Raw genomic sequence first — 54950 nt, forward strand, 5'->3', positions numbered from 1 at the left:
CATGGTGAGCCGTCGTACGGCTACGGCAGCGGGGTGATCGTGCAGAACCCGTACGAGAGCACCACGGCACGGACGATGGAGCGCATGGCCAACCTGGCCATGGAGCGCAACATGGCGCGTCCGCCGACGGTGACGATCAACCAGGGCACGATGCTCAACGTCTATGTCGCGCGCGACGTGGACTTCTCCGCGGTGGTCCGCTGAGGCGCATGACGATGGACGGCGGCGTCGCGATCCCGGCCAAGGTCTCCAGCGAGTTCCTGGACTACCAGTACCAGGTGCTGGGCATCCACGAGCACATGCAGTCGGCCCATGTGACCGAAATCTGCATCAACCGGCCCGGTGAGCTCTATCTGGAGACGCGCGACGGCTGGGAGCGGCGCGAGGTGCCTTCGCTGACCTTCGAGCGCGCCCGCCAGTTCTGCACGTCGGTGGTCAACGAGAGCAACACCGGCCAGCGCGTGACCGACGCCGATCCGATGGTGTCGCTGACCTTTCCGACCGGGCAGCGTGCCCAGTTCGTGATCCCGCCAGCCTGCGATGCCGGCAAGGTGTCGATCACCATCCGCCTGCCGGCCAGGTTCAGCAAGAGCCTGGAGCAGTACGAGCAGGACGGCTTCTTCGACCAGATCCTGGAGCAGGGCCAGACCGTTCCCGAGCACGACCAGGAGCTGCTCGAGCTGCGTCGCAGCCGCCAGTACGGCGAGTTCTTCAGGAAGGCGGTGCATTACCACAAGAACATCGTCGTCGCAGGCGCCACCGGCAGCGGCAAGACCACCTTCATGAAGTCGCTGGTCAACCACATTTCCGACCAGGAACGGCTGATCACCATCGAGGATGCGCGCGAACTCTTCCTCAGCCAGCCCAACGTGGTCCATCTGCTGTACTCGAAGGGCGGGCAGAGCGCCAGCAACATCACCGCCAAGAGCTGCATGGAGGCCTGCCTGCGCATGAAGCCGGACCGGATCATCCTGGCCGAGCTGCGCGGCGACGAATCGTTCTACTTCATCCGCAACTGCGCCTCCGGTCACCCGGGATCGATCACCAGCTGCCACGCCGGCAGCACCGCGCAGGCCTGGGACCAGCTGGCGCTGATGGTCAAGGCCTCGGCGGAGGGCTCGGGCCTGGAGTTCGCGGTGATCAAGCGGCTGCTGATGCTGACCATCGACATCGTCGTGCACATCAAGGCGCATGCCGGGCGTCGCTACATCACCGGCATCGACTTCGATCCAGCCCGCGCGCTGGCGGCCTGAGGAGCGGATGCGCATGCGGACCCGACATACACGCACCATGACGCGCCCGGTGGCGTTCCACAGGAAAGGAGGCTGACGATGCTGCCTGGCATGGAGCTGATGGGATGCACCGACCTGGCGGTTCCCGCCGAGGTCATGCAGCACGTCGTGCGCGTCGAGTCCTCTTTCAATCCCTATGCGATCGGCGTCGTCGGCGGCCGCCTCGCGCGTCAGCCGCAGAACCTGCCCGAGGCGGTGTCCACCGCACGCATGCTCGAGCAGAACGGCTACAACTTCTCGCTGGGCCTGGCCCAGGTCAATCGCCACAACCTGGCGCGCCACGGCCTGGCCGAGTTCGAGAAGGCCTTCGAAGTCTGCCCGAACCTGAAGGCGGGTTCGCGCATCCTCGCCGAGTGCTACCAGCGCGCCGGCAACGACTGGGGCAAGGCGCTGAGCTGCTACTACTCGGGCAACTTCGAGACCGGCTTCCGCCATGGTTACGTGCAGAAGGTGCAGGCCTCATGGCGCGGCGCGCAGCCGGCCGGCGCTCCGGTCGCACCGATCCAGGTGATCGACCGACAGCGTGGCGCCACCGGCGTGGCGACCACGCCGCGGGTGCCGGCGGCCGTGTCGCGGCGGGTGCTCGAAGCCAGCGGTCCCGCGCCCGCCAGCCGGCGCCAGCCCGTCGCCGCGGCCGCCAGCATCGCCCCGCCAGCTCCCGCGCAGATGCAGGCCGCGTCCCCTGTCGTGGTCGCCGCGTTGCCGGCAGCACCGGGCGCCGCAGTACCGGCGCAGCTGGCGTCGGCCTCGGATGCGCCAGTCACCGTGCAGTTGATGGGCGCGCGGCCGGCGTCCGCCGCACCGGCGGCACCCACGTCCCCTGCAGGTGCGAGGACCGCACCTGCCCAACCGGAACGCGACGCCGCATTCGTGTTCTAGCGTTGTTCCAGCGACACCGGCCACGGACGGCCGCCGGCACCACCGCATCCACTCCATAGACGAGGCTTCAGATGGACAACACCCACGCTTCCCCCAAGCAGGTCATCAACGCCGCCGCGCTGGCGGCCGTGTGCGTCGCGCTGGTCGCGATGCCGGAACTGGCATTCGCCCAGGACGTCAGCGGCGCCAGCACCCGCGTCAACTCGTTCTTCACCAATCTCAACGGCCTGCTCGATGTGGCATCGGTGGCCATCGTCACCATCGCGGTGATCTTCTCGGGCTACCAGATCGCCTTCAACCACAAGCGCATCGGCGACGTGGCGCCGGTCCTGATCGGCGGCTTCCTGATCGGTGCGGCCGCGCAGATCACCAAGATGCTTCTGCCCGAGAGCGTGACGTCCACCAGCATGCTGCTGGAGCAGGTCATGACCCAGATGCCCTATGCATAAGAACGCGCTGTTCCGGGGATGCACGCGGCCGCCCATGTTCATGGGCGTGCCGTACGTGCCCTTCACGTTCGCGGCAGGCGGATGCCTGCTGCTGACGTTCTACGCCAACATGTTCTTCCTGCTGCTGCTGCCCGTCGTGATCTTCGTGATGCGGCAGATGGCCAGGCGCGACGAGATGATCTTCCGCCTGATCGGGCTGCGCCTGATGTTCAGGCTGCGGGTCAGGAACGTTCAGCGTCACGGTGGTATGTGGGTGCTGACACCCAACGACTACCGCAGGCAGTTCCACGACACCACACCGGACCGATAGCCGCATGCTGGCGCCAGACACCTCCATCGCCGAGTTCATTCCCTTCTCGTCGCACGTGTCCCCGCACGTGGTCAAGACGACCGGCGGCGACTTCCTGCTGACCTGGCGTCTGGACGGCCTGCCGTTCGTGGGCAGGGAGGAATGGGAGCTCGAGCACCGGCACAACACGTTCAACCGGATGCTGCAGACGCTGCGCGCGCCGGATTTCGTGAACGTCGCCTTCTGGGTCCACGACATCCGACGCCGCGGCAGCATCCGCGCCAGCGGGCAGTTCAGGCAGGCGTTCAACCAGGACCTGTCCGACGCGTACTTCGAGGCGCTGTCCTCGCAGAAGATCATGCAGAACGAGCTGTATCTGACCATGCTGTACCGCCCGATCGTACTGGGCAAGAAGCTGGTCGAGCGTTCGGCCGACATCGCACGGCTGCAGGTCGAGCAGGACCAGGCGGTGGCCAAGCTGATGGAGCTGGCGGGCAACGTCGAAGCGGTGCTGAAGGACTACGCTCCGGTGCGGCTGGGGATGTACGAAACCGGAAACGGCGTGGTGTTCTCCGAGACGCTGGAGTTCTTCGCCTACGTCGTCAACCGCATCAGCGAGCCGGTGCCGGTGCTGCGCGCGCCGGTCTGCGACTATCTCGCGGTCAGCCGGCACATGTTCTCGACCAAGACCGGCGACTACGTGGTCACCGCGCCGGGCGGCGGCAACCACTTCGGCGCGATCCTCAACATCAAGGAATACACCGACGGCACGTGGCCGGGCATCCTCAACGGGCTGAAGTACCTGGACTTCGAGTACGTCATCACCCATTCCTTCAGTCCGATGGGGCGCCAGGACGCGCTGAAGATCCTGGAGCGCACCAAGGGCATGATGATCTCCTCCGGCGACAAGGCGGTCAGCCAGGTGGTCGAGCTGGACCACGCGATGGACCAGGTGGCGTCCGGCAACTTCGTGATGGGGGAGTACCACTTCATCATGGCGCTGTACGCCGATGACCAGCAGCGCCTGTCGCAGAACATCGCCAGCGCGCGCGCCGAACTTTCCAATGCCGGCTTCGTTTCCGCGAAGGAAGACCTGGCCGTGAGCTCGTCGTTCTACTCGCAGCTGCCGGGGAACTGGAAGTACCGCACGCGCCTGGCGAACGTCAGTTCGCTGAACTTCCTGGGCCTGTCCCCGCTGCACAACTTCGCCACCGGCAAGCGCCACAACAATCCCTGGGGCGAGGCGGTGACCGTGCTGCAGACCACCAACGGGCAGCCTTACTACTTCAACTTCCACGCCACGCATCCGGCCGAGGACTCGCTGGGCGAGAAGGCGATCGCCAACACGATGGTGATCGGCAAGTCCGGCACCGGCAAGACCGCCCTGATCAACTTCCTGCTGAGCCAGGTGCAGAAGTTCGATCCGGTGCCGACCATCTTCTTCTTCGACAAGGACCGTGGCGCCGAGATCTTCGTGCGCGCCTGCGGCGGCAATTACCTGGCGCTGGAGAACGGACAGCCGACCGGATTCAATCCGTTCCAGTGCGAGCGCAGCGATGCGAACGTGCAGTTCCTGGCCGGCCTGATCAAGGTGCTGGCCGGCAAGACGCATTACACCGCGCGCGAGGACGAGGACATCTTCCGCACGGTGGAGAACATGCTCGACATGCCGCCGCACCTGCGTTCGATGACCAATTTCCAGAAGAGCCTGCCCAACATGGGCGACGACGGCCTGTACGCGCGTCTGCGCAAATGGACAGCGGGCAACGCGCTGGGCTGGGTCTTCGACAATCCGGTCGACATCATCGACCTGGAGCGGGCCAGCATCATCGGCTTCGACTACACCGAGGTGATCGACAATGCCGAGGTCCGGGTGCCGGTCATCAACTATCTGCTGCATCGTCTCGAGGAGCTGATCGACGGCAGGCGGCTGATCTACGTGATGGACGAGTTCTGGAAGATCCTCGACGGTGGCGGCGCGCTCAAGGAATTCGCCAAGAACAAGCAGAAGACCATCCGGAAGCAGAACGGCCTGGGCATCTTCGCCACCCAGAGTCCGGAGGATGCGCTGGCGAGCGACATCTCGGCGGCGCTGATCGAACAGACCGCGACCCTGATCCTGCTGCCGAATCCGAACGCCGCGCGCGAGGACTACATCGACGGCCTGAAGCTGACCGATGCCGAGTTCGAGGTGATCCGCAGCCTGGACGAGCGCTCCCGCTGCTTCCTGGTCAAGCAGGGTCACGCCTCGACGGTGTGCCAGCTCAACCTGCGCGGCATGGACGACGCGCTGGCGGTCATCTCGGCCAGCACCGACAACATCGAGATCATGCACCGTATCGTCGAGGAGGAGGCGTCGGCGAGCGGCATCGACAGGGGCGACCTGTCCCCCGAACAGTGGCTGCCGCGGTTCCAGCAGGAACGCAAGGGCTCGCACAGCAGGCGGGAGTCACCGAAGTCGGAGCGCCAGGACCGGGAACGCCCCGGTCGCGGCGTCAGCAACGTGTCGAACTGAGCGTAACGAGGAGGAGCAGATGAACAGCCGAAACTTGCGGAAACATCGCCTGGCAGTCGTGTCGTGCGCGGCAGTGGCGCTCGTCACCGCGCTTCCCGTGCAGGCCGAATGGTATGTGCAGGATCGTGAGGCCAGACGTACCCTGAAATCGATCGAAGGCAGGATCGGCGAAGGTGACGTCAACCGCCGCCTGCGTGAGATCTACGACCAGCAGCGGATCAACCAGTTCAAGGCCGACAGCGAGGGGACCAAGGCCGCCGAGGATCCCAAGCTGACGCTGGACGACGAGAACGCCAGTGCCTCGGTGACGATGGACGAAGACACCCGCTGCCCGACGCCGGGATCGGCTCCCGTCGCCCAGCAGCAGTGGCAGCTGTGCAAGGAGATCCACCAGACCGAGATCGCCCAGTACCAGTACTCGGTGAAGATGTTCGAGCTGACCAGGAAGCGCCAGCAGTACCTGGACCAGCTCAAGCAGCAGCGTGCCGGCTTCGGCGCGCACGAGACCGGCAAACTGCACGACAACACCAACCGCGTGCTGCTGCTGATGTCGCAGATGGAGATCGATCGCCAGCAGCAGCGTACCTACATGGATGCGTACGCCGCGCGCCTCAACTATCTGAACCAGATGAGCAAGACCATGTCCCAGCACGCGCTCGAGGGCAACAAGGGCAGTGGTGGCGGGATCGGCAGCCTGATCACCGGTCTGGTCGGCGGCATCGCGCTGGACGCGGCCCTGGATGCGGCGCAGTCGCGCAGGCACTACAACTTCTGACGAACCGCGGATCCGGTGATCTCCATGCCCTACATGGTGGCTTTCGATGATGGTGCGCTGGAGATGCTGCGCGGCATCCATGCGTTGATCGGCGGTGCGGAACGCTGGGCGTTCTTCACCGCGGTGTTCGAGTGGGTCGGCGAGGAGATCAACATCTTCCGCGACAACCTGATGGGCCGCCTGGGGTCCTGGGTCGGCGGTGTGGCATTCACGCTGCTGACCCTGTGGATCCTGCTGCAGGGGTACCGCATCGTGACCGGCCAGTCGCGCCAGTACATGATGAATCTGGTCGTCGGCTCGCTGAAGTGGGTGCTGCTGATCACCGTGGCCACCACGTTCGCGCTGGGCAGCAGCAACATCCATCGCTTCCTGGCCGACGACCTGCCGCGTTCGGTCAACATCCTGGTCACCGGCAAGGACGAAGGTCCGGAGCGCGCCATCGACGACAGCCTGGTCCAGATGGAGGTCGCGATGACCGCCATCGATGCGCTGTACGTCAACTGGGACGAGACGCTGCAGGACGCGAAGACCCGCAACATGTGGTTCACCGGTGTCGGCGTGGCCGGGCCCTCGATGGTCGGCGGCGCACTGCTGCTCATGTACAAGATGGGCCTGGCGCTGTTCGTCGGTCTCGGACCCTTCTTCATCCTCTGTCTGGGATTCGAACAGACCAAGAACATGTTCCCGAAATGGGTCTGGTACGGGGTGGGAACGATGTTCTCGCTGGCCGTGCTCAGTTTCAGCGTGGCCATGATCACCAAACTGCTCACGGCCGTCGCGGCTTCGTTCGCCGCGCAGTATCTGGCGGCCATGGCGATCGGCGCCTCGCCCAATGGCGTCAACAGCATGGCGATGATGCAGGGCGGCCTCGGCCTGCTGATGACGATGTTCCTGATCACGGTGCCGACGATGGCGGCGTCGTTCTTCCAGGGCACGCTGGGCCACTTCATGCCGCACAGCGCCTTCGGCCGGCAGATGAAGCCGGCCGTGCCGGGGCAGCCCGGTTCCGGCGCGGTACCGGTGGCGCCGGCTCCGGCGACGGCCGGGCGGGAAAGAAGTCCGGCCGACACGAACGTAAGGAGTTTCGGGTGAGGGCTCTATCCAAAGCCGTCGCTTTCCTTTCGATTGCGCTTACGGCTGTAGCAGCTTCCGCGCAGACCGCCTGCCCTTATGGGGCCATACCCGGAAGCGCGCTCTGCTTGCCGGATGAAGAGGTCGAGGCGCCGCCCCAGCGAGCCGCGCGATGGAAAACCACATGGGGCGCATTGGCAGCGGACAAAGGTGGATCCGTTGTTGGAACTTCCACTGCACAGATGTCCAAGCGCTTGGCGGAACGCGCAGCGCTGAAGCGATGTCGCGAGATGGGTGGCAAGAATTGCGAGGTTTCGTTCTCTTACGAGAATCAATGTGTGGCGGTCGCTTTGCTTTCGGGCGAAATGGTATCCGACGCAGTGATGTCCTATGTGAGCGCGGCGACCGTTGATGAGGCAAAAGCCAAATCGCTTCGTAACTGCTCGGAGGGAAACGGTGGTGGGATTTGTGAGGTCGGATACTCGAACTGCACGGCACCCGTTCTCATAAGATGAAACTCAGGTCTCCGGGCGGCGCGTCTGGTCAATCAAGGCGACCCTTGGTCTGCTCGATGAAGTCGCTCATGCGTGGCATCGTGGCGACATGGTCTGAACAGAGGGACGGTTCGCTGCCACGCATGGAGGGCAGATGACGAAGGGCGTTCTTTTTGTATTGCTATGTGTTGCGGCCGGGGTCTCCCAGGCGCAGACGGCCTGTCCGTATGGCGCTGTTCCAGGGAGTGCCCTGTGTCTTCCGGATGAGATGGTTGACGAACAGCCAGTGCAGCAGAATCAGGTACGTTGGAGATCCAACTGGGGAGCGATCGCCTACGATCCCGATGAAGGCGTCGCCGGCACATCGCCAGGTCGGCCGACGAAGTCGGCCGCTAGAAGGGAGGCACTGGGCAAGTGCAGGCAGATGGGGGGGCGGAACTGCGCGATCACCATCATGTACGCCAATCAATGCGCAGTGATCGCCGAGCCGCCGCCGAGCGAGCAGGCGCGGTACACCTCGCATCGCTACGCCGCGACCGCGGACCAGGCTGCCAATCTCGCCTTGACGCAATGCGAGGAAGGAAATCCCGGCAAGCGGTGCAGCGTCATCTATTCGAACTGTGCGCTTTCCGTGCGGGTCAGATAGGAACAGGGACGATGGCACCGTTTTTCCAGCACAGAGTCAGTTTGGTGTGGAGGAGGCGTCGTGGTTCGCCGGTGTCTGCCAGGGCCCGACAGCGGAAGTGCGGAGGTGCGTGATGGGCAAGGTATGGGTGGCGCTCGTTGTTTCCGTGATCACCTGTTTCGCCGCGGAGGCGCCCGCGCAGACAGCGTGTCCGTACGGGGCGATTCCGGGAAGCGCGCTCTGCCTGCCGGATGAGGTCGAGGCCGCCCCGGAAGCCCAGCGCCAGCCACGCTGGAAGTTGACGTGGGGTGCGATGGCGGAGGATCCGGCCACCGGTTACGTCGGCACGACGACCGGCCAGCCTTCGAAACGGGCTGCTCGCCGCGCCGCACTCGCGAACTGCGCGAACATGGGCGGGCGCAACTGCAAATCCGTTCTGGAATACGAAAACCAGTGCGCCGTGGTGGCCGAGGCGATCGACACCTCCAACGGCTCGGGTGCGATCTACCAGGCCGGACCCACGGTCGAAGCAGCAACCGTTGCTGCGCTGCCACTGTGCAAGACGCACAACGCTGGCCGAGACTGCCAGGTCAACTATTCGAACTGCACGGCCCCGGTGCTTGTCAGATGAGCTTCGCATTTCGGGACGAGGTGGGTGCGCAGTCAGGAGGTGGGTGCGCATGCTTGTCCGCTGGGGTGGACTCGTTGACGCAATGCGAGGAAGGGAATCTCGGCAAGCGATGCAGCACCATCTACTTGAACCGTGCGTTTTCCGTTCCGGCCAGAGTAGGAACAGGGACGATGGCGCCGATCTTCCAGCATCGAATCGGACCAGTGTGGCGGATTGCCGCACTGTATGTCTTCATGCCTGACGGTGCGCCACCGCGGGGGAGAATGATGCGCACAAAAGTGTTCGCGGCGTTCGTTGTTTCTGCGATCGCCTGCTTCGCCGCGGGGGCGCCCGCGCAGACAGCGTGTCCGTACGGGGCGATTCCGGGAAGCGCGCTCTGCCTGCCGGATGAGGTCGACGCTGCGCCGGAAGCCCAGCGCCAGCCACGCTGGAAGTTGACGTGGGGTGCACTGGCAGAGGATCCGGCCACCGGTTACGTCGGCACGACGACAGGCCAGCCATCGAAACGGGCTGCGCGGCGTGCTGCGCTCGCGCAGTGCAAGGCAATGGGAGGGCAGCAATGCAGACCGGTTCTGGAGTACGAGCATCAATGCGCAGTGGCGGCTGAGCCGATCGACACGTCCAGCGGCTCGAGTGCGGTCTATCGGGCCGGAGCCACCATCGAGGCTGCGACCCTCGCGGCGTTGCCGCTTTGCAGCGAACACAATGGCGGGCGCGACTGTCAGATCAATTACTCGAACTGCACGGCCCCGGTGCTTGTCAGATGAGAGCAGTTCTTCAGAAAAATGCGGTTGCTTGCCCGGGATGCCGTAGCCCGGCAGGCCCGTGCGGGCGCATCGTCCATGGCAGAACCCCGCGGGCACCGCGGACCGACAGGACATTGCATCCTTGGATGCGAGCCGGGAAGAACGAGGCAGAAGCGCTCTCCTGTCAGGCCGGGCATGGAAGCCAGCCTTTCCCCGCACGGTCGGAACGTTGTCCGGGCACGGTTCTGTTTTCCCGGTGGACGGCCGACCAGCAGGCATGGAGGCAGCGATCAGTGGGCGGTGGCGCAGACCGGACACGCAGTTTCGACACACGGGGACCTGAAAATGCGCTTGCCGGTGGTATCGCCGGCATCTGGGGAAGCGCCCAACCGGAGAAGGAAGGATCATGAAGACCACCATCCGCATCGGTGTCGTCGCGCTCGGCCTGTTCGGGTTCGAACTGGCCGCGCAGAACCCCCGGCTCGATTACCGGCAGCAGGACCCGTTCCTGTTCTGCACCGAAGGGCAGGACGAGCGACTGGACCCTTTGCCGTGCTGGAAGCCGATCCCGCCGTTCACCGGGCAATACATCGAGATGCCGTACTGCCAGCCTTACAGCAAGTACGGCAAGCCGTGGACGTTCCACGACCGGCGTTCGCTGCAGCAGTATCGGCAGGTCTGCCCGCGCGGAATCCAGCCGGGTGCATGGGACGGTCCGGGGCGCCCGGACGTCACTCCCCGGGTGCATTGAGCCCAGGTGCCAGCGGATACGCGTGGACTGGCACGTCACGCGCCGGCCAGACCGGCTGCGACGTCGGCGTCGTTCCTGTTTCTCGTGGCGAATGATGGCTGCTGCCTGACGCCTTCGTCGAACGAGGCAGGCTCCTTAAGCGGATGCATGTCGTCCGGAGCCCGGCGCAGGGGGTGAAGTCACCGGGGATGCAGTCTCTTTCGCGGAGCGACCCGGATTTGTCCTGTCAGATTCCCACGGGTGGGCCCAGAGGCGCCGGGGCGCGTCGCGCGTGATCCTTGCCGGCAAAGCGACGCGGACACACTGCGGCGTATGGATGGGGGCAGGCCTGTCCCGCGCCGCGGTCCCTGAGTCGCCTGTCCTGATGGACAAGGCCCCGTTCCGGTTTGCGCGGTGGCCACCGCTGGTCGCGTCCATCGCCGCCATGCTCGCCGCCGCTAAAGTTTCCTGCCACGCTGGCCGTTGAATGCTGGGAAGCTGGAGGACGTGCGCGTGGCAGTTGGCCTGGCAACGGCGAAGACTTTGGGAGCTGGGCAGGACGCAGGCATGAGCGGCAGTGAGCACATCGCCGACCGGGCCGACGCGTGGATGACGGCGCAGGCGCTGGACGCCAGCGCGTCGCCGGCCTACATCACCGATGCGCGCTGGCGCATCGTCTACGTCAACGCCGGCTTCGTGCAGCTGTGCGGCTACGACCTCGACCAGGCGCGCGGCCGGACGCCGGCGGAACTGCTGGCGCCGGACCTCGATGCCGGGCAGCTGGTGCGGATGCTGGAAGGGTTCGGCCAGGGCAGGGCGTGTCGCCACGACCTGCTGCTGGCGTTGCCGGACCAGCGCATCTGGGTCCAGGCGACCGATACGCCGGTCCATGACGCAGCCGGTACGCTCACCGGCGTGATCGGCGTGCTGACCGACATCACCCGTTCGAAACTGCATGAATCGCTGCAGCGCCGCGTGCTGGAGGCACTGGTCCGGGACCAGCCACTGGAAGCGACGATGACCCTGCTGTGCCAGGAGGTCGAGCGGATGGCGCCCGGCGCGGTGGCGTCGATCCTGAGCGTCGACCGCGACGGCCGCCTGCATCCGCTGGCCGCACCGGCGCTCGATCCGGCCTACACGCGGGCATTGGAAGGCCTGGCCAGCGGCCCTGATGTCGGCGCGTGCGGTGCCGCCGCGGCGCGGGGCGAGCAGGTGCTGAGCATCGACATCGCCAATGATCCGGCCTGGGCGCCGTCCCGCCAGATGGTGCTGGCGCAGGGCCTGCACGCGTGCTGGTCGGCGCCGGTGCACGACAGCATCGGGCGGGTGATCGGCACCTTCGCGCTGTACTTCCGGCAGTCGCGCGGGCCGACCCCGATCGAGGAGTGCCTGGTCGAGGTCGGCACGCACCTGTGCGCGCTGGCGATGGACCGCGAAGAGTCGCGCCAGCACATCCGCCAGCTGGCCTTCTACGACAGCCTGACCGGCCTGCCCAACCGCTCGCTGCTGCTGGCCAAGGCCGACCGTGCGCTGTCCGAGGCCGCGCGCGACCAGCGCCAGGTGGCGGTGCTGTTCGTCGACCTGGACCGCTTCAAGCAGGTCAACGACGTGTTCGGTCACGCCCAGGGCGACGAACTGCTGCGCATCGTCGGCCGGCGCCTGTGCGAGCAGCGCCAGCCCGGGGACATCGTCGGCCGCCTGTCGGGCGACGAGTTCGTGCTGGTGCTGCCGGTCGACGAGCCGGGCCAGATCAGCGCCGCGCTCGACCATCTGCGCCTGCGCCTGGCCGAGTCCTGCCAGATCGGCGGGGTCGGCATGGCGCCCAGCGCCAGCATCGGCATCAGCCTGTTTCCCGGCGACGGCCACGACATCGAGAGCCTGCTGCAGCGTGCGGACATGGCCATGTACCAGGCCAAGAGCGCGCGCCGCGGCGGCGTGAGCTTCTACCGCGCGGACATGAACCGCTGGGTGCAGGAGCGCATGAGCATCGAATCGGCGCTGCGCGCGGCGCTGGCCGAGGGCGGTGCGGGGCTGTGGCTGGCCTACCAGCCGCAGGTGGACCTGGCCGACGCACGCCTGGTCGGCGTGGAGGCGCTGGCGCGCTGGCAGCACGAGGAATGGGGAGAGGTCTCGCCATCGCGCTTCATCGCCCTGGCCGAGGACACCGGCCTGATCCACGAACTCAGCGCCTGGGTGCTGCGCGGCGCCTGCCGCCAGCTGGCGCAATGGCGTCGGCAGGGGCTGCGGGTGCCGTCGGTGTCGGTGAACCTGTCGCCGATGGATTTCCACAATCCCGAGCTGCCCGTCCTGATCGGTGCGGAACTGGCCCGGCACGGGCTGGCGGCCCGGGATCTGGTGGTCGAGATGACCGAGGGCATCCTGCTCGACGGCGATCCGAACACCCAGGCCACGCTGCAGCGCGTGCATGCGCTTGGCATCCGCCTGGCGATGGACGACTTCGGCACCGGCTACTCCAGTCTGGCCTACCTGCGGCGCCTGCCGATCAGCGAGCTCAAGCTCGACAAGAGTTTCATCGACGACCTCGAGCGCGATGCGTCGAGCCGCGCGCTGAGCAAGGCGATCCTGACCATCTGCGAGAGCCTGGACCTGCGGGTGGTGGCCGAGGGCATCGAAGGCGAGCAGCAGTGCGAGATCCTGCGCCGCCAGGGCTATCACGCGGGACAGGGCTACCTGTTCTCGCGGCCGCTGACGCCCGATGCCTTCGCCGACTGGCTGCGTGCGCATGAGGTGGGGCAGGGCGGCGTCGCGCCGGCCTGCGCCGCCGGACCGGATCCGGAAGACGGCGGCTGAGCCGGCCGCTCAGGCCGGTTGCGGCGCCAGCGTCCTGCGCAGGAACCGCCGGGGCCGACCGGCGGGGAAATCCTCCAGCCGCCCGAACTCGACATACCCGTGCGCGCGGTAGAAGTCCGCTGCCTGCCAGGCGAAGGTGTCGAGAAACGCGCTGTGCGCCCCTGCCGCCAGCGCCCGCCGCTCCGCTTCCCGCAGCAACTGCGAGCCCAGGCCCTGGCCGCGGTGGTCGGCGGCGACCCACAGTGCGTCGATCGCCAGCCAGCCCAGATACACGGTGCCGGCCAGGCCGGCGATGCGGCGGCCCTGGGCGTCATGCAACTGCAGGGCGACCGGCTCCGTCGTGATGCCGCCCATCGCCTCGCGGTTGAACGCACGCAGGGCGGTGCAGATCGCGTCGATGTCCGCGTCGGTGGCGGCCGACAGGCGGACCCCGGGTGGAAGGGCGGGGGGCGGATTCATCGCAGCAGCCTGTGGATCGAGAGAAACGCGTCTTCGAGCCGCTGGACCTGGCCGCAGTAGCTCGGATCGTAGCCGGGCAGCAGGCCGAGCTCGCGGCGCAGCCCGTCGCTGGCCAGCAGTTCCAGCAGCGGGCGCAGGCGGCCGCTGTCGAGGGTGGCGCTGCTGCAGACGAAGAAGTAGTGCTCGGTGACCACCGGGATGAAGTCCAGCCCGTACCGGCGCGCCGGCGGCTCCAGCCCGAAGCCGGCATCGGCCAGCCCGCTGGCGACGTAGGCGGCGACCGCGGCGTGGGTCAGCTCCTCCACGTCGCAGCCGTGGATCCGCGACACCTGCAGCGCCTGCCGCGCCAGCATGCATTCCAGCAGCAGGCGTGTGCCGGAGCCGGGCTGGCGGTGGATGAAGCGCACGTCGTCGCGCAGCAGGTCGGCCAGGGTGTGCAGGCGCTTGGGGTTGCCAGGCGGCAGGATCAGGCCCTGGCGGCGCATGGCCAGGTGGACCACGCGGTCGCGCGACAGGTCCAGGCGGCCGAGGTAATGCCGCAGCAGGTCGGCCTCCAGCTCGCCGATCGGCAGGTGCAGCCCGGCGAGGTCGCAGGCATCGTTGCGCAGCGCGGTCAGGGCGTCGTCCGGACTGCGGTACTTCAGGTCCAGCGGCACGTCGGCGTCGGCCATGAAGCGGCGTACCGTTTCCACGCCGAACCCGTGCGAGGCATGCACGCGCAGCGGCGCCACCTCGCGTCGCAGGCTGCGCTGCAGCTCGGCCTCCAGCTCGGTGGCCAGGCTGTCCAGGGTGGGCGACAGGCGTGCGGCGATGCGCTTGTCGGCCCAGACCAGGCGCTCGCCGATCGGCGTGAGCTGGGCGCCGCGGCCGCGCGTGGCGCGCAGCAGCGGCTGGCCGAACTGCCTGCGCGCCTGCTGCAGCACGCCCCAAGCGTAGCGGTAGGAGAGGTCGATCTGGCGGCAGGCGGCGGCCAGCGATCCGGTCGCGTGGACCGCCAGCAGCAGCTCGATCAGCCGCGCCGGCAGGCGGGTGCCGCCCGGCGTCTGCAGTTCCCAGTGCGGGCGGATGTGAACCTTGTACATGGGCTTCCCCGGTCGCCCGATGCTGCATCGCGCGACATGGATGTGGCCGATTCAATCGGCTGTCGATGACAGATTATTAGACCATCGAGTTCTGCGCCATGGCGGGAAGCTGTACTAATCTCGCGCCCTTGCCGGCATGCTCAATATGTTCGTGAAGACATATTGGTGGTGCCGCCGCCGCAGCACGTCGAGGAGGGGGCATGAGCACCACCGGAAATGCAGTCAGTCCGGCCGCCGTGGAAGGCAGCCTGTTGTCCAAGGAGCGGATCGTCGCCAGGCCGGGCTTCAACCGCTGGCTGGTCCCGCCGGCGGCGCTGGCGATCCACCTGTGCATCGGCATGGCCTACGGCTTCAGCGTGTTCTGGCTGCCGCTGTCCAAGGCCGTCGGCATCGATGCGGCGGTCGCCTGCGGCGCCGAGATGTGGTTCTTCCAGCGCATCTTCTCTACCACCTGCGACTGGAACATCAGCGAACTGCAGTGGATGTACACGCTGTTCTTCGTGCTGCTGGGTTGTTCGGCCGCGATCTGGGGCGGCTGGCTGGAACGTGTCGGCCCGCGCAAGGCCGGTTTCGTGGCCGCGCTGTGCTGGTGCGGCGGCCTGCTGATCTCCGCGCTGGGCGTGCATCTGCACCAGATCTGGATGCTGTGGCTGGGCTCGGGCGTGATCGGCGGCATCGGTCTGGGCCTGGGCTACATCTCGCCGGTGTCGACCCTGATCAAGTGGTTTCCCGACCGCCGCGGCATGGCCACCGGCATGGCGATCATGGGCTTCGGCGGCGGTGCGCTGATCGGCAGCCCGCTGGCCGACCTGCTGATGCGCCACTTCGCCACCCCGACCTCGGTCGGCGTGTTCGAGACCTTCCTGGTCATGGCCGGCCTGTATTTCGTGTTCATGATGGCCGGCGCGTTCGGCTACCGGGTGCCGCCGACCGGCTGGAAGCCCAAGGGCTGGACCCCGCCGCCGGCCAGCAACAATGCGATGATCACCCGTGGCCATGTCCATGTGAGCAAGGTCTGGGGCATCCCGCAGTTCTGGCTGGTCTGGGGCGTGCTGTGCCTGAACGTGTCGGCGGGCATCGGTGTGCTGGGCCTGGCCTCGCCGATGCTGCAGGAAATGTTCGGCGGACGCCTGATCGGCGTCGACGTGGGGTTCCGCGACCTCAGCGGCGAGCAGCTGTCGGCCATCGCCGCGATCGCGGCCGGCTTCGTCGGCATGCTGAGCCTGGCCAACATCCTCGGCCGGTTCTTCTGGGCCTCGATGTCGGACAGGTTCGGCCGCAAGATGACCTATTCGATCTTCTTCGTGCTCGGCATCGCGCTGTACGCGATGGCGCCGACGCTGGGCAGCACCGGCTCGATCGCGCTGTTCGTGGCAGCGTTCTGCGTGATCCTGTCGATGTACGGCGGTGGTTTCGCCACCGTGCCGGCCTACCTGGCCGACCTGTTCGGCACCCAGCACGTCGGCGCCATCCACGGCCGCCTGCTGACCGCCTGGGCCACCGCGGGCATCCTCGGCCCGTTCGTGATCGGCTACATGCGCGAGTACCAGCTCGGCCTGGGCATGCCGCCGTCACAGGTCTACAACACCACCATGTACATCCTCGCCGGCATGCTGGTGCTTGGCCTGGTCTGCAACCTGCTGGTGCGTCCGGTCAACCCGAAGCACTTCATGAGCGACACCGAGCTGGCGCGCGAGAAGCAGCTGGCGCATGAGAAGGTCGATGCCAGCGGCGTGTCGCTGGTCTCGCAGGCGGACATGGATCGCATCGGCAACGGCGGCCATCCGCTGCTGGTCGTCCTGGCCTGGCTGGCGGTCGGCATCCCGCTGGCCTGGGGCATGTGGATCACCCTGCAGAAGGCCTTCGTGCTGTTCCACTGATGGTTGACGCGATGGGTACCCCGGCCAAGCCAGCACTGGCGTCCTCCTCCCCCGGCGCCGTCGCGCGCCAGGTCGAACGCAGCCGCGCGGGCATCCGCGTGACGGCAAGCGACCTGGTGGCGGCCGAGGTGCCCGTCGCGTTCGCCTTCAACGGCGAGCCCTTCGTGGTGATGATGGCCACGCCCGAGGACATCGCCGATTTCGCGCTGGGCTTCGCGCTCAGCGAGGGCATCGTCGCCACCGCGGACGAACTGCGCGTGGCCGGTGTGCAGACCCATCTGGAAGGCATCGCGGTGGCGCTGGAAATCCCGCCGGCGCGGGCCGAGGCGCTGCTGCTGCGTCGGCGCAACCTGCAGGGCCGCAGCGGCTGCGGCGTCTGCGGCAGCGAGTCGATCGAGGCGGTGCTGCGCACACCGCCCCCCCTGCCGGAAGGCGGCAGGGATTTCGCTGCCGAGGCCCTGGCCACCGCGATGCGCGCGCTGGCGCAGCGTCAGCCGCTGAACACGATGACCGGCGCGATCCACGCCGCCGGCTGGGCCGATGCCGATGGCCGGCTCCTGCTGGTCCGCGAGGATGTCGGCCGGCACAACGCGCTGGACAAGCTGATCGGCGCGATGCAGCACGCCGGCATCGATCCGGCCACCGGGTTCGCGGTGGTCACCAGCCGCGCCAGCTACGAAATGGCGATGAAGGCCGCGCAGGCGCGGATCGCGTTGCTGGCGGCGATCTCGGCGCCGACCGCGCTGGCGATCGCGCTGGCCGATTCGGCCGGCCTGACCGTGGCCGGCTTCGTCCGTGGCGACGACCACGTGATCTATACCCATCCCTGGCGGCTGCGACAGGCGCAGGTGACGCCGTCGCACGGCGATGCAGGCAGGAGCGATACACCATGAGCAGGCAGCCGATCCGCAGGTACGACGCACCGGCCGGTGGCTGGGGCGCGTTGAAGAGCGTGGCGAAACATCTGACCGAGCAGGGCGTGCCGGTCGCGGGCGCGAAGACGCTGCTGCACGCCAACCAGCCCGACGGCTTCGACTGCCCCGGCTGCGCCTGGCCCGACCGCGACCACACCTCGACCTTCGAATTCTGCGAGAACGGCGCCAAGGCCGTGGCCGCCGAAGCCACCAGGCATCGCGCCGGCCCCGAGCTGTTCGCCAGGTACAGCGTCGCCCAGCTGGCCGGCTACAGCGACTACTGGCTGGAGCAGCAGGGCCGGCTGACCACGCCGATGCGCTACGACGCGGCCACCGACCACTACGTACCGACCAGCTGGGACGAGGCGTTCGCGCTGATCGCCTCGCATCTGAATGCGCTGGCGTCGCCGGACGAGGCGATCTTCTACACCTCCGGCCGCACCTCGAACGAGGCCGCGTTCCTGTACCAGCTGTTCGTGCGCGAGTACGGCACCAACAACTTCCCCGACTGCTCGAACATGTGCCACGAGTCCTCCGGTACCGCGCTGAAGAAGCAGATCGGCGTGGGCAAGGGCACGGTATCGCTGCACGATTTCGAGCAGGCCGATGCGATCCTCATCTTCGGCCAGAACCCGGGCACCAATCACCCGCGCATGCTCGGCGAGCTGCGCGAGGCGGCCAGGCGGGGCTGCAGCATCGTCGCCTTCAATCCGCTGCGCGAGCGCGGGCTGGAGCGCTTCGCCGATCCGCAGGACAAGCTGGAAATGATGACCAACGGGTCGACGCGGATCGCATCCCACTACTTCCAGCTGAAGATCGGCGGCGACCTGGCCGCAGTGAAGGGGATGATCAAGCACGTGCTCGAGCGCGACGTGGAGGTCACCGGCAACGGCGGCGCCTCGCTGCTCGACCACGCCTTCATCGCCGAGCACACCGCGGGCTTCGATGCCTTCGTCGCCGACGTGCAGGCCGAGTCCTGGGACACGATCATCGCCGAGTCCGGGCTGGACGAGGCGCAGATCCGCCGCGCCGGCGAGATCTACCTGAAGGCCGAGCGCGTGATCGCCTGCTGGGGCATGGGCGTGACCCAGCACAAGCACTCGGTGGCCACGATCAACATGATCACCAACCTGCTGCTGCTGCGCGGCAATCTCGGCCGCGAGGGCGCGGGCGCCTGCCCGGTGCGTGGCCACAGCAACGTGCAGGGCGACCGCACGATGATGATCTACGAGAAGCCGCCGGCCGCGTTCCTGGACCGCGTGCAGCAGGTGTTCGGCTTCGACCCGCCACGGCACGAGGGGTACGACACCGTCGCTGCGATCGAGGCGATGATCGATGGCCGGGCGAAGGTGTTCTTCGGCATGGGCGGCAATTTCGCGATCGCCACGCCGGACAGCGAGGCCACCGCGCGCGGCCTGCGCCGCTGCGCGCTGACCGTCAACGTCACCACCAAGCTCAACCGCAGCCATCTGGTCCATGGCACCGATGCGCTGATCCTGCCGTGCCTGGGCCGTACCGAGATCGACGTGCAGGCCGCCGGCCCGCAGGGCGTGACGGTGGAGGACTCGATGAGCATGGTGCACCTGTCATCGGGCATCAATCCGCCGGCCTCGGACACGCTGCTGTCGGAGCCGGCGATCGTCGCCGGCCTGGCCCATGCCACGCTCGGCGCGCGCTCGCAGATCGCCTGGCTGGACGTGGTGCAGGACTACGACCGGATCCGCGACATGATCGCGGCCACCTTCGACGACTTCCACGACTTCAACACCCGCGTGCGCGTGCCCGGCGGCTTCCGCCTGTCCAACACGGCGCGCGACCGGCAGTGGGCCACCGCGTCGGGCAGGGCCAACTTCATCGCCGCCGCGGTGCCGACCGACAACCCGATCCACCTGGCGCGCCGGATGCGCGGCACCCAGCCGGTGTTCAATCTTGCCACCACGCGTTCGCACGACCAGTACAACACCACGGTCTACGGCCTGGACGACCGCTACCGCGGCGTGTTCGGCGAGCGCCGGGTGCTGTTCATCAGTGCGGCCGACATCGCTGCGCTGGGCCTGAAGGCCGGCGACTGGGTGGATCTGGAAAGCCTCAGCGACGATGGCGTACGCCGTCAGGCGCGCCGCTTTCTGCTGGTCGAGTACGACATCCCGGACGGCTGCCTAGCCGCGTACTACCCGGAGACCAATCCGCTGGTGCCGTTGTCCAGCTACGCCGACGAATCGCGCACGCCGACCTCGAAGTCGGTACCGGTGGTGGTGACCCCGCACGTGGCCGAGACCGGGCAGGGCAGCGGTGCGCCGCGCGACATCCGCCTGAACCTGGTCGACTGATGGCCGGCGGCACGATGGAGACGCAGGACGGCCCGCAGCAGCCGGAGCCCGGGCTCGACCCGCTGGAGCAGGCCGTGCTGGGCGAGCTGCTGAAGGAGGCCGACGGCATCTCGCTGCCGCGGCTGACCAAGCGCCTGGGCGTGCGCATGAGCGTGCTGTTGCGCACGCTGGCCTGGCTGGGGGAGGATAGCATCGGCGGCCAGCCCGGCCGCGGCTGGACGCGGGTGGAAGAGCGCGGCGACAGGACCTTCGCCGTGCTGACCGAGGCGGGCCGGCGGGCAGTGGACTAGGCACCAGGCCATCGCGGCACCGCACGATGCCGCGTCACCAGCGGCGGTGTCCGGCGCAACCGGCACAAGGGCTCACTCTTCAGGTGCATCGGGCACGAGCTTGCCGGCGCCGATCACGCCCTCAAGGCCAGCCCCGTATCGAGCCAGGCGATCGCCAGGCCCACTCCTGCAGCGGCGACGATGCGACGCCATGACGCCGCCTCGCAGGAGCGCGCTCGAGCGCGACCACCATCGATCCGCAGCGGCGAGCGCGTCTTGCGCAAGGCAATCACCACCCATGCGGCTTCTGCGCGGAAGAACCGCGGCTCATGCGTGGTCCGTGCCGGATCTCCGCGGCCCGCGACCACCATCGGCCCGTCATCGTCGGTGCCTTTCCTGTGCGCGGCAGGCGCCGTACGCATGGCAACTCCAGAGGTGGGCCATGCCGGCAGACGCAGGATCCGCGGCCAGGATCGGGGTTTGCCTGCAGGGCGCTGCCCATGGGCTGCCACCGGCAGCGCCGCGCCCGCCCGATCTGCCAGAATCGGCCGGTCCTCCTGCAGCCGTCCTGCCCGTGACATGAGCGCCCCCGCGTCGCCCCGCCGGATCCTGTTCGCCAGCCTGATCGGCACCACGATCGAGTTCTTCGATTTCTACATCTACGCCACCGCCGCGGTGCTGGTATTCCCGACGCTGTTCTTCCCGGAGGCCGAGCCGGCGGCGGCGACGCTGCAGTCGCTGGCCACCTTCGCGCTGGCGTTCTTCGCGCGGCCGCTGGGCTCGGCCCTGTTCGGCCACTACGGCGACCGGGTCGGGCGCAAGGCCACGCTGGTGGCCGCGCTGCTGACCATGGGCGTCTCCACCGTGCTGATCGGCCTGCTGCCGACCCACGCGCAGATCGGCGTACTGGCCCCCGCGCTGCTGGCGCTGTGCCGCTTCGGGCAGGGCCTCGGCCTGGGTGGGGAGTGGGGTGGGGCGGTGCTGCTGGCCACCGAGAACGCGCCGCCGGGCAGGCGCGCCTGGTACGGCATGTTCCCGCAGCTGGGCGCGCCACTGGGCTTCCTGTGCTCGACCGGCATCTTCCTGCTGCTGACCCATTTCCTCAGCGACGCGCAGTTCTTCGCCTGGGGCTGGCGCATCCCGTTCCTCGCCAGCGCCGCGCTGGTGCTGGTCGGGCTGTGGGTGCGGCTGCGGATCACCGAGACACCGGCCTTCCAGAAGACCCTGGATCACGGCGAGCGCGAACGCCTGCCGATGGCCACGGTGCTGACGAAACACCCCGGCGCGCTGCTGGCCGGCACGCTGGCCCTGATGGCCACCTTCGTCCTGTTCTACCTGATGACGGTGTTCGCACTGAGCTGGGGGACGGCCGAACTCGGATACGGCCGCGAGCAGTTCCTGCTCCTGCAGATGGTCGGCGTGCTGTGCTTCGCGGCGACGATCCCGCTGTCGGCGCTGTTCGCCGACCGGCACGGGCGCCGCCTGGCGATGATCCTGGCCTCGCTCGGTATCCTGGTGTTCGGCCTGCTGTTCGCGCCGCTGTTCGCCTCGGGCAGTCCGTGGCAGGTGCTGGCCTTCCTGTGCATCGGGCTGGCGCTGATGGGACTGACCTACGGGCCCTGCGGCACGATCCTGGCCGAGATGTTCCCGACGCCGGTGCGCTACACCGGCGCCTCGCTGGCGTTCAACCTGGCCGGCATCCTCGGTGCCTCGCCGGCGCCGTACATCGCGACCAGGCTGGCCGGCAGCCTGGGTCTGTCCTGGGTGGGCTACTACCTGAGCGCGGCGGCTGCGCTGACCCTGCTGGCGCTGCTGATGATTCCGCGGCGGCCGGCGCACTGAGCGACGCATCCCCGTCTGCCGCGCGTGCTCGTACGTGTCGCAGGCGCCATGGGCCTCACCCGTGATGCGGTGTCGTGTCGCGGCGTGGTCGGGAACGGAGAGGCGACATCGCATGCGCAGCCACGGTACGCGCTGCTGCGCGGCGTGGGATCCGCCAGCGACGCCCGCTGCGGCCGCGGAGCGCGCCGCACCGCAGGCATGGCGCTGCCTGGCCGCCTCAGCGGAACAGGCGCCCGAGCGTGCGCCGCAGCCAGCCGCCCTGCTCGTGCTCGCGGGTGAAGCGGTCCAGGTGCCGGCGCACCCGCTCGGAGTAGGCCTTGTCGTCGTTGCGGATGTGGTTGAACAGCCAGCGCGACAGCATGTTCTTGAGTTCGTCGGCCACGTCCTCGCCGGCCTGGAAGCGCATCCGGTATTCGGCGACGCGCCTGGTGAAGATCTCATGCACCCGCTTGTGCGCGTGGCAGAACGGATAGCCGGCTTCCTCCATCAGTTCTTCCTCGAAGGCGAAATGCGACAGCGTGTAGTCGACCATCTCGTCGATGACGTCGCCGACGGCCAGCCGCGACATGCCGCTCTGCGCGGCGTGCAGCTGGTTGATCATGTCGACGATGCGGCGATGCTGGTCGTCGATCACCTCGATCCCGGTGTTCAGATCGTCCTGCCAGATCAGATGTGCCATGGCGCCCTCCTTGATGGGCGCAGGCTAGGCCGCGGCGCGGCGCGCGACCTTGATCGCGATCAAGCGCGTTTGGTGCGCGCTGCGTGCTGGCTTACAGTGCGGAAGCCACGCGATGCGGCGTGCCGGATCGGCCCGCGTCGCCCTCGTCCCGCCCATTCAAGGAGTCCCCGCCGCATGCTGCGTGCCGCCTGCCTGTCCTCTGCGCTGTCCCTGCTGGTCTTTGCCGGCGCCGTCCATGCCACCCCGGAGGTGCGGTTTTCCGGCTACGAAGTCCCCGCCGATGGCGTGGTGGTGGTACCGGTCCGCGCAGGCGATGCGCCGGGTGAGGCGTTCGAGCGGGTCGACGCGGCCGCAGGCGGTGCGTTGCGCCGCGCGGTCGAGGCCACCGGTTTCAAGGCCGGCGAGCACGAACGGTTGAGCCTGGCCGGCATCGGTCCGTATGCGCAGGTGCTGCTGGTCGGCGTGGCCGGCGATACGCTGAGTGCGCGCCAGCTGCAGGACTTCGGCGGCCATGCGGTGCAGGGGCTCAAGGGCGATGCCGGCACTCCGGCGAACGTGCTGTGGAGCGGCAGCGAGCCGCAGGCGGCCGAGCACATCGCGCTTGGTGCGCAGCTGGGCGGCTATCGCTTCGACCGCTATCGCAGTGGCGAGGCGCCGGCCGCACGGACGCTGGTGGCGCGGACCGCCGCCGGCGCGTCGGCAGCGCAGGGCTACGCCAGCCAGTGGCAGCCGCTGGCGTCGGCGGTCGGTTTCGCCCGCGACCTGGTCACCGAGCCGGGCAACGTGGTGTCGCCGGAAGTCTTCGTCGAACGTGCGCGGGCGGCGTTCCGCGGCATGCCGAACGTGCGCGTGGAGGTACTGGACGTGCCGGCGATGGAGAAGCTGGGCATGGGCAGCCTGCTCGCGGTCGGGCAGGGCAGCGTGCGCCCGGCGCGGCTGCTGGTGGTGCGCTACGACGGCGGTGCGGCCGGCGAGGCGCCGCTGGCGTTCGTCGGCAAGGGCATCACCTTCGACAGCGGCGGCCTGTCGATCAAGCCGTCCGACGGCATGTGGCGCATGAAGTACGACATGACCGGCGCGGCGGTCACCACCGGCGCGCTGCTGGCGCTGGCCGGGCGTCGCGCGCCGGTCAATGCGGTGGCGGTGGCGGCGCTGGCCGAGAACATGCCGTCGGGGTCGGCATCGCGTCCGGGCGACGTGGTGCGCACCATGTCCGGCAAGACCTACGAAATCATCAGCGCCGATGCGGAAGGACGCATGGTCCTGGTCGACGCGCTCTGGTACGTGCAGCAGAACCACCAGCCGCGCGCGATCGTGGACGTGGCCACGCTCACCGGGGCGATCGTCACCGCACTGGGCGACGAATACGCCGGCCTGTTCGCCAACGACGAGACGCTGGCCGCACAGCTGGTCCAGTCCGGCACGGCCACCGGCGAGGAGCTGTGGCGGATGCCGATCCATCCCTCGTACGCGAAGGACCTGGAATCGCCGATCGCCGACCTGCGCAACGGCGGTGGCCGCCCGGGCGCGGGGACCGCGGCCTATTTCCTGAGCCAGTGGATCCAGGACGGCACGCCGTGGGCGCACCTGGACATCGCCGGCATGGCCTGGCGCGAAACCGGTGGCACCGCGACCTCGCCGGCGGGTGCGACCGCCTTCGGCGTGCGCCTGCTCGACCAGCTGGTCCGCGACCACTACGAATGAGCGCCGGGGCGGCCCGCCGGTCGGCGGGCCGTCGCGCTTGCTCAGGGCGAGAGCACCACGCGGTTGCGGCCGCCGGCCTTGGCCAGGTAGAGGTTGCGGTCCGCCTCGGTCAGCAGGTGGTGGAGGCTGTCGCCGGGCATCGCCGCGCAGACGCCGATGCTGGCGGTCATCCGCAGCGCCTCGCCACGGATCGGCACCTGCAGCTCCTCGATCCGGCGCCGCAGCTGTTCGAAGTAGACGTGCAGCTCCGTGGCGTCCAGGCCGGGCACCAGCAGGCAGAACTCCTCGCCGCCGAAGCGGCCGATCTGGTCGTCGGCGCGCGCCTGCACGGAGACCTGCGCGGCGACCGCACGCAGCGCATGGTCGCCGGTCTCGTGGCCCCAGCTGTCGTTGATCCGCTTGAAGTGGTCGATGTCCAGCATCGCCACCGCGACATGGTCGTTGCCGTCCAGCAGCTGCGGCACCAGGCGCTCGGCCTGCTCCAGGAAGTGGCGGCGGTTGGGCAGGCCGGTCAGGAAGTCGCGCGTGGCCAGGTCCTGCAGGCTGCCGATCAGCTCGAGCTGGTCGACGTTCTGCGAGACCCGGCAGAAGAACTCCTCGCGCGAGAACGGCTTGCGCAGGAAATCGTTGGCCCCGTTCTTGAGGAAGCGCGCGACCAGGCCCGGGTCGTCGCGTCCGGAGATCCCGATCACCGCGACCCGGTCGCGCGCGCGCATCGCGCGCAGGCGCCGGGTCAGCTCGATGCCCTGCATGCCGGGCATCTCCTGGTCGACCACCGCCAGGCGGATGGTCGGGTCGGCTTCCAGCGCTTCCAGCGCGCTGGTGCCTTCGGCCGCCTGCACCACGCGGTAGCCGAACATCTCCAGCAGGCTGGACGCATAGGCGCGCGCCGAGGGCGAGTCGTCCACGACCAGCGCCGAGATGCGGCGGTTGCGCTCCAGGCGCTGGATCAGCCACAGGATGTAGTCGAGGCTGCCGGGGGTGTTCTTGAGTACGAAGTCGATGATCTGCCGGCGCAGCAGCCGCTCGCGCAGGTCCTCGTCGTAGACGCCGCTGACGATCACCGTCGGCAGCCCGTGGCCCAGGAAGCAGTCGACGATCGCGTCGCGGTCGCCGTCGGACAGCACCAGCCCGGTGAGCACCATGAACCAGTCGTCGTGTTCGGCCAGTGCGCGGCGCGCGTCGGCCAGGCTGGCCGCCACCGTGACCGGCAGCTTCAGGGTCTGCTCGATCGCCTGTGCGACCAGCTGCACGTAGGCGCGCGAGTTCTCCACGAGCAGCACGCGCTGCGGCAGCGTGGAGGCGGGGACCGTCAATGGGAGAGCATGCATGCCGGCGCTGCGAAGGCAAACTGACCAGAGGTTAGCGGCCGGCAGGGCGCGGTCTTTAGATCTCGACCAAGGCGCGGTCCGCCAAGGCGGGTTCACCACAGCGCGTCGCGCAGCTTGTACCAGGCCATCGCCAGCACCAGCAGCGGCGTGCGCAGGGCGCGGCCGCCGGGGAAGGGCGCATGCGGGATCCTGGCGAACAGGTCCAGGCGCTCGGACTGGCCGCGGATCGCATCGGAGATCAGCCGCCCGGCCAGGCCGGTGCTGGCCACGCCATGGCCGGAGAAACCCTGCGCGAAGTACACGTTCGGCGTCAGCCGGCCCCAGTGCGGGGCACGGTTGAGCGAAATGTCGACGTAGCCGCCCCACAGGTACTCGACCGGCACGTCCGCCAGCTGCGGGAACACGGCGCGGATGCGCCGGCGCATCACGCCGCGCAGGTTCGGTGGCGGGAAGCTCGAATAGCTGGCGCGGCCGCCGAACAGCAGGCGGTGGTCGCGGCTGAGGCGGAAGTAGTCCAGCGCCCAGTTCGCGTCGGACACGGCCATGTCGTTGCCGATCAACGCGCGCGCCGCCGCCTCGCCCAGCGGCGCGGTCGCGGCGATGTAGGTGCCGACCGGCATCACGCGCTGCTCCAGTTCGGGCGCGACGCCGCGCAGCCAGGCGTTGCCCGCCAGCACCGCGAAATCGGCCGCCACCTCGCCAGCAGCGGTCTTCAGCACCGGCCGCGTGCCCCGGACCAGCTGTGTGACGCGGGAGTGCTCGAAGATCCGCACGCCGGCCGCCATCGCCGCGCGGGCCAGGCCGAACACGTACTCGAGCGGGTGCAGGTGGCCGCTGGCCGGGTCGAATACCGCGCCGCGATAGCGGTCGCTGGCGAGCACGCCGCGCAGGCGTTCGCGGCCCCACCATTCCAGCGGATAGTCGTAGCGCTGCGCCATGTCGACGATGTCGGCGCGCAGCTCGCGCTCCTGGCGCGGCTTGATCGGCACGTGCGCATAGCCGTCGCGCCAGTCGCAGGCGATGCGGTGGCGGGCGATGCGGTCGCGCAGCAGCCCCATGCCCTCGCGCGACAGGTCGAACAGCCGGCGCGCGGCGTCATCGCCCAGCAGGTGTTCCAGCGTGGACTGCTCGCAGCCGTAGCCGACGATGGCCTGGCCGCCGTTGCGGCCGGAGGCGCCCCAGCCGATCCGCTCGGCTTCCAGTACCACCACGCGGTAGCCGGCCTCGGCCAGGTCCAGCGCGGCGCTCAGCCCGGTGAAGCCGGCGCCGAGGATGCAGACATCGGCGTCGAGGCAGCCGTGCAGCGCCGGCTGTTCCGGCAGTGGCGCGGCGCTGGCCGCATACCAGCTGGGCGGGTAGGCCGGGCTCATCGCATGCCTCCGTGCGCATGCCGGCATGCTCGCGCGAACCACCGCTCGCAGGCGGGACGTGCGGCGGATGCGTCGTCGCGCACGGTCGCCCGATCGGCTCCACGGCCGCCGCCGATCCGGCCCATGGCCGGCCGCGCGCGCGGCACAGGCTCAGACCGTGCGCAGATACCAGGCATAGTCCAGGTCGGTGACTTCGGTCTGGAAATCGCGCATTTCCTTCAGCTTCTGCTGGCCGTAGATGTGGCGGAAGCGCTCGCCGTACCACTGCGCTGCGAAACCGCTGTGCAGGAAGGCGGCGATCGCCTCGGGCCAGGCCGGCGTGCGGGTTTCGACCTGCTCGTAGGCGTTGCCGGTGATCGGCGCGCCCGGGTCGCACCGCTGTTCAATGCCGTCCAGCATGCCGGCCAGCACTGCGGCGGCGACCAGGTAGGGATTGGCGTCGGCACCGGCGATGCGGTGCTCGATCCGCATGTTGGCCGGGTCGCTATGCGGCACGCGCATGGCCACGGTACGGTTGTTGAAGCCCCAGCTGTCGTTGAGCGGCACGAAGGCGTTGGCGACGAAGCGGCGGTAGCTGTTGGCGTGCGGGGCGAACAGCAGCAGGTTGTCCGGTGCGCTGCGCTGCAGGCCGCCGACGGCATGGCGCAGCGCGTCGGCCGGTGCCTCGGGCGTGCCGGCGAACAGGTTGCGGCCCTCGGTGTCGAGCACGCTGACATGCAGGTGCAGGCCGTTGCCGGCCTGGCCGGTCAGCGGCTTGGCCATGAAGCTGGCCAGCGCGCCCTGCTGCTGGGCGATGGCCTTGATGGTGCGCTTGAGCAGCACCGCGTCGTCGCAGGCGGCCAGCGCATCGTCGCGGTGCTTGAGGTTGATCTCGAACTGGCCGGGCGCGTACTCGGCCACGGCCGTGTCGGCGGGGATGCGCTGGGCGGCGCAGGCGGCGGCGACGGCGTCGATGAAGGCCTGGTTGTCGTCCAGGTCGTCCATCGAATAGACCTGTGTGCTCGCGTTGCGGCGGCCGCTGACAGGGTCCAGCAGGGTCTGCGGTCGGCCGTCGGGACCGGGCAGGCGGTCGAACAGGTAGAACTCCAGTTCGACCGCGACCACCGGGGTCAGCCCGCGCACGCGATAACGGTCCAGCACCCGTGCCAGCACCTGGCGCGGGTGCGCGTCGAACAGGGCGCCGTCACCGTCCTCCATCGCCAGCAGCAGCTGTGCGGCCGGCTGCGGCGACCACGGCACCGTCCGCAGCGTGCCGGCGACCGGCCGGCAGATGCGGTCCTCGTCGCCGATGTCGTAGCCCAGCCCGGTCTCCTCGACCGTGTTGCCGGTGATGTCGGCGGCGATCAGCGACATCGGCAGGCAGACGCCGTCGCGGTAGACCTTGGACAGGCTCGCGCCGGTGACGCGCTTGCCGCGCAGCACGCCGTTGGCGTCGGGCAGCAGCAGGTCGACGTGGGCCGGGCCGTCCTCGCCGAAGCCCTGCAGGGTCGCGCGGTCATCGGAAGACAGCAGGGCGGAGTCGGGGCGCATGGCAGGCACCGGGCCGGGGACGCTGGCAGCTTAACAGGGCCTGGTTTCGTCAAGAATACTCAACGCCCGGTCGCGCACCCGATGTTCCATGCCCGTTCCGTCGATGGCGGCGGCGCGGGAAGCCGCCGCCGTGTTGTAAAAATAAAACGCCCGGGGTACCTTGCCCAGACGCCATTGGACGCCTCGCGCATGGCTCTTCCGCCGCTGGTCGGCCTGCCCACCGACCGCAAACAGATCGGTCCGCATCCTTTCCTCGCAGCCGGCGAGAAGTACGTCCGCGCCGCCATCGACGGCGCCGGCGTGACCCCCGTGCTGCTGCCCGCGCTGCTGCCCTCCCTCGACGCCCGGCAATGGCTGACGCGCATCGACGGGCTGATGCTGACTGGCGCCTACAGCAACATCGAGCCGCACCATTACGGCACCGAATCGAGCTGGGAGGGCAACCTGCACGACCCGGCACGCGATGCGACCACGCTGGGCCTGATTCCCGACGCCATCGCGCTCGGCCTGCCGATCCTGGCGATCTGCCGTGGCTTCCAGGAGGTCAACGTCGCGCTCGGCGGCAGCCTGCACCAGAAGCTGCACGAAGTGCCGGGCCTGTCCGACCATCGCGAGCGTCCGGAGGATCCGCTCGAAACGCAGTACGCGCCGGTGCAGGACATCGCCCTGGCCGACGGCGGGCTGCTGGCGGCGATCGCCGGCGGTACGCATGCGAAGGTGAATTCGCTGCACGGGCAGGGTGTGGCCCGGCTCGCGGCCGGTCTGCAGGTGGAGGCCACCGCGCCGGATGGCGTGATCGAGGCGTTCCGCGGCAGCGGCCCCGGTTTCCTGCTCGGCGTGCAGTGGCATCCGGAATGGCAGGTCACCCGCGATCCGTTCTACCTGGGCATCTTCCGCGCCTTCGGCGATGCCTGCCGCCAGTACGCCGCCCGCCGCGGCCATTGACTCCCATCTTCCGGACCTTCCGATGAGTACCCGCCCGAGCCGCCGCAAGCCGACCACCGCCCAGCAGGAGAGCTCGCTGCGGCGCTGGCTGAAGGACCGGCGGATCACCGAGGTCGAGTGCCTGGTGCCGGACATCACCGGCAACGCGCGCGGCAAGATCATCCCGGCCGACAAGTTCTCGCACGACTACGGCACGCGTCTGCCGGAAGGCATCTTCGCAACCACCGTCACCGGCGACTATCCGGACGACTACTACGAACTGGTCTCGCCCTCGGACTCGGACATGCTGCTGCGGCCCGATCCTGAAACGGTGCGGATGGTGCCGTGGGCGGCCGACCCGACCGCGCAGATCATCCACGACTGCCAGACCAAGGATGGCAAGCCGCACGAACTGGCCCCGCGCAGCGTGCTGCGGCGCGTGCTCGAGGCCTACGAGGAACTCGGCCTGCGCCCGGTGGTGGCGCCGGAGCTGGAGTTCTTTCTCGTCCAGAAGAACACCGACCCCGATTTCCCGCTGCTGCCGCCGGCCGGCCGTTCAGGCCGCCCGGAGACCGCGCGCCAGTCGTACTCGATCGACGCGGTCAACGAGTTCGATCCGATCCTGGACCTGATGTACGACTACTGCGACGCGATGGAACTGGACGTGGACACGCTGATCCACGAATCCGGCGCCGCCCAGCTGGAGGTCAACTTCACCCACGCCGGCGCGCTGTCGCTGGCCGACCAGGTGTTCCTGTTCAAGCGCACCATGCGCGAGGCCGCGCTGCGCCACGGCATCTACGCGACCTTCCTGGCCAAGCCGATGGAGAACGAGCCGGGCAGCGCGATGCACATCCACCAGAGCGTGGTCGATGCCAGGGGCAACAACGTGTTCACCGGCAAGGGCAGGGCGCGGCACAGCCCGGTGTTCGGCCATTACCTGGCCGGCCTGCAGAAGTACGTGCCGATGGCGATGGCGTTCTTCGCGCCCAACGTCAATTCCTACCGCCGGCTGATGTTCGGCGAGGTCTCGCCGATCAACGTCGAGTGGGGCTACGACAACCGCACCTGCGGGCTGCGGGTGCCGATGGACACGCCGGAGAACATGCGGGTGGAGAGCCGGTTCGCCGGTTCCGATGCCAATCCCTACCTGGCGATGGCGGCGACCCTGGCCTGCGGCCTGCTCGGCATGCGCGAACGGCTCACGCCGACCGAGCCGCTGTCCGACAGCGCCCAGGACAAGGGCTTCACCCTGGCCCGGTCGCTGGGCGAGGCGCTGGACCAGCTGGAGGGCTGCGCGCCGCTGCAGGAGCTGCTGGGCGAACGCTTCGTGCGCGCCTACATCTCGGTCAAGCGCAAGGAGTACGAGACGTTCTTCCGCGTGATCAGCTCGTGGGAGCGCGAGTTCCTGCTGCTGAACGTGTAGGAGCGGCCCCGGTCGCGACCGCCATCCCGGAGGTGGCGGAGAATCATCGGCAGGGCGATGCCGTGGCACGAATCAGGCAACACGGATTTCCGGAGGAATGATGATCGACCCGATCCAGACGCGGGCCCTGCAGGACCTCGATGCCGCCCATCACCTGCATCCGTTCAATGACAACGCCGCGCTGGCGCAGAAGGGCACCCGCATCCTGACCCGCGGAGAAGGCTGCTACGTCTGGGATGCCGAGGGCAACAAGCTGCTCGACGCCTTCGCCGGCCTGTGGTGCGTCAACATCGGCTACGGCCGGCCCGAGCTGGGTGCGGCGGCGGCGCGGCAGATGACCGAGCTGGCCTACTACAACAGCTTCTTCCAGTGCACGACCGAGCCGACGATCCGGCTGGCCGCCAAGCTGGCCGAGCTGACCCCGGGCGATCTGAACCATGCGTTCTTCGTCAACTCCGGTTCGGAGGCCAACGACACCATCCTGCGCCTGGTCCGGCATTTCTGGGCGGTGCAGGACCAGCCGCAGAAGACCATCTTCATCGGTCGCCACGACGGCTACCACGGCACCACGATGGCCGGCGCCAGCCTTGGCGGCATGAAGGGCATGCACCGGCAGGGCGGCCTGCCGATCCCGGACATCCACCACATCGATCCGCCGTTCTGGTTCGCCGATGGCGGCGAGCTGTCCGAGGACGAGTACGGTCTGGTCGCCGCGCGCCGGCTGGAGGAGAAGATCCTCGCGCTGGGCCCGGAGCGGGTCGCGGCCTTCATCGGCGAGCCGATCATGGGCGCGATCGGCGTCTACATCCCGCCGCGCACCTACTGGCCGGAAATCGAGCGGATCTGCCGCCAGTACGATGTGCTGCTGGTCGCCGACGAGGTGATCTGCGGATTCGGCCGCACCGGCGAGTGGTTCGGTTCGCAGCATTTCGGCATCCAGCCCGATGTGATGACGATCGCCAAGGGCATCACCTCCGGCTACATCCCACTGGGCGCGGCGATGTTCAACGACCGCGTCGCCGGCGTGCTGAAGGCGCAGGGCGGCGAACTGGCGCATGGCGCCACCTACTCGGGCCATCCGGTGTGCGCGGCGGTCGCCCTGGAGAACATCCGGATCCTGCAGGACGAGAAGATCGTCGAGCGCGCCAGGGACGAGGTCGCCCCCTACCTGGCCCAGCGCTGGGCCGAGCTGGGCGAGCACCGGCTGGTCGGCCAGGCCCGGATCACCGGGCTGATGGGCGCGCTGGAACTGGTGCCGGACAAGTCCCGCCGCGCGTTCTTCCCCGAGCGTGGCGCGGTGGGCGCCCGCTGCCGCGACAACGCGCTGCGCAACGGCCTGATCCTGCGCGCCACCTGGGATGCGATGCTGCTGTCGCCGCCGCTGGTGTTGAGCCGGGACCAGGTCGACGAGCTGTTCGACAAGGCCTGGAAGGCGCTGGACGAGACCGCCGCACAGCTGGGCAAATGAGTACGGCGGGGGTACGCTGCCGCGATCGACTTCACACCACCCGAGGATTTTCCACGATGAAGCTGCGGACCCTGAGCCTGGGCATCGCCACCCTCCTGCTTGCCGCCTGTGGCGGCGGTGGCGACGGCGCCGGCGGCGCCGATGCCAAGGTATTGAACGTCTACAACTACTCGGACTACATCGCCGAAGACACGATCCCGAACTTCGAGAAGCAGACCGGGATCAAGGTCACCTATGACGTCTACGACAGCGACGAGATCGTCGAGACCAAGCTGCTGGCCGGTTCCAGCGGTTACGACATCGTGGTGCCGACGCTGAACTTCTTCGGCCGCCAGGTCCAGGCCGGCGTGTTCCTGCCGCTGGACAAGAGCAAGATCCCCAACCTGGCCAACCTCGACCCCAAGGTGATGGAGCGCATCGCCTCGCAGGATCCGGAGAACAGGTACGGCGTGCCGTACATGATGGGCACCACCGGCATCGGCTACAACGTCGACAAGCTGACCGCCGCGTTCGGCAGCACCGAGATCGCCTCCAGCTGGGACCTGATCTTCAAGCCCGAGAACATCGCGAAGATGAAGGACTGCGGTGTGACCCTGCTGGACACGCCGTCCGACATCATCCCGATCGCGCTGCATTACCTGGGCGAGGATCCGCACAGCGCCGACCCGGCCGCGCTGCAGCGGGCCGCCGATCTGATCAAGTCGATCCGCCCGTACGTGCAGAACTTCCACTCGAGCCAGTTCGTCGGTTCGCTGGCCAACGGCAACACCTGCCTGGTGGTCGGCTGGTCCGGCGACATCATCCAGGCCCGCGACCGTGCCGAGGAGGCCGGCAACGGCGTCAACGTCGCCTATTCGATCCCGAAGGAAGGCGCGCCGCAGTGGTTCGACATGCTGGCGATCCCTGCCGATGCCAAGCATCCGGACAACGCCTACGCCTTCATCAACTACCTGCTGGAGCCGAAGGTCGCCGCGGCCAACACCGACTTCATCCAGTACGCCAATCCGGTGAGGGAAGCGACGCCGCTGGTGGACGCGGCGATCCGCGATGACGCCACGATCTACCCGCCGGCGGAGGTCGCCGACAAGCTGTTCACCTACGCGATCAACTCGCCGGAAACCGACAAGCTGTACACGCGCCTGTGGACGGAGATCAAGACCGGCCGTTGAGGCGCGCAGCAGCACCGGCGACAGGCTGTCCCGCCGCCTCCCGACCGGAGGCGGCGCGGGGACCGGAGTGATCCGGTCCCCGGTGTCCGCACCGTCGCGCGCCTGAGGCCGCGCGGTGCGGACGTGCTGTACAGAAGGGGGACGACGGGGAGGGGAACCCGTGGACGCCTGCCCGTACGGTGGCGTCGTTGAACAACCGACATGCCCTTGGGGGCGCTTGGGAGTCGCAACGATGGAACTGCGCTTGAAGGTGGTGCTGATGGCGGCCGTGCTGGCTGCCGGGTGTGGGGGTCCGGGGGGCGACGCGGACGCGCCGGCCGCGGACGGTAGGGCGGGCGGCGGCGTGCTGCACGTCTACAACTGGTCGGACTACATCGCCGAGGACACGGTCCCCGGTTTCGAGAAAGCCACGGGAACCCGGGTCACCTACGGCGTCTTCGACAGCAACGAGGTGCTGGAAGCCAGGCTGCTGGCGGGCGGGAGCGGCTTCGACGTCGTCGTGCCGTCGCTGCAGTTCCTCGGCCGGCAGATCCAGGCCGGCGTGTTCCAGCCGTTGGACAAGACCAGGCTGAAGAACTACGCCAACCTCGACCCGGCGCTGATGGAGCGCATCGCGGTGCAGGACCCGGGTAACCGCCATGCGGTGCCCTACCTGTGGGGGACCACCGGCATCGGCTACAACGTGGACCGGCTGACCGCCGCGTTCGGTAACACCGACATCGCCTCCAGCTGGGACCTGGTGTTCAAGCCGGAGAACATCGCCAGGATGAAGGACTGCGGAGTGATGTTCCTGGACACGCCTTCGGAACTGCTGCCGATCGCGCTGAACTACCTGGGCGAGGATCCCAACAGCACCAACCCGGACGTGATCCAGAAAGGCGCCGACCTGCTCAAGACGGTGCGTCCCTACATCCAGACCTTCCATTCCAGCCAGTACATCGACGCGCTGGCCAACGGCAGCGCCTGCCTGGTGATCGGCTGGTCGGGCGATGTGCTGCAGGCGCGCGACCGCGCCGAGGAGGCCGGCAACGGAGTCAAGGTGGCCTATTCGATTCCGAAGCAGGGCACGGCGATGTTCTTCGACATGCTGGCGATCCCGAAGGACGCCAAGAACCTGGACAACGCCTACGCCTTCATCGACTACCTGCTGCGACCCGAGGTGGCCGCGGCCAACACCAACTACGTGAGCTACCCCAATCCGGTCAAGTCCTCGCTGTCGCTGGTGGACGAGGCCATCCGGGACGATCCGACCATCTATCCACCAGCCGACGTGGCCGCCAAACTGTTCACCCTGGCGGTGGTGCCGCCGGAGGTCGACCGCCAGTACACGCGGCTGTGGACCGAACTGAAGACCGGCCGTTGACGCACCGGCGACACGGGCGCGTGCGAGGGTCGAGGGCATAACGTGCGGGCCGGCGAGGGCCCGCCGACGGGACTGGAGTGGTCATGGCGTCAGGCAACGAGCGGGTCGGGGACAGCGGGGTCGAGGGTTATCTGCGCATCGAGAGCGTGCGCAAGGAATTCGACGGATTCGTCGCGGTCGACGACGTCACGCTGGACATCCGCAAGGGCGAAATCTTCGCGCTGCTGGGCGGGTCGGGCAGCGGCAAGTCCACGCTGCTGCGCTGCCTGGCCGGCTTCGAGACCCCGACAAGGGGCCGGATCATCCTCGACGGCGAGGTCATGAACGAGCTGCCGCCGTACGAGCGGCCGATGAACATGATGTTCCAGTCCTACGCGCTGTTCCCGCACATGACGGTGGAGCAGAACATCGCGTTCGGCCTCAAGCAGGACCGGATGCCGAAGGACGCCATCCGCGCGCGCGTGGCCGAGATGCTGGAACTGGTGCAGCTGGGCAGGCTGGCGACGCGCAAGCCGCACCAGCTTTCTGGTGGCCAGCAGCAGCGCGTGGCGCTGGCGCGCTCGCTGGCCAAGGGGCCGAAGCTGCTGCTGCTGGACGAGCCGATGGGCGCGCTGGACAAGAAGCTGCGTTCGCGGATGCAGCTGGAACTGGTCAACATCATCGAAGGCTCGGGCGTGACCTGCGTGATGGTCACCCACGACCAGGAAGAGGCGATGACCATGGCCACGCGCATCGCGCTGATGGACCAGGGCTGGATCCAGCAGGTCGGCAAGCCCGACGACATCTACGAGCAGCCGGCCAACCGCTTCGCCGCCGAGTTCATCGGTTCGGTCAACCTGGTCGACGGCGTGATCGACGAGGACCTGCCCGAGTACGTGACGCTGAAGACGCCGGCGTTCCCGGCCACGATCTACATCGGCCACGGCATCACCGGCTTCGAAGGCCAGCAGGTGGCGTTCGCGCTGCGCCCGGAGAAGCTGGAGATCGGCAAGGACGAGCCGGCGCAGCCGCACAACAAGGCGCAGGGCACGATCGAGGACATCGCCTATTTCGGCAGCCATTCGGTCTACCACGTGCGTCTGCCCAGCGGGATCAAGCTGATGGCCAACTTCACCAACCGCGAGCGCTGGGCCAGCGAAGGCATGACCTGGGGCGACACCGTGTGGGTCAGCTGGCGCGAGAACGACGGCGTGGTGCTGACCTCATGAGCGCGCGCGGGCTCACACGCTTCCTGCCCGGCGGCCGCTGGCTGGTGATCGCCGGCCCGTTCCTGTGGCTGGCGCTGTTCTTCGCGATCCCGTTCCTGATCGTGCTGAAGATCTCGTTCTCGCGGCTGGCCATCGCGATGCCGCCGTACACGCCCATCCTGGAATACGTCGACAACGCGCTGACGATGCGCCTGAACCTGGGCAACTACGCGGCGATCTTCGCCGACTCGCAGTACGCGCTGGCCTATGCCAGCTCGATCAAGATTGCGGCGATTTCGACCCTGTGCTGCCTGCTGATCGGCTACCCGATGGCCTACGTGATCGCGCGGATGAAGCCGTCCACGCGCAACATCGCACTGATGGCGGTGGTGCTGCCGTCGTGGACCTCGTTCCTGATCCGGGTCTATGCCTGGATCGGCATCCTCGACGCCAACGGCATCCTCAACCGCACCCTGATGTCACTGGGAATCATCGACACGCCGCTGCGCATCCTCTACACCCCGACCGCGGCCTACATCGGCATCGTCTACTGCTACCTGCCGTTCATGGTGCTGCCGCTGTACGCCAACCTGGTCAAGCTCGACAACCGCCTGCTGGAAGCGGCCTACGACCTCGGCGCCAGGCCGTGGCAGGCGTTCCTGCGGATCACCCTGCCGCTGTCGCGCGCGGGCATCATCGCCGGCTGCATGCTGGTGATGATCCCGGCGGTGGGCGAGTTCGTGATCCCAGAGATGCTGGGTGGGCCGGACACGCTGATGATCGGCCGCGTGCTGTGGGGCGAGTTCTTCAACAACCGCGACTGGCCGGCCGCGTCGGCGGTGGCGATCGTGATGCTGTGCCTTCTGCTGGTGCCGATCCTGATCTTCAACCACGTGCAGCAGAAGCAGATGGAGGGGCGGCTGACATGATGAAGCCGGCATTCGGCCAACGCACGCTGAGCTGGGCCGTGCTTGCGCTCGGTTTCGCCTTCCTGTACCTGCCGATCGTGCTGCTGGTGGTGTACTCGTTCAATTCCTCGCGCCTGGCCACGGTCTGGGCCGGCTTCTCGGTGAAGTGGTACGGCGAGCTGCTGCGCGACCGGCAGATGCTGGACGCGGCCTGGGTCAGCCTGCGCATCGCGTTCTGGACCGCGACCGCGGCCACCGTGATCGGCACCCTCGGCGCGATGGTGATGACGCGCTTCCGGCGCTTTCCCGGCAAGACCTTCTTCGGCGCGCTGATCACCGCGCCGCTGGTGATGCCCGAGGTCATCATCGGCCTGTCGATCCTGCTGATGCTGGTCTCGGTCGGCGCCGCGCTGGGCATCCCGTCCAAGGGCATGGTCGCGATCTGGATCGCGCACGTGACCCTGACCGTGTCGTTCGTGACCGTGGTGGTGTCCTCGCGCCTGCAGGAACTGGACAAGTCGCTGGAAGAGGCGGCGATGGACCTGGGCGCGAACCGGCTGAAGGTGTTCTTCCTGATCACCCTGCCGATCATCGCGCCGGCGCTGATGAGCGGCTGGCTGCTGGCGTTCACCCTGTCGCTGGACGACGTTGTCATCGCCAGCTTCGTCGCCGGCCCGGACTCGACCACGCTGCCGATCAAGGTGTTTTCCTCGGTACGGCTGGGCGTGAGCCCGAAGATCAACGCGCTGGCCACGCTGCTGATCATGGCGGTGTCGCTGGCCGCGGTGGTCGGCTGGTGGCTGATGTACCGCGAGGAGAAGCGGCGCCAGCGCGACATGCAGCTGGCGCTGCAGGAGAACGGCTGACGGCGGCAGCGCCGGCCCGGGCGCGGTGACATGACCGCGTGCGGGTGCGAGGGCGTGATTCCTGTGCGGGGCGGGGCGATCCGGTCCGGCACGCGGGGCTCCGGTGCCGCGTGCGTGGGGCGATGCATGCTGCCCCGCGTTGCCGCCGTCCACCCTCGGACGGCCTGCGGCGTCGTTTCAGCATCGCAATGCAATGTGAGCCACGCCTTGCCTTTGTTTCATTTTTGAAACGAATGATGCTGTGGCGGCCGGTTTATTCCATTTGCAGTGGCGGCCATCATCACCGCACCCCAAGACGAGGCATCGCCATGAACACCGCCAGCCGTGAACCCGCCCGCATCCTCCGTCGCGTGGTCGGTCGTGCCGCCTCCGATGGCGCCGGCGTTCGCCTGACCCGCGTGATCGGCGGCCCGGACCTGCCGGATCTGGATCCGTTCCTGCTGCTGGACGAGTTCGGCACCGACAAGGCCGAGGATTACCTCGCCGGCTTCCCGAGCCATCCGCACCGCGGCTTCGAGACCGTCACCTACATGCTCGACGGGCGCATGCGGCACAAGGACAACCACGGCAACGAAGGGCTGCTGACGCCCGGCAGCGTGCAGTGGATGACCGCCGGCCGCGGCCTGATCCACTCGGAGATGCCCGAGCAGGAGGCCGGCCTGATGCGTGGCTTCCAGCTGTGGGTGAACCTGCCGGCGCGCGAGAAGATGACCGACCCGCGCTACCAGGAGTTCGCGCCGGAGAGGATCCCGGTGGTGCATCCGGCCGACGGTGTCGAGGTCAAGGTGATCGCTGGCGAGGTCGACGGCGTCGCCGGGCCGATCGCGCAGCCCGCCACCGATCCGGTCTACCTGGACATCGCCCTGCAGCCGGGCCGACGCTGGGAACACGCGCTGCCGGCGGGGCACAACGCCTTTGCCTATGTGTTCGAAGGCGGGCTGGAGGTCGGGCAGGGCGAGGATGCGCGGGCGCTGCAGCAGCGCGAGCTGGCCGTGCTCGGCGCCGGCGAGCTGCTGCAGCTGCAGGCCGGTGCCGACGGCGCACGCCTGATCCTGGTCGCCGGGCGCCCGCTGCGCGAGCCGGTGATGCGGCACGGCCCGTTCGTGATGAACACCAGGCAGGAACTGATGCAGGCCTTCGTCGATTACCAAGAAGGCCGCTTCTGACGAACGTCGGATGAGTTCGGGGCGCCGCGCATGCGTGGCGCCCCGCGAGCTGCGGCTCAGTCCAGCGCGATGCCCTGGGCCAGTGCCAGCGAACGCTGCAGCGCCTCCGGATCCGGCGCGTCGACCCAGATCTGGGCGTAACGGTCCTTGCCCAGTTCGATAACCGTGACCCGCTTCTCCTCGCCGGTGCTGACGGCGATGTCGGGCTCGTACCAGTACATCTCGTGGCTGCCGATCCGGCCTTCTTCCTGCCGGTTGCGCCGCCGCGGCGAGATCGTCGGCTTGTCGGTGAGCATCACGCCGAACACCTGGCGCCCATCGGTGGCGACCGCGCGGCAGACCAGGAAACCGCTGCCTGGTTGCTGCTCCCAGCTCAGCGGGGCGCCGGCTGGCAGCTCCGGGCAGGTCTGCTGGGCCTGGGCGTTCCAGGCGACGCCGGCCAGAGCCAGCACTGTCCACTGCACGATGCGCATTCGATAACCCCCGTCGGCCCCTTGGATGGGCGAGCTCCTGGTTGGCGTGCGTGGCCGGTGCGGTCGTCGCGATGCACCGGCGCGTCCTGCAGCGGCACGCGTTGCATGTCGGCCGTCGATGGCGTTCCACCACGCAGGCCGTCCCCGCACCGGACCTTACCGGGCGCGATGCTGCGTTGCAACGTGGCGGGCCGGTGGCGACGGCGGCGAGGCTGCGCGCTGGCCGGACGCGCAGGCGCCCGGCGTCAGAAGCTGCGTTCGAAGCGGAAGCGCTGCTGGCGGCCGTCGACCACCGCCTCCACATCGATCCTCAACGTGTCGTGGCGGCTGGTGGCGACGATGCCGACGTGGTCGGTGTAGTCGCCGGTGCGGATGCTGCGCAGGGCGACGTCCTGCATCCGGCCACTGAGGTCGCGCACGCGGGCGCTCACCCGCTCCGCGTTGGCCGGCAGCTCGCCTTCGGAGGTCTGCCGGCGTATCGCGACCACCAGCAACGCGCTGCCGTCGCGGCGCTCCACCGCGTACTCGCGTGCCATCGCGTCTCCCAGCGACAGCGTCGGCAACAGGTTGTAGCGGGCCAGGTGGCCATCGCCGAGTTCGGCCATCGCCGGCTCGGGGGCGAGCACGCGTGCCGCCCGGGGCGCTTCCTGGGCGGTGCAGGCGCCCAGCAGCAGGCAGGCGATGCCGGCCGCGAGCAGGCGCGGCAGCTGGCGGCAACGGCGCGTCGCGGGCACGGTGGACAAGGTCTGCATGGCCGGCCCCTCAGTCGCCGCGCGCCAGGGCCGCGCCGCGCAGGCGGGCGGCATGCACCGCATCGGCGACCAGCGCGCTGAAACCTCCTTGGGCGAAGCTGTCCAGCGCGGCCTGGGTGGTGCCGCCCGGCGAGGTGACGCGCCGCCGCAGCTCTTCGGGGGCGGCACCGTCCTCGACCAGCATGCGGCCGGCGCCGAGCAGGGTCTGCACCACCAGGGTGCGCGCATCGTCGGCGGCCAGTCCCTCGGCGATGGCCGCGCGTTCCATCGCTTCGGCCAGCAGGAACACGTAGGCCGGGCCGCTGCCGGAGACCGCGGTGACCGCATCGATCAGCGATTCCTCATCCACCCAGACCGTGGCGCCGGCACTGCGCAGCAGCGCCTCGGCGGCCGCGCGCTGGCGCGCATCGACGCCTGCGCCGGCGAACAGCCCGGTCACGCCGGCACCGAGCAGGGCGGGCGTATTGGGCATGCAGCGCACCACCGGGAGGTCGTCGCCCAGCCACTGCTGCAGCCGCGCGACCGGCGTGCCGGCGGCGATGGAGACCAGCAGCGGCCGCTGCCGTCGCGCGCTGTCGGCGAGCGGCGCGCAGGCGGCCTGCATGATCTGCGGCTTCACCGCGAGCATCCAGGTGTCGCAGCCGGTCACGGCCTGCCGCGCGTCGTCGAACACCGCGATGCCGAAATCGGCGGCCAGCGCGTCGCGGGTGGCGGCGACCGGGTCGGCCACGCGGATGCGCTCCGGTGCCATGCCCTGGCGGCGCAGCCCGCCGATCAGGCTGCGTGCCATGTTGCCGCCGCCGATGAAGGCGATGCTGCCGTCGGGCAGGCCGTGTGCACTCATGCATCCACTCCGTTGAACGGGATCAGGGGGTTCGCGGCGGGCGCGCGCCGAACAGCGCGGTACCGACCCGCACCATCGTCGCGCCTTCCGACACCGCGACGGGAAAGTCGTCGCTCATGCCCATCGACAGCGTGTCCACGCCGGGGTACCGGGCGGCCAGCGCTTCGAACAGGTCGCGCATCCGGCGGAACGCCGGACGCCGCCGTTCCGGATCGGGATGGGGCACCGGGATGGCCATCAGGCCGCGCAGGCGCAGCGTGGGCTCGGCGACGACGTGCGTGGCGAGGGACGCCACGTCGGCCGGCGTGCAGCCACCCTTGCCGGGTTCGTCCTCCACGTTGACCTGCAGCAGGACGTTCAGCGGTGCGCGTTCGCCGCCGCGGTGACGCGCCAGCGCCGCGATCACGCTGGGCCGGTCCAAGCTCTGCACCCAGTCGAAGGTCGCCGCGGCCAGCGCGGCCTTGTTCGACTGCAGGTGGCCGATCAGGTGCCACTCCAGCCCGGCATCGAGCGTGGCCGGCAGCGCCTGGCGTTTGGCCGCGGCTTCCTGCACGTAGTTCTCGCCGAACGCGCGCTGGCCGGCCGCGGCCAGCCTGGCGACCGCGTCGGCGTCCTGCATCTTGGAAACGGCGAGCAGGTCCGGAACCGGCCGCCGCGCGGCCAGCGCCGCGTCCCGGATCCTGTGGAGCACCTCGTCGAGCCGGTTGTCGGGCATGGTCCGTGCGGTCGCTTGCGTGTACGTGTGGAGCGTTATACTGCCGGCCGGGGACAAATCGCACCAGCTCCGCTGAATTGCGGGCTTTCATGGGGAAACGTAGTCATGGATATCGCCGAACTGCTGGCGTTCTCGGTCAAGAACAAGGCCTCCGACCTGCACCTGTCCGCGGGACTGCCGCCGATGATCCGCGTCGACGGCGACGTGCGCCGCATCAACGTGCCGGCGCTGGACCACAAGCAGGTGCACGCGCTGGTCTACGACATCATGTCGGACAAGCAGCGCCGCGACTACGAAGAATTCCTCGAGGTCGACTTCTCGTTCGAGATCCCGTCGCTGGCGCGTTTCCGCGTCAATGCGTTCAACCAGAACCGTGGTGCCGGTGCGGTGTTCCGCACCATTCCCTCCGACGTGCTGACCCTGGAGGACCTGGGCTGCCCGCCGATCTTCCGCGAGCTGATCAACCAGCCGCAGGGCCTGATCCTGGTGACCGGCCCGACCGGTTCGGGCAAGTCGACCACGCTGGCGGCGATGGTGGATCACATCAACAAGAACGAGTACGGCCACATCCTCACCGTCGAGGATCCGATCGAGTTCGTGCACACCTCGCAGAAGTGCCTGATCAACCAGCGCGAGGTGCACCGCGACACGCACGGCTTCAACGAGGCGCTGCGTTCGGCGCTGCGCGAGGATCCGGACTACGTGCTGGTCGGCGAAATGCGCGACCTGGAAACCATCCGCCTGGCGCTGACCGCCGCGGAAACCGGCCACCTGGTGTTCGGCACCCTGCACACCAGTTCGGCGGCCAAGACCATCGACCGCATCATCGACGTGTTCCCGGCAGGCGAGAAGCCGATGGTGCGTTCGATGCTGTCCGAGTCGCTGCGCGCGGTGATCTCGCAGGCGCTGCTGAAGAAGGTCGGCGGCGGCCGTACCGCGGCGTGGGAGATCATGGTCGGCACCCCGGCCATCCGCAACCTGATCCGCGAGGACAAGGTCGCGCAGATGTACTCGTCGATCCAGACCGGCCAGCAGTACGGCATGATGACCCTGGACCAGCATCTGCAGGATCTGGTCAAGCGCGGTCTGGTCACGCGCCAGCAGGCCAAGGACTACGCCAAGGACAAGCGCCTGTTCGAATGACGACGACAGTCGTGAAGAGCCGGGCGTGAAGGAGCGGGGCGGCGTGCTCCGCCTCCCTGTTGTTCCCTTTTCGCCGTTTGCCGTTTCCCACTTCGCAGGCCAGCCCATGAGCACCATCGATTTCACCTCGTTCCTCAAGCTGATGGCGCACCAGAAGGCGTCGGACCTGTTCATCACCGCCGGCATGCCGCCGGCGATGAAGGTGCACGGCAAGATCAGCCCGATCACGCAGACGCCGCTGACGCCGCAGCAGAGCCGCGACCTGGTGCTGAACGTGATGACGCCGGCGCAGCGCGAGGAGTTCGAGAAGACCCACGAGTGCAACTTCGCGATCGGCGTGGCCGGTGTGGGCCGCTTCCGCGTCAGCTGCTTCTACCAGCGAAACCAGGTCGGCATGGTGCTGCGCCGGATCGAGACCAAGATCCCGACCGTGGACGAGCTGAACCTGCCGCCGGTGATCAAGACGCTGGCGATGACCAAGCGCGGCATCATCATCTTCGTCGGCGCCACCGGCACCGGCAAGTCGACCTCGCTGGCGGCGATGATCGGCTACCGCAACCAGAACTCGACCGGCCACATCATCACGATCGAGGATCCGATCGAGTTCGTGCACAAGCACGAGGGCTGCATCATCACCCAGCGCGAGGTCGGCATCGACACCGACAGCTGGGACGCGGCGCTGAAGAACACCCTGCGCCAGGCGCCGGACGTGATCATGATCGGCGAGGTGCGTACCCGCGAGGGCATGGACCACGCGATCGCCTTCGCCGAAACCGGCCACCTGGTGCTGTGCACGCTGCACGCCAACAACGCCAACCAGGCGATGGACCGCATCATCAACTTCTTCCCCGAGGACCGGCGCAGCCAGCTGCTGATGGATCTGTCGCTCAACCTCAAGGGCGTGGTCGCGCAGCAGCTGATTCCCACGCCGGACGGCAAGGGCCGCCGGGTGGCGATGGAGATCCTGCTGGGCACGCCGCTGGTGCAGGACTACATCCGCGACGGCGAGATCCACAAGCTCAAGGAACTGATGAAGGAATCGGTCAACCTGGGCATGAAGACGTTCGACCAGAGCCTGTTCGAGCTCTACCAGGCCGGCGAGATCAGCTACGAGGACGCGCTGCGCTACGCCGACTCGCAGAACGAGGTCCGCCTGCGGATCAAGCTGTCCCAGGGCGGCGATGCGCGCACCCTGGCCCAGGGCCTGGATGGCGTGGAGATCGCGGAACTGCGCTGATCGCGGCACGTCTGCGCTGGAAGCACGATGGGCGACGAACAGGCGCTGCGCGAGCGCCTTGCGGCGATGGAGACCGCCGCGCTGCTCGAAGCCTGGACGCATGAGGAGCGTCTGCCCTGGGCCGAGGCCCTGCTGGCCGATGCGCTCGCCGGTCGTGGCCTGTCCGAAGATGTCCTGCAGCAGCTGAAGCAGCGTCGCGGCAGCGCCGATGCGCCGGCCCGGCCGGATGATGGCGCAGGGCGGGGCGAGGCGCTGTTCATCTGGGCCGCTGCCGGGATGCTGGCGATGGCCCTGTCCGCCGTCGTGGGCGCTCTGGTCGATCGCGAAGCGGACCTGATGGCGGCGCTGGCGGTGATGCTGGTGCCGGTCGAGAGCGCCGGCCGCGGTCTGTGGCGGCAATGGCGCCGACCGCGCGACGCCGTCCGGACCCTGGCCCTGCTGTACCGGGGCGCGGGCCTGGCGCTGTTCGCACTGCTGCTGGTCGGCACGCGCTGGTCGGCGTGTCGCTTGGACGGATGGACGGATGGACGCGTCCGCCGCCGCGGGGGCGGATCAGGTTTCAGATGCAACAACCACCATCGCTGGTGTCTAATACGCGCCTTCTCCCGCGGGTCCCCCACACGTGAGTCTCCCCGATTCGGATCTCCGGCCCGGGCAGGAAGCCCTGCCCGAAGACGGCACCGTCGTCACCTCCGGTCCGCTGACCCCGCCGCCCGACTCGGCCGGGACCGCGGCCGACGACCGCGCGTTTCACCACTCGGTGGCCGAGGACGTGCAGGGCATGGTGCTGGCCACACTGGTGGCCTCGCTCGGGCTGGCGGTGTTCGCCCAGGGCGGCATCATGATCGGCGGCATGGCGGGCGTGGCGTTCCTGGCGCACTACGCGTTCGGCTGGAATTTCGGTCTGGTGTTCGTGCTGGTCAACCTGCCGTTCTACTGGATCGGTGTGCGGCGCATGGGCTGGGAATTCACCCTGAAGACCTTCGCGGCCGTCGGCGCCTGCGGCCTGCTGACCGATCTGCTGCCGCGCTGGGCAGGCTACGCCTACATGGATACGCTGTACGCGGCGCTGGTCGGTGGCGCGCTGTGCGGCCTGGGCATCCTGTTCTTCATCCGCCACCGCGCCAGCCTGGGCGGCGTCGGCATCCTGGCGGTGTACCTGCAGCGCGAACGCGGCATCAGCGCCGGCAAGGTGCAGCTGGCGTTCGATTCGGTGCTGCTGTGCGTGGCCTGCTTCGTGCTGTCGCCCGCGCACGTGATGTATTCGGCGCTGGGCGCGGTGATGCTGAGCCTGGTGCTGATGTTCAACCATCGCCCGCACCGCTACATGGGCGTCTAGCGCGAGCGGTCGATGCGGTCGACGGCAAGCAGCCGGTACAGGCGCTGCGCGTCGAATGGCGCGTCGACCTTGGCATCGTTGTCGAAGTAGCAGTAGACGTCGCGCCGCTGCCGCCTGGCCGGATCCGTGCCCGATATCCGGCGGGCATCGTCGGGCTCGTGGCCATCGGCCCAGCGCCGGATGCGTGCGGCCCAGCGTTCCAGTGCCGGGTCGGAGTAGCGGCCGGTGTAAAGCCGGGTGTCGCCGTGCAGGCGCAGGTAGAGGAAGTCGGCGGTGACGTCTTCCACATGGGGAAAGCGTCCTGCGCTGTCGGATACCACCAGCGCCACGCCGTGCCGGCGCAGCTGGCCGACGAAGGCCTCGTCCAGAAAGCTGTCGTGGCGGATTTCCAGTGCGTGCCGCAGCGGGCGGTTGGGCTGGCCGGGCAGGGCGGTACGCCCGCGCATGCGGTTGCGTTGCCGACGGCGGCCGAGTGCGAGCGCGGCGTCGGTGTCGCGCGGCAGCAGGGCCAGGAACCGTTCGATCAGCTCTGGTGCGTAGCGCAGGCTGGGGGGCAGCTGCCACAGCAGCGGCCCCAGCGTGTCGCCCAGGCAGAGCACGCCGGACGCGAAGAAGTTGGCCAGCGCCGGAGTGGGCTCGCGCAGGCGCAGGATGTGGGTGATGTAGCGCGGCCCTTTGACGGCGAAACGGAAACCGCCAGGTGTGTGTCGGCGCCATGCACTCCAGCTGGCCGGCGACTGCAGCGAGTAGAACGAGCCGTTGATTTCGATGCTCGCCACGCTGCGCGAGGCGTAGTCAAGTTCGCAACGCTGCGGCAGGCCCTCCGGATAGAAGCGGCCACGCCATGGGGCGTAACGCCAGCCCGAGATGCCGATGCGGATCGCCATGCCTGCGATGCTGGCGCACGCATCGGCCGACGCAGGTGAAAAACCGCGCCCCGACTGTGCGGATCGCCTGCCCTCAGGCGCCCTGCGCCTGCATCCAGGCCGGCTTGTGCGCTGCGGCCCGCGCGAACGCCGGGCAGGATGCGCGATGCGCACCGGGCAGGTAACCCAGGCTCATCAGGAACTCGCCGGTGATCTCGCCGCCGGTGAAGCGGAAGGTCTTCTTGAACAGCTTGACCCATTCCGCCTTGGGCAGTGGATGGTGGGCGTCGAGCCAGGCGGCGAAGCTGCCGTGCTCGCGGCGCAGGCGCTGGATCACCTGCGCGTTGTGGATGGCGGCATCGACCTTGAGCCGGTTCCGGATGATGCCGGCGTCGGCGAGCAGCCGCGCACGTTCGGTCTCTCCGTATGCGGCCACCACGTCCACGTCGAAACCGTCGTAGGCGCGGCGGAAGCCCTCGCGCTTCCTCAGCATCGTCTCCCAGCTCAGCCCGGCCTGGTTGATCTCCAGCACCAGCCGCTCGAACAGCTCGGCCTCGCCGCGCTGCGGGAAGCCGTACTCGTGGTCGTGGTAGGGGCCATGCAGCGGATGGCCCGGTGCGCTGTCGCAATAGCCGGACATGGTTACTCCTGTGCCGACGATGGTGGTACGACGAAATCGCTGTCGGAGAGCGGCGTGATGTGCACCGGTTCGCGATCGCCGATCCGGACGAAGGGCCAGCGCGGTTGCAGCAGCTCGACCTCGCCGGCGCGCAGCTGCGCCTGGGTCTGTTCTCCCCAAGCGCTGAACTGGCCGGCGCCCTGCCAGCGGCCATCCTGCCTGGCGTGCAGGATGCAGGATACGAACTCGCCCTCGCCGAGGCTGCAGAGCAGCACTTCATCGCTGCCGTCGCCATCGAAATCGCGCCGCAGCAGCAGGCAGTCGGCACCCCGCCCGAGGCAGGTCAGCGCGGAGACCTTCCTGGCCAGGACCGCCTCCCACCAGGAGGCATCGGCATCGGCCGAGCCGGCGACCGGCACGATCTGCTGCCGCAGGGTGTCCAGGTCGGGTGCGGGGGACACCTCGTTCAAGTGGTCGCTGCTGCCCCAGCGCGTGGTCCGCGCCAGCATCCGTTCGACGCGCGCGCGCGCCTGCGCGTCGCCGGCCACGGCCGGCAGCATGGCGAGTTCCTGCAGGGCGGCGTGGCCCCGGCGGCCGGCGTCGAAGCGCAGGTAACGCAGGTCGTCCTCGTCGAGCTCCGGTGCCGAGGCAGCGAGTCTGGATGCGGTGCTGCCGGCGCCGATGCGGTGCACGTCGAGCAGCGGCGAGTTGACCAGCGCGGCCAGTGCGATCAGGACCAGCGACATCCCCATGTTGACCGGTCGCAGCGGAGCCAGCCATGCATCGTGCCGGCGCAGTACCGCCAGCGCGTAGCCGAACGCATACAGCGCGGCCACCAGCACGATCAGCGCGGCGAGCACCCGCTGCCCGGTCCAGCCGTACTGGTCGATGCGCAGCCACATCGCGTACAGCGCCAGCAGGCCGTAGGCCGGCAGGGCCAGCAGGCCGGCCTCGACCACCCGGCGCAGCCAGGCCGGATACGGGCGTGGCCCCTCGCCATCCTGGTAGACCGCATTGACGAACAGCACCAGCAGCGCGATCACCGCCACCAGCAGCGTCGCGGCCGAGCGTGTACTCCACAGCGAGTCCAGTCCGGTGAAAGGCAGACTGATCGCGAACAGCAGGGCGATGAAGGCCAGCAACGGCAGCAGGCCCTTGAAGATCGCGAACAGGATCTGCCGGGCGACCTGCACCGGACGCTGCTGGGTGCGGCCGATCAGGATGCCGAGGCCGGCCATGGTGCCGGTGGCCAGATGGACGAACGCCTCGCCGCGGAACAGATCGCGGAAGAACGTGACCTGGACCAGTTCGAACAGCTTGCCCCACAGCCCGAGCACCGCCCAGCAGATGCCGGTGAACAGCAGGGCCAGGGCGAGCGTCAGCGCGTTCTGCCAGGCGTGTTCGAACAGGGCCGGATAGGCGGCCCGCCAGCGTCCGCTGGCCAGCCGGCACTGCAGCCAGGGCAGCACCACGAACAGCAGCACCACGACGCTCTGGATGAACGGGCCCAGCACCGCCGATTCGACCACGTCCGGCGCGCCGCTGGCGCTCCAGCCGGTCCAGGCCGCCAACGGCGCCAGCAGCGCGAGCAGCAGGCCGACGTGCTGCCACAGGCGACGGTCGCGCAGCTCGATCACGCTCATCGTCAGCATGGTCGGCACCGCCAGCACCAGCGTGTACCAGCACACCCGGCCCGGCAGCGAGGCGAACGGCCACCATCCCTGCGCCTGTCCCCATTGGGCCAGATACAGCAGCCCGCCCTGGAGCAGGGCGACCAGGACGATGAAGGCGCGGCTGCGGCGCGCGGGAACGGGATCGTGCTGCATGCGACGTCCTGTCGGAGTGGGCGCACGATTATCGCGTGCAAGTCATGTCAGCGCGCAATGCCGTCGCGGCGATAGAATGGCGGCATGACGCTCGTCGAGGACAACCTGGCCAACCAGCTGCTGATCGCGCTGCCGGCGCTGGCCGATCCCAATTTCTCGCGCACCGTCGCCCTGATCTGCCAGCACGACGCGCAGGGGGCGATGGGCGTGGTGGTCAACCGTCCGTCCGAATACACGCTGGGACAGGTGTTCTCGCAGATGGGCATCGAAAGCGCGGACCAGGTGCTGTGCGCGCAGGTCGTGCTGCATGGTGGCCCGGTGCATCCCGAGCGTGGCTTCGTGCTGCATGACGGCGAGCGCGAGTGGGATTCGACGCTGGCGGTGGCGCAGGGCCTGTACCTGACCACCTCGCGCGACATCCTCGAGGCGATGGCCGCCGGCGATGGACCGGCGCACGCGGTGGTGGCGCTGGGCTGTGCGGGCTGGGGCGAAGGCCAGCTGGAGCACGAGCTGGGCGAGAACACCTGGTTGACCGCGCCGCCGGATACCGAACTGCTGTTCGAACTGCCGCTGGAGCGGCGCTGGCAGACGGCGGCCGGCCGGATCGGCGTGGACCTGTTCCGCATGACCGATTACAGCGGACATGCCTGAGTCCGCCACGCCACCGCGTCCGCCTGCCGATGGCATCGTGCTCGGTTTCGATGTCGGCGCACGCCGGATCGGCGTGGCGCTCGGCAGCCCGCTCGGTGGCGCCCGCGCGCTGGCCGTGGTCGACGTGCATGCCAACGGCCCGGACTGGGCCGCGGTGGACCGGCTGCAGCGCGAGTGGCGCCCGGGCGGTTTCGTGGTCGGCGATCCGATGACGCTGGACGGTGGCGACCAGCCCGCGCGCAAGCGGGCCCGTGCCTTCGCCCAGACCCTGCGCGAGCGCTACCGCCTGCCGGTGGTACTGGTCGACGAACGCTCCAGCTCGGTCGAGGCCGCCCAGCGCTTCGCCCGTGAGCGTGCGGCCGGCACCCGCCGGCGACGCGATGCCGAGGCCCTGGATGCCGTCGCCGCCGCCGTCATCATCGACCGCTGGCTGGCCGCCCCGGAGGACGCCCACGCGCTGTAGCGCCGCATCCGGGTGCCAGGCCAGTCCGTCCGTTCCGTTTCGTCCCGCCTTTCCATGCCCTGTGTCGCCGGCACGCCGGCTCCTACTAGCGACCGACCACCATGACGTCACACCAACTCGATTCCGATGGACGCCTGCGCCACCTGCTGACCCTGGACGGCCTGCCACGCACCACGCTGCTGCAGTTGCTCGACCGCGCGGGCCAGATCCGCGATGCGGCGGTGGGCCGGGTCGGCAAGCGCAGCGTGCTGGCCGGCACCGCGGTGTGCACGCTGTTCTTCGAACCGTCCACCCGCACCCGCAGCTCGTTCCACCTGGCCGCGCAGCGCCTCGGCGCCGACGTGCTGAACTTCGACGCCTCGACCTCGTCCACGCGCAAGGGCGAGACCGCGCGCGACACGCTGAAGAACCTCGAGGCGATGGGCGTGCGTGGCTTCGTGATCCGCCATCCTGACGATGGCGCGGTCAAGCGCCTGGCCGACGTGGCCGGCGAGGGCACGGCGCTGATCAATGCCGGCGACGGCCGCAGTGCGCATCCGACCCAGGGTCTGCTCGACATGCTGACACTGCGCCAGGCCAAGGGCAGCGATTTCTCGAAGCTCAAGGTGCTGATGGTCGGCGACGTCAAGCATTCGCGCGTGGCGCGATCGGACCTGCAGGCGCTGCGTACGCTCGGTGCCGGCGAGATCCGTGTCTGCGGCCCGCAGTCGCTGCTGCCCGACGATGGCACCCTGGACGGCTGCACGGTCGGCGACGATTTCGACGCGATGCTCGACGGCGTCGACGCGGTGATGATGCTGCGCCTGCAGCGCGAGCGGATGGAAGAAGGCCTGGTGCCCTCGCTGGAGCAGTACCACGCCGAGTACGGGCTGACCGCGCAGCGCCTGCTGCGTGCCGGTGCCGATGCGGCCGTGCTGCATCCTGGCCCGATCAACCGCGGCGTGGAGATCACCGACGAGGTCGCCGACGGCCCGCAGTCCTGGGTGCTGCGCCAGGTCGCCAACGGCGTGGCGGTGCGCATGGCCGTGCTGGAGATGCTGCTGGGCTGAGGACCTTGCCGGCGCCGGAACGGCGCGCGGCGAACGGCCTGGCGGCGCATCGCCCGGCCGGTACCGTCCAGGATCAGGGAGATCGCGTCGTGTCCAACCACCGTCTGCTGCTGATTCCCGCGGACCCCGACTTCGTTCCAGGTGCCGAGGCCGCCGAGCAGGCGCGTGCGTTCCTGGCCGGACAGGTGCCCGAGGCCGAGGACGTGGCCGCGTTCTTCACCGACCGCGTGGAGTTCTTCAGCCCCGCGGGAAACTGGTCCGGGGTCGAGTGCCCGCACTGCCGGATCGACATCGAACCGTGGTGGGCCGAAGCCATGGATGCGGCCTACGCGACCGGCTTCACCGACCTGTCGGCGGTGACCGCCTGCTGCGGCATGCAGGTCTCGCTCAACCGCCTGCACTACGTCTGGCCGGCCGGGTTCGCCCGCTTCGGGATCGAGGCGACCAACCCCCGCATCCACGATCTGGAGCCTGCTCACCAGCAGCGCATCGCCGAGCTGCTGGGCAGCGCGGTGACCAGGATCTGGGTTCACGCCTGATGTCGGCACCACATGCAGCGCTTGGCGGGACGCGTCCATGGCACGCCGCCTGATCGCGCCGCAGCGCAGGCTGCGCGGTGTCGCACGCCGCCTGCGTGCGCTCCAGCGCTGGCCGCTGGAAGTGGCGGCCGGGTATCCGGACGACGAGGAGTTGCGTGCGGCGCCGCGCTACTGGAACTGGAAGCTGCCGGTCGACCTCAACCTCGTCGAGAGCCGCTGGACCACCGATGCCATCCGCCGCGCCTGCGCGCAGAGCCTGATCGATGCGTGCGCGGCGTTCATCGCCGCCCGCGGCGCGTCGGACGTGGACTGCCGCGTGACCTGCGTGGTGTGCCTGCCGGACCTGTTCACCAGCGAGCTGTGCCTGTACCGCTCGGAGGACTATTTCCGCTCGCATACCTCCGCGTCGGAGGACCGGCACGGACGCTCCTGGCGGATCGAAGGACGCCGGCTGTCGCAGGAATGGGGGCTGCAGCTGCCCGACGGCCTGGGCGAACTGGGCCTCGGGCTGGACTATGCCGATCCGGACAGCGACTGGCGGCTCGCCGGCGAGCGCTGGTACTTCGGCGAGATTGGCCCGCGGGATGATCGGCCACCGGTAGCCGACCTGCCGGCCGCCTGAGCCGGTTGCCGCCGCCGGCCGCGGCGCTGCGCCAGCGTACGGGGCGTGGTCGGTCGGGCGTTCAACGGAGCGCAAGGGATGTCCGCCGGTCGATTGCCTCCGGCACATGACGCGCATGATGCGATACGTGGACCGATGGTCCACCGCTGGCGCGCATGCTGGCGGTATCGGCGTGCCCGTGCGGGATCGCCGCTAGCACGGTGCGAGGGATGGCCGCGTGCCGCAGTCGCGCAGTCGATTACCATCCGGCGCGTGACGCATGGACCGGAGCAGGTGACACGCGATGCCGTTGGGAGATCTCGCCGGGGATGCGCTGGGTGGCGTGTTCCGTTTCATCGGCCGGCTGCTGGCGGAGCTGGTGCTGGAGTTGCTGGTCAAGGGGGCGGGCCGGACCATGCTGCGCATCCTGCGTCCGCGCTCGGAGCCCGGCGATACCGCGGCGACGCTGGCAGGTCTGCTGTTCTGGGCCGTGCTGGTCGCGCTGGCGGTCCTCATCTACCGGGCGACGATGCCCTGAGGTGAGGCGTCCATCGTGCACGGGTGGCGTCGATGTGGGAGTACAGCGACGGCCAAGCGGGGTCGGAGCACCGCGGCGTCCATCAGCGCCAGCAACGGAGCAGCGCGCAGCGGCACCCCGGCAGCCGCCTCTGATTTCCTCAGCTCCGTTCGCGCATGAACGCGTCCAGCACGGCCAGCTGCTCCTGCGCCTCGGGGTTGCCCGCCGCTGCGGCGGCCTGCACGCGTGCCAGATCCGGGTGCAGCACCACCAGCAGGATGTCCTCGCACTGCGGGCAGGCGTATTCGCTCTGGTCGCGATGCGGCTCCAGCGTCATCGCCCGGCTGTCGCCCTGCCATTCGCAGGCGTCGCAGGTGAGCCGGCGCTCGCGCCATCCGCTATGGAAGTAGTCGTCGATCAGCTGGGGCATGGCGGGGCCTGTGGTGATGCGTGGATGGAGCGGTTCAAGGGACGCGGTCCGCGGGGTGGTTGACGCCGTCGTTGGTCGGTACGCCGGCGATCGCGAACGGATCGATGCCGTCCAGGCAGGCGACGTTGTAGCCGTACTGGTGCGGATTGGACCGGCGCTGGTGATGGGTATGGATGCCGCAGCGCGAGCAGAAGTAGTGCTTCGCGGTCCGCGTGTTGAACTGGTAGAGCGTCAGCTGCGCCTGGCCTTCGACGATGCGGATGCCGTCCAGCGGCACCGAGGCGACGATGGTGCCGCGCCGCCGGCACATCGAGCAGTCGCAGCGGCGCGGGTCGACGATGCCATCGGGCAGGTGCAGTTCCAGCACGACCGCCCCGCAGTGGCAGCTGGCGCGATGCCAGGGTAGGACGGCGACGCCGGCGATGGAGGTGAGCATGGAATCTTTCCCGGGAGCGCGGTGGTCAGGGCAGGTGCCGGGCGAACAGCCAGTCCCACAGCGCCGGATCGGCATAGGCCGGGTCCCAGGCATTGTGGCCGGTGCCCGGCAGTTCGGTGTAGCGCACGTCGGCTCCGCGTTCCCGGAGCGCCGCGTACAGGCGACGCGACTGCGCCACCGGCACGACCGGATCGTCCTCGCCATGGAACAGCCAGACCGGAATCCCGGCCAGGCTTGCCGCGGCCTCGGCGAACGGGTCGTTCCCGTGCAGGCTGGCCGCTGCGACCAGCAGCGTGTCCAGGTCGGGCCGCGTTCCCGGCGGGGTGACGCCGCCACAGATCGGCACCACGGCGGCGAACCGGCGCGGATGGCGCAGGGCGAGCTCGATCGCGCCGTAGCCGCCGCGCGACATGCCGGTCAGATAGGTGCGGCTGCGGTCGCCGCCGAACTCGGCGCTGGCCGCGGCCAGCGTGGCCAGTGCCAGGCCGGCGGTCTGGCCTTCCCATGAGGCGCCCTGCGGCGACTGCGGAAACACGACGATCGCCGGGAAGTCGGCGGCGTGCCGCCGCAGCCAGGGGCCGAGCCCGGAGCGGGTCTGCAGGTCGCCATCGTCGCCGCGTTCGCCCGAGCCGTGCAGGAACAGCACGATCGGCAGCGGGCCTTCGCCGTGTCGTTGCGGCACGAACACCTGGTAGCGATGGCGCTGCCCGGCATGCACCAGTTCGCGATGGACGAATCCGTCGCCGGGTGCGGCGTCCGCTGCGTGGGCCTTCATCATGCCGGCGCCCAACAGGCAGGCGAGCAGTGCCATGACATGCAGGCCGCGGGGCAGCGGCCAGGAGCGGGGCAGGGCCATGTCGGAACTCCGTTCATGCGTGGAATCCCCAGAATGCCAAGGCAGCCGTGTGCACCGCGACCACGCACCAGAACACCGCCTGGTAGCCGGATTTGCGGTTCTTGTGACGCAGCGCGCGCTGCGCGAGCAGGGCGCCGGGCCACCCGCCTGCCAGTTCCAGCAGGTGCAGGTGCGCTTCGGGGATGCGTCGGTGGCCGTGCTGCGCCGCGCGCTTGTCCAGCGCATATGCGATCCAGGCGACACCGCTCAGCAGCAGCGACAGGAACAGGATCTCCACCGGCAGCCGACCGCGCTCGATCGCGATGCCAAGCAGGGTGCCGTAAGCCGCCACGACCATGCCGGTCCACAGCCATCCGGCACCGCCGCGCCCGCGCCGCGAGGGCCCGGACCCGCGCTGCTGCCGTGCAGCGCTCCTGCGTG

At 68.9% G+C, this 54950-nt stretch carries 56 protein-coding genes (2 of these 56 only partly in view); 38 read left to right on the forward strand and 18 right to left on the reverse strand.

Annotation, left to right across the window (positions count from 1 at the left end; all coding sequences use genetic code 11):
* The 14 genes from IB242_RS20795 to IB242_RS03575 all read left to right on the forward strand — a co-directional run.
* Positions 1 to 204, forward strand: the 3' end of a protein-coding gene (locus IB242_RS20795; RefSeq protein ID WP_192275914.1) for a TrbI/VirB10 family protein. It extends 975 nt beyond the left edge of the window; only the last 204 of its 1179 coding nucleotides appear in the window; its start codon lies beyond the left edge, outside the window; its stop codon occupies positions 202 to 204.
* 11 nt (positions 205 to 215) lie between these two features.
* Positions 216 to 1253 (forward strand): P-type DNA transfer ATPase VirB11, encoded by a 1038-nt coding sequence (gene virB11 / locus IB242_RS03515; protein WP_192277683.1) that lies wholly within the window; start codon positions 216 to 218, stop codon positions 1251 to 1253.
* A gap of 90 nt (positions 1254 to 1343) precedes the next feature.
* On the forward strand, positions 1344 to 2171 hold the full coding sequence (locus tag IB242_RS20800; protein WP_192277685.1) for a lytic transglycosylase domain-containing protein: 828 nt from the start codon (positions 1344 to 1346) through the stop codon (positions 2169 to 2171).
* 71 nt (positions 2172 to 2242) lie between these two features.
* Positions 2243 to 2620 carry a TrbC/VirB2 family protein gene (locus IB242_RS03525; protein ID WP_192275916.1) on the forward strand — a complete coding sequence of 126 codons (378 nt, stop codon included), beginning with the start codon at positions 2243 to 2245 and terminating at the stop codon, positions 2618 to 2620.
* A complete protein-coding gene (locus IB242_RS03530) occupies positions 2613 to 2930 on the forward strand; it encodes a VirB3 family type IV secretion system protein (RefSeq protein ID WP_192275918.1) in 318 nt (105 codons plus the stop codon). Before IB242_RS03525 ends, IB242_RS03530 begins: the two co-directional genes overlap by 8 nt.
* A gap of 4 nt (positions 2931 to 2934) precedes the next feature.
* Positions 2935 to 5424: a VirB4 family type IV secretion/conjugal transfer ATPase gene (locus tag IB242_RS03535; protein WP_192275920.1), complete on the forward strand. Its 2490-nt coding sequence runs from the start codon at positions 2935 to 2937 to the stop codon at positions 5422 to 5424.
* Positions 5425 to 5521: 97 nt separating this feature from the next.
* The gene (locus IB242_RS03540) at positions 5522 to 6199 is read left to right on the forward strand and encodes a hypothetical protein (RefSeq protein WP_192275922.1); all 678 of its coding nucleotides are present in this window, start codon (positions 5522 to 5524) and stop codon (positions 6197 to 6199) included.
* Positions 6200 to 6232: 33 nt separating this feature from the next.
* Positions 6233 to 7291 (forward strand): type IV secretion system protein, encoded by a 1059-nt coding sequence (locus IB242_RS03545; RefSeq protein ID WP_192275924.1) that lies wholly within the window; start codon positions 6233 to 6235, stop codon positions 7289 to 7291.
* Positions 7288 to 7785, forward strand: a complete 498-nt coding sequence (locus tag IB242_RS20805) for a DUF4189 domain-containing protein (RefSeq protein ID WP_192275926.1) — start codon at positions 7288 to 7290, stop codon at positions 7783 to 7785. Before IB242_RS03545 ends, IB242_RS20805 begins: the two co-directional genes overlap by 4 nt.
* 133 nt (positions 7786 to 7918) lie before the next feature.
* Entirely contained in the window at positions 7919 to 8410 is a 492-nt protein-coding gene (locus IB242_RS03555) for a DUF4189 domain-containing protein (protein ID WP_192275928.1), read from the forward strand.
* Positions 8411 to 8522: 112 nt separating this feature from the next.
* A complete protein-coding gene (locus IB242_RS03560) occupies positions 8523 to 9020 on the forward strand; it encodes a DUF4189 domain-containing protein (RefSeq protein ID WP_192275930.1) in 498 nt (165 codons plus the stop codon).
* 170 nt (positions 9021 to 9190) lie between these two features.
* Complete coding sequence (locus IB242_RS03565) at positions 9191 to 9787, forward strand: DUF4189 domain-containing protein (protein WP_192275932.1); 597 nt, start codon at positions 9191 to 9193, stop codon at positions 9785 to 9787.
* A 385-nt stretch (positions 9788 to 10172) separates the two neighbouring features.
* Complete coding sequence (locus IB242_RS03570; RefSeq protein ID WP_192275934.1) at positions 10173 to 10517, forward strand: hypothetical protein; 345 nt, start codon at positions 10173 to 10175, stop codon at positions 10515 to 10517.
* Between the two features lie 546 nt (positions 10518 to 11063).
* Positions 11064 to 13307, forward strand: a complete 2244-nt coding sequence (locus IB242_RS03575; protein WP_192275936.1) for an EAL domain-containing protein — start codon at positions 11064 to 11066, stop codon at positions 13305 to 13307.
* Between the two features lie 9 nt (positions 13308 to 13316).
* Here IB242_RS03575 and IB242_RS03580 read toward each other — a convergent pair whose 3' ends face one another.
* Both IB242_RS03580 and IB242_RS03585 read right to left on the reverse strand, forming a co-directional pair.
* The gene (locus tag IB242_RS03580; protein WP_192275938.1) at positions 13317 to 13766 is read right to left on the reverse strand and encodes a GNAT family N-acetyltransferase; all 450 of its coding nucleotides are present in this window, start codon (positions 13764 to 13766) and stop codon (positions 13317 to 13319) included.
* Positions 13763 to 14848, reverse strand: coding sequence for a substrate-binding domain-containing protein (locus tag IB242_RS03585; RefSeq protein WP_192275940.1), 1086 nt, complete (start codon positions 14846 to 14848; stop codon positions 13763 to 13765). Before IB242_RS03585 ends, IB242_RS03580 begins: the two co-directional genes overlap by 4 nt.
* A 200-nt stretch (positions 14849 to 15048) precedes the next feature.
* Between IB242_RS03585 and IB242_RS03590 the strand changes: the two genes are divergently transcribed.
* From IB242_RS03590 to IB242_RS03605, 4 genes are read left to right on the forward strand one after another with little or no spacing between them, the layout of a single operon-like run.
* Positions 15049 to 16728: an OFA family MFS transporter gene (locus IB242_RS03590; RefSeq protein ID WP_192275942.1), complete on the forward strand. Its 1680-nt coding sequence runs from the start codon at positions 15049 to 15051 to the stop codon at positions 16726 to 16728.
* 11 nt (positions 16729 to 16739) lie between these two features.
* Positions 16740 to 17621 carry a formate dehydrogenase accessory sulfurtransferase FdhD gene (fdhD, locus tag IB242_RS03595; RefSeq protein ID WP_225539991.1) on the forward strand — a complete coding sequence of 294 codons (882 nt, stop codon included), beginning with the start codon at positions 16740 to 16742 and terminating at the stop codon, positions 17619 to 17621.
* The gene (locus IB242_RS03600) at positions 17618 to 19972 is read left to right on the forward strand and encodes an FdhF/YdeP family oxidoreductase (protein ID WP_192275946.1); all 2355 of its coding nucleotides are present in this window, start codon (positions 17618 to 17620) and stop codon (positions 19970 to 19972) included. The genes fdhD and IB242_RS03600 overlap by 4 nt, the downstream gene beginning before the upstream one ends.
* A gap of 14 nt (positions 19973 to 19986) precedes the next feature.
* Positions 19987 to 20262, forward strand: coding sequence for a hypothetical protein (locus tag IB242_RS03605; RefSeq protein WP_225540180.1), 276 nt, complete (start codon positions 19987 to 19989; stop codon positions 20260 to 20262).
* 113 nt (positions 20263 to 20375) lie between these two features.
* Here IB242_RS03605 and IB242_RS03610 read toward each other — a convergent pair whose 3' ends face one another.
* Positions 20376 to 20663 (reverse strand): hypothetical protein, encoded by a 288-nt coding sequence (locus IB242_RS03610; protein ID WP_192275948.1) that lies wholly within the window; start codon positions 20661 to 20663, stop codon positions 20376 to 20378.
* Positions 20664 to 20820: 157 nt separating this feature from the next.
* On the opposite strand from IB242_RS03610, the gene IB242_RS03615 reads away from it, so the two are divergent.
* Entirely contained in the window at positions 20821 to 22083 is a 1263-nt protein-coding gene (locus IB242_RS03615) for an MFS transporter (protein WP_192275950.1), read from the forward strand.
* A gap of 217 nt (positions 22084 to 22300) precedes the next feature.
* Here the strand turns inward: IB242_RS03615 and IB242_RS03620 are convergent, their stop codons facing one another.
* On the reverse strand, positions 22301 to 22762 hold the full coding sequence (locus IB242_RS03620; RefSeq protein WP_192275952.1) for a bacteriohemerythrin: 462 nt from the start codon (positions 22760 to 22762) through the stop codon (positions 22301 to 22303).
* A 174-nt stretch (positions 22763 to 22936) separates the two neighbouring features.
* On the opposite strand from IB242_RS03620, the gene IB242_RS03625 reads away from it, so the two are divergent.
* Complete coding sequence (locus IB242_RS03625) at positions 22937 to 24466, forward strand: leucyl aminopeptidase (protein ID WP_192275954.1); 1530 nt, start codon at positions 22937 to 22939, stop codon at positions 24464 to 24466.
* A gap of 41 nt (positions 24467 to 24507) precedes the next feature.
* Here the strand turns inward: IB242_RS03625 and IB242_RS03630 are convergent, their stop codons facing one another.
* The 3 genes from IB242_RS03630 to IB242_RS03640 all read right to left on the reverse strand — a co-directional run bounded on the left by IB242_RS03630 (position 24508) and on the right by IB242_RS03640 (position 28697).
* Positions 24508 to 25782, reverse strand: a complete 1275-nt coding sequence (locus IB242_RS03630) for a diguanylate cyclase (protein WP_225539993.1) — start codon at positions 25780 to 25782, stop codon at positions 24508 to 24510.
* 107 nt (positions 25783 to 25889) lie between these two features.
* Positions 25890 to 27167 carry an FAD-binding oxidoreductase gene (locus tag IB242_RS03635; RefSeq protein ID WP_192275958.1) on the reverse strand — a complete coding sequence of 426 codons (1278 nt, stop codon included), beginning with the start codon at positions 27165 to 27167 and terminating at the stop codon, positions 25890 to 25892.
* Positions 27168 to 27317: 150 nt separating this feature from the next.
* Positions 27318 to 28697 (reverse strand): glutamine synthetase family protein, encoded by a 1380-nt coding sequence (locus IB242_RS03640; protein ID WP_192275960.1) that lies wholly within the window; start codon positions 28695 to 28697, stop codon positions 27318 to 27320.
* Positions 28698 to 28886: 189 nt separating this feature from the next.
* On the opposite strand from IB242_RS03640, the gene IB242_RS03645 reads away from it, so the two are divergent.
* The 9 genes from IB242_RS03645 (at position 28887) to IB242_RS03685 (ending at position 39174) form a co-directional block, all read left to right on the forward strand.
* Positions 28887 to 29642 carry a gamma-glutamyl-gamma-aminobutyrate hydrolase family protein gene (locus IB242_RS03645; RefSeq protein ID WP_192275963.1) on the forward strand — a complete coding sequence of 252 codons (756 nt, stop codon included), beginning with the start codon at positions 28887 to 28889 and terminating at the stop codon, positions 29640 to 29642.
* A gap of 22 nt (positions 29643 to 29664) precedes the next feature.
* The gene (locus IB242_RS03650) at positions 29665 to 31047 is read left to right on the forward strand and encodes a glutamine synthetase family protein (RefSeq protein ID WP_192275965.1); all 1383 of its coding nucleotides are present in this window, start codon (positions 29665 to 29667) and stop codon (positions 31045 to 31047) included.
* A gap of 103 nt (positions 31048 to 31150) precedes the next feature.
* Positions 31151 to 32515, forward strand: coding sequence for an aspartate aminotransferase family protein (locus IB242_RS03655; RefSeq protein ID WP_192277689.1), 1365 nt, complete (start codon positions 31151 to 31153; stop codon positions 32513 to 32515).
* A 56-nt stretch (positions 32516 to 32571) separates the two neighbouring features.
* On the forward strand, positions 32572 to 33684 hold the full coding sequence (locus IB242_RS03660; protein WP_192275967.1) for a polyamine ABC transporter substrate-binding protein: 1113 nt from the start codon (positions 32572 to 32574) through the stop codon (positions 33682 to 33684).
* A gap of 232 nt (positions 33685 to 33916) precedes the next feature.
* Complete coding sequence (locus IB242_RS03665; protein ID WP_192275969.1) at positions 33917 to 35047, forward strand: polyamine ABC transporter substrate-binding protein; 1131 nt, start codon at positions 33917 to 33919, stop codon at positions 35045 to 35047.
* A gap of 83 nt (positions 35048 to 35130) precedes the next feature.
* Positions 35131 to 36255 carry a polyamine ABC transporter ATP-binding protein gene (potA, locus tag IB242_RS03670; RefSeq protein ID WP_192275970.1) on the forward strand — a complete coding sequence of 375 codons (1125 nt, stop codon included), beginning with the start codon at positions 35131 to 35133 and terminating at the stop codon, positions 36253 to 36255.
* Complete coding sequence (locus tag IB242_RS03675; protein ID WP_192275971.1) at positions 36252 to 37163, forward strand: ABC transporter permease subunit; 912 nt, start codon at positions 36252 to 36254, stop codon at positions 37161 to 37163. The genes potA and IB242_RS03675 overlap by 4 nt, the downstream gene beginning before the upstream one ends.
* A complete protein-coding gene (locus IB242_RS03680) occupies positions 37163 to 38008 on the forward strand; it encodes an ABC transporter permease subunit (protein WP_192277691.1) in 846 nt (281 codons plus the stop codon). The genes IB242_RS03675 and IB242_RS03680 overlap by 1 nt, the downstream gene beginning before the upstream one ends.
* Before the next feature lie 308 nt (positions 38009 to 38316).
* Positions 38317 to 39174 carry a pirin family protein gene (locus IB242_RS03685; RefSeq protein WP_192275972.1) on the forward strand — a complete coding sequence of 286 codons (858 nt, stop codon included), beginning with the start codon at positions 38317 to 38319 and terminating at the stop codon, positions 39172 to 39174.
* A gap of 56 nt (positions 39175 to 39230) precedes the next feature.
* Here the strand turns inward: IB242_RS03685 and IB242_RS03690 are convergent, their stop codons facing one another.
* The 4 genes from IB242_RS03690 to IB242_RS03705 all read right to left on the reverse strand — a co-directional run bounded on the left by IB242_RS03690 (position 39231) and on the right by IB242_RS03705 (position 41958).
* Positions 39231 to 39638 carry a hypothetical protein gene (locus IB242_RS03690; RefSeq protein ID WP_343237080.1) on the reverse strand — a complete coding sequence of 136 codons (408 nt, stop codon included), beginning with the start codon at positions 39636 to 39638 and terminating at the stop codon, positions 39231 to 39233.
* Positions 39639 to 39892: 254 nt separating this feature from the next.
* Positions 39893 to 40399 (reverse strand): DUF4426 domain-containing protein, encoded by a 507-nt coding sequence (locus tag IB242_RS03695; protein ID WP_192275974.1) that lies wholly within the window; start codon positions 40397 to 40399, stop codon positions 39893 to 39895.
* A gap of 10 nt (positions 40400 to 40409) precedes the next feature.
* On the reverse strand, positions 40410 to 41243 hold the full coding sequence (gene proC / locus IB242_RS03700) for a pyrroline-5-carboxylate reductase (protein ID WP_192275975.1): 834 nt from the start codon (positions 41241 to 41243) through the stop codon (positions 40410 to 40412).
* A 22-nt stretch (positions 41244 to 41265) separates the two neighbouring features.
* Positions 41266 to 41958 carry a YggS family pyridoxal phosphate-dependent enzyme gene (locus IB242_RS03705; protein WP_192275976.1) on the reverse strand — a complete coding sequence of 231 codons (693 nt, stop codon included), beginning with the start codon at positions 41956 to 41958 and terminating at the stop codon, positions 41266 to 41268.
* Positions 41959 to 42063: 105 nt separating this feature from the next.
* On the opposite strand from IB242_RS03705, the gene IB242_RS03710 reads away from it, so the two are divergent.
* From IB242_RS03710 to IB242_RS03720, 3 genes are all read left to right on the forward strand, one after another.
* Positions 42064 to 43101: a type IV pilus twitching motility protein PilT gene (locus IB242_RS03710; RefSeq protein WP_192275978.1), complete on the forward strand. Its 1038-nt coding sequence runs from the start codon at positions 42064 to 42066 to the stop codon at positions 43099 to 43101.
* 106 nt (positions 43102 to 43207) lie between these two features.
* Entirely contained in the window at positions 43208 to 44338 is a 1131-nt protein-coding gene (locus IB242_RS03715) for a PilT/PilU family type 4a pilus ATPase (protein ID WP_192275980.1), read from the forward strand.
* 664 nt (positions 44339 to 45002) lie between these two features.
* Positions 45003 to 45677 (forward strand): YitT family protein, encoded by a 675-nt coding sequence (locus IB242_RS03720; protein WP_192277693.1) that lies wholly within the window; start codon positions 45003 to 45005, stop codon positions 45675 to 45677.
* Here IB242_RS03720 and IB242_RS03725 read toward each other — a convergent pair.
* From IB242_RS03725 to IB242_RS03735, 3 genes are all read right to left on the reverse strand, one after another.
* Complete coding sequence (locus IB242_RS03725) at positions 45674 to 46564, reverse strand: DUF72 domain-containing protein (protein ID WP_192275982.1); 891 nt, start codon at positions 46562 to 46564, stop codon at positions 45674 to 45676. The genes IB242_RS03720 and IB242_RS03725 overlap by 4 nt on opposite strands.
* Positions 46565 to 46637: 73 nt before the next feature.
* Positions 46638 to 47183 (reverse strand): DNA-3-methyladenine glycosylase I, encoded by a 546-nt coding sequence (locus IB242_RS03730; protein ID WP_192275984.1) that lies wholly within the window; start codon positions 47181 to 47183, stop codon positions 46638 to 46640.
* A 2-nt stretch (positions 47184 to 47185) separates the two neighbouring features.
* Positions 47186 to 48988, reverse strand: a complete 1803-nt coding sequence (locus tag IB242_RS03735) for a DUF4153 domain-containing protein (RefSeq protein ID WP_192275985.1) — start codon at positions 48986 to 48988, stop codon at positions 47186 to 47188.
* 84 nt (positions 48989 to 49072) lie between these two features.
* On the opposite strand from IB242_RS03735, the gene IB242_RS03740 reads away from it, so the two are divergent.
* From IB242_RS03740 to IB242_RS03765, 6 genes are all read left to right on the forward strand, one after another.
* Entirely contained in the window at positions 49073 to 49639 is a 567-nt protein-coding gene (locus IB242_RS03740; protein WP_192275986.1) for a YqgE/AlgH family protein, read from the forward strand.
* Complete coding sequence (ruvX, locus tag IB242_RS03745; RefSeq protein WP_192275987.1) at positions 49632 to 50102, forward strand: Holliday junction resolvase RuvX; 471 nt, start codon at positions 49632 to 49634, stop codon at positions 50100 to 50102. The genes IB242_RS03740 and ruvX overlap by 8 nt, the downstream gene beginning before the upstream one ends.
* 101 nt (positions 50103 to 50203) lie before the next feature.
* Positions 50204 to 51151, forward strand: coding sequence for an aspartate carbamoyltransferase catalytic subunit (locus IB242_RS03750; protein ID WP_192275988.1), 948 nt, complete (start codon positions 50204 to 50206; stop codon positions 51149 to 51151).
* A gap of 89 nt (positions 51152 to 51240) precedes the next feature.
* Entirely contained in the window at positions 51241 to 51690 is a 450-nt protein-coding gene (locus tag IB242_RS03755; protein ID WP_225540002.1) for a hypothetical protein, read from the forward strand.
* Between the two features lie 37 nt (positions 51691 to 51727).
* Positions 51728 to 52312 (forward strand): DUF3916 domain-containing protein, encoded by a 585-nt coding sequence (locus IB242_RS03760; protein ID WP_192275989.1) that lies wholly within the window; start codon positions 51728 to 51730, stop codon positions 52310 to 52312.
* 283 nt (positions 52313 to 52595) lie between these two features.
* Positions 52596 to 52829: a hypothetical protein gene (locus tag IB242_RS03765; protein WP_192275990.1), complete on the forward strand. Its 234-nt coding sequence runs from the start codon at positions 52596 to 52598 to the stop codon at positions 52827 to 52829.
* A 139-nt stretch (positions 52830 to 52968) separates the two neighbouring features.
* Here the strand turns inward: IB242_RS03765 and IB242_RS03770 are convergent, their stop codons facing one another.
* The 4 genes in view from IB242_RS03770 to IB242_RS20810 are tightly spaced (at most 34 nt apart) and all read right to left on the reverse strand, a layout consistent with a single transcriptional unit that may run on beyond the window.
* Complete coding sequence (locus IB242_RS03770) at positions 52969 to 53238, reverse strand: hypothetical protein (RefSeq protein WP_192275992.1); 270 nt, start codon at positions 53236 to 53238, stop codon at positions 52969 to 52971.
* A 34-nt stretch (positions 53239 to 53272) separates the two neighbouring features.
* Entirely contained in the window at positions 53273 to 53674 is a 402-nt protein-coding gene (locus tag IB242_RS03775; protein ID WP_192275994.1) for a GFA family protein, read from the reverse strand.
* Between the two features lie 25 nt (positions 53675 to 53699).
* Positions 53700 to 54530 (reverse strand): prolyl oligopeptidase family serine peptidase, encoded by an 831-nt coding sequence (locus IB242_RS03780; RefSeq protein WP_225540004.1) that lies wholly within the window; start codon positions 54528 to 54530, stop codon positions 53700 to 53702.
* A 13-nt stretch (positions 54531 to 54543) separates the two neighbouring features.
* Positions 54544 to 54950, reverse strand: partial view of a cold shock and DUF1294 domain-containing protein gene (locus IB242_RS20810; protein ID WP_192275996.1) — the 3' portion only. 250 nt of this gene lie beyond the right edge of the window; the window shows 407 of its 657 coding nt (coding positions 251-657); its start codon lies off the right edge, out of view; its stop codon occupies positions 54544 to 54546.

Source organism: Xanthomonas sp. XNM01 (genome assembly GCF_014851915.1).
Taxonomy (GTDB): Bacteria; Pseudomonadota; Gammaproteobacteria; order Xanthomonadales; family Xanthomonadaceae; genus Pseudoxanthomonas.

Excerpts from the sequence above, each read along its gene's own strand:
- IB242_RS03715 (WP_192275980.1), top strand. The coding sequence starts at position 43,208 with ATGAGCACCATCGATTTCACCTCGTTCCTCAAGCTGATGGCGCACCAG.
- IB242_RS03640 (WP_192275960.1), bottom strand. The coding sequence starts at position 28,697 with ATGCGCCCCGACTCCGCCCTGCTGTCTTCCGATGACCGCGCGACCCTG.
- IB242_RS03675 (WP_192275971.1), top strand. The coding sequence starts at position 36,252 with ATGAGCGCGCGCGGGCTCACACGCTTCCTGCCCGGCGGCCGCTGGCTG.
- IB242_RS03555 (WP_192275928.1), top strand. The coding sequence starts at position 7,919 with ATGACGAAGGGCGTTCTTTTTGTATTGCTATGTGTTGCGGCCGGGGTC.
- IB242_RS03590 (WP_192275942.1), top strand. The coding sequence starts at position 15,049 with ATGAGCACCACCGGAAATGCAGTCAGTCCGGCCGCCGTGGAAGGCAGC.
- IB242_RS03530 (WP_192275918.1), top strand. The coding sequence starts at position 2,613 with ATGCATAAGAACGCGCTGTTCCGGGGATGCACGCGGCCGCCCATGTTC.
- IB242_RS03645 (WP_192275963.1), top strand. The coding sequence starts at position 28,887 with ATGGCTCTTCCGCCGCTGGTCGGCCTGCCCACCGACCGCAAACAGATC.
- IB242_RS03525 (WP_192275916.1), top strand. The coding sequence starts at position 2,243 with ATGGACAACACCCACGCTTCCCCCAAGCAGGTCATCAACGCCGCCGCG.
- IB242_RS03650 (WP_192275965.1), top strand. The coding sequence starts at position 29,665 with ATGAGTACCCGCCCGAGCCGCCGCAAGCCGACCACCGCCCAGCAGGAG.
- IB242_RS03625 (WP_192275954.1), top strand. The coding sequence starts at position 22,937 with ATGCTGCGTGCCGCCTGCCTGTCCTCTGCGCTGTCCCTGCTGGTCTTT.
- IB242_RS03635 (WP_192275958.1), bottom strand. The coding sequence starts at position 27,167 with ATGAGCCCGGCCTACCCGCCCAGCTGGTATGCGGCCAGCGCCGCGCCA.
- IB242_RS03620 (WP_192275952.1), bottom strand. The coding sequence starts at position 22,762 with ATGGCACATCTGATCTGGCAGGACGATCTGAACACCGGGATCGAGGTG.
- IB242_RS03775 (WP_192275994.1), bottom strand. The coding sequence starts at position 53,674 with ATGCTCACCTCCATCGCCGGCGTCGCCGTCCTACCCTGGCATCGCGCC.
- IB242_RS03770 (WP_192275992.1), bottom strand. The coding sequence starts at position 53,238 with ATGCCCCAGCTGATCGACGACTACTTCCATAGCGGATGGCGCGAGCGC.
- IB242_RS03660 (WP_192275967.1), top strand. The coding sequence starts at position 32,572 with ATGAAGCTGCGGACCCTGAGCCTGGGCATCGCCACCCTCCTGCTTGCC.
- IB242_RS03780 (WP_225540004.1), bottom strand. The coding sequence starts at position 54,530 with ATGGCCCTGCCCCGCTCCTGGCCGCTGCCCCGCGGCCTGCATGTCATG.
- IB242_RS20800 (WP_192277685.1), top strand. The coding sequence starts at position 1,344 with ATGGAGCTGATGGGATGCACCGACCTGGCGGTTCCCGCCGAGGTCATG.
- IB242_RS03730 (WP_192275984.1), bottom strand. The coding sequence starts at position 47,183 with ATGTCCGGCTATTGCGACAGCGCACCGGGCCATCCGCTGCATGGCCCC.
- IB242_RS03685 (WP_192275972.1), top strand. The coding sequence starts at position 38,317 with ATGAACACCGCCAGCCGTGAACCCGCCCGCATCCTCCGTCGCGTGGTC.
- IB242_RS03710 (WP_192275978.1), top strand. The coding sequence starts at position 42,064 with ATGGATATCGCCGAACTGCTGGCGTTCTCGGTCAAGAACAAGGCCTCC.
- proC (WP_192275975.1), bottom strand. The coding sequence starts at position 41,243 with ATGAGTGCACACGGCCTGCCCGACGGCAGCATCGCCTTCATCGGCGGC.
- IB242_RS03760 (WP_192275989.1), top strand. The coding sequence starts at position 51,728 with ATGGCACGCCGCCTGATCGCGCCGCAGCGCAGGCTGCGCGGTGTCGCA.
- IB242_RS03695 (WP_192275974.1), bottom strand. The coding sequence starts at position 40,399 with ATGCAGACCTTGTCCACCGTGCCCGCGACGCGCCGTTGCCGCCAGCTG.
- IB242_RS03585 (WP_192275940.1), bottom strand. The coding sequence starts at position 14,848 with ATGTACAAGGTTCACATCCGCCCGCACTGGGAACTGCAGACGCCGGGC.
- IB242_RS03615 (WP_192275950.1), top strand. The coding sequence starts at position 20,821 with ATGAGCGCCCCCGCGTCGCCCCGCCGGATCCTGTTCGCCAGCCTGATC.
- fdhD (WP_225539991.1), top strand. The coding sequence starts at position 16,740 with ATGGGTACCCCGGCCAAGCCAGCACTGGCGTCCTCCTCCCCCGGCGCC.
- IB242_RS03570 (WP_192275934.1), top strand. The coding sequence starts at position 10,173 with ATGAAGACCACCATCCGCATCGGTGTCGTCGCGCTCGGCCTGTTCGGG.
- IB242_RS03610 (WP_192275948.1), bottom strand. The coding sequence starts at position 20,663 with ATGCGTACGGCGCCTGCCGCGCACAGGAAAGGCACCGACGATGACGGG.
- IB242_RS03565 (WP_192275932.1), top strand. The coding sequence starts at position 9,191 with ATGGCGCCGATCTTCCAGCATCGAATCGGACCAGTGTGGCGGATTGCC.
- IB242_RS03725 (WP_192275982.1), bottom strand. The coding sequence starts at position 46,564 with ATGGCGATCCGCATCGGCATCTCGGGCTGGCGTTACGCCCCATGGCGT.
- potA (WP_192275970.1), top strand. The coding sequence starts at position 35,131 with ATGGCGTCAGGCAACGAGCGGGTCGGGGACAGCGGGGTCGAGGGTTAT.
- IB242_RS03575 (WP_192275936.1), top strand. The coding sequence starts at position 11,064 with ATGAGCGGCAGTGAGCACATCGCCGACCGGGCCGACGCGTGGATGACG.
- IB242_RS03735 (WP_192275985.1), bottom strand. The coding sequence starts at position 48,988 with ATGCAGCACGATCCCGTTCCCGCGCGCCGCAGCCGCGCCTTCATCGTC.
- IB242_RS03580 (WP_192275938.1), bottom strand. The coding sequence starts at position 13,766 with ATGAATCCGCCCCCCGCCCTTCCACCCGGGGTCCGCCTGTCGGCCGCC.
- IB242_RS03740 (WP_192275986.1), top strand. The coding sequence starts at position 49,073 with ATGACGCTCGTCGAGGACAACCTGGCCAACCAGCTGCTGATCGCGCTG.
- IB242_RS03750 (WP_192275988.1), top strand. The coding sequence starts at position 50,204 with ATGACGTCACACCAACTCGATTCCGATGGACGCCTGCGCCACCTGCTG.
- IB242_RS03680 (WP_192277691.1), top strand. The coding sequence starts at position 37,163 with ATGAAGCCGGCATTCGGCCAACGCACGCTGAGCTGGGCCGTGCTTGCG.
- IB242_RS03705 (WP_192275976.1), bottom strand. The coding sequence starts at position 41,958 with ATGCCCGACAACCGGCTCGACGAGGTGCTCCACAGGATCCGGGACGCG.
- IB242_RS03605 (WP_225540180.1), top strand. The coding sequence starts at position 19,987 with ATGGAGACGCAGGACGGCCCGCAGCAGCCGGAGCCCGGGCTCGACCCG.
- IB242_RS03560 (WP_192275930.1), top strand. The coding sequence starts at position 8,523 with ATGGGCAAGGTATGGGTGGCGCTCGTTGTTTCCGTGATCACCTGTTTC.
- IB242_RS03765 (WP_192275990.1), top strand. The coding sequence starts at position 52,596 with ATGCCGTTGGGAGATCTCGCCGGGGATGCGCTGGGTGGCGTGTTCCGT.
- virB11 (WP_192277683.1), top strand. The coding sequence starts at position 216 with ATGGACGGCGGCGTCGCGATCCCGGCCAAGGTCTCCAGCGAGTTCCTG.
- ruvX (WP_192275987.1), top strand. The coding sequence starts at position 49,632 with ATGCCTGAGTCCGCCACGCCACCGCGTCCGCCTGCCGATGGCATCGTG.
- IB242_RS03535 (WP_192275920.1), top strand. The coding sequence starts at position 2,935 with ATGCTGGCGCCAGACACCTCCATCGCCGAGTTCATTCCCTTCTCGTCG.
- IB242_RS03600 (WP_192275946.1), top strand. The coding sequence starts at position 17,618 with ATGAGCAGGCAGCCGATCCGCAGGTACGACGCACCGGCCGGTGGCTGG.
- IB242_RS03545 (WP_192275924.1), top strand. The coding sequence starts at position 6,233 with ATGGTGGCTTTCGATGATGGTGCGCTGGAGATGCTGCGCGGCATCCAT.
- IB242_RS03665 (WP_192275969.1), top strand. The coding sequence starts at position 33,917 with ATGGAACTGCGCTTGAAGGTGGTGCTGATGGCGGCCGTGCTGGCTGCC.